This window comes from Actinocrispum sp. NPDC049592, assembly GCF_040675465.1.
Classification (GTDB): domain Bacteria; phylum Actinomycetota; class Actinomycetes; order Mycobacteriales; family Pseudonocardiaceae; genus Kibdelosporangium.
This window is the reverse complement of sequence record NZ_JBFAPA010000002.1, coordinates 288,356-331,327: the sequence shown is the minus strand read 5'-3', so window position 1 is coordinate 331,327 and position 42,972 is coordinate 288,356. Positions and strand designations below refer to the sequence as shown.

Genomic DNA, 42,972 nt, shown 5'->3' with positions numbered 1-42,972 from the left:
CGCCAGCCACCCGCGCCAGCCACCCGCGCCAGCCACCCGCGCCAGCCACCCGCGCCAGCCACCCGCGCCAGCCACCCGCGCCAGCCACCCGCGCCAGCCACCCGCGCCGTATCGCCCCGAGGGGCTTCGTGTTACGGGGTCGGGGAGTCGAATGGCCAGCAGCACCCGTCGGATTTCCGCTGGATTGTCAGCAACCGCTATCGCCAGCCGGACCGCACTGCTTGCCCAAGGGCGGCGACCGTTCGGCGAGCGTCTATCGGTGCTGTGCCGGGCTCGGAGTTGGTGTCAGGCCTGGGGCTGGAGGGTGGCGAGGACGTCTTTGAGGATGTCCTGCGGGTCGCGGTCGCTGGTGGGGATGGTGGTGTTGGCGACGGCGGTGTAGACCGGGCGGCGGTCGGTCAGCAGTTGGCGGAGCTGCGCCCGGGGGTTGGGCATCAGCCACGGGTGGAGTGGGAGCAGGCCCTCGCGCTTCAGCAGATGGTCCAGGTCGACGTCGAGGAACACGACGTGGAACGGCTTGAGCAGCTCGGGGACGCCCGGCGCGGTGGGTGTGCCGCCGCCGAGGGCGAGCACGCCGTGGTGCTCCGGGAGCACGCGGGTCAGCAGCTCGAACTCCAGCTCCTGGAACCGTTCGCGGCCGAAGTCGACCACCAGTTCGCCGGCTTCCTTGCCGTGCTCCGCCTGCATGTCGTCGTCGAAGTCGTGGAACTCGACGCCGAGGTGCTCCGCGGCCATCCGGCCGATCGTGCTCTTGCCCGACCCGGGCGGGCCGACCAGCACAAGCACCGGTCCGGGTGTGCTCACCAGCGTTCCTCCAGCGCCTTGAGGTACGACTCGACGTTGCGGTGGGTCTCGGGCATCGAGTCACCGCCGAACTTCTCCAGCGCCGCCTCGGCGAGCACCAGCGCGAACACCGACTCCAGCACGACACCCGCACGGGGCACCGCGCACACGTCGGAGCGCTGGTGGATGGCCACCGCGGGCTCACCGGTCGTGGTGTCCACAGTGGACAACGCCTTGGGCACGGTCGAGATCGGCTTCATCGCGACCCTGGCACGCACCGGCTCACCGTTGGTCACGCCACCCTCGAGCCCGCCGGCCCGGTTGGACCGGCGGCTCACGCCGGTCACCGCGCCCACGGCACGGTCGATCTCGTCGTGCGCCTTGCTGCCCCAGCGCTTGGCCGTGGTGAAGCCGTCGCCGATCTCCACGCCCTTCATCGCCTGCACGCCCATCAGGGCGCCGGCGAGCCGCGCATCCAGCCTGCGGTCCCAGTGCACGTACGAGCCGAGACCGGGCGGCAGCCCGTACGCGATCACCTCGATCACGCCGCCGACCGTGTCACCCGCGTTCTTGACCGCGTCCACCTCGGCGATCATGGCGTCGGTCGCCGCCTGGCCGAACGCGCGCACCGGGCTCTCGTCGATGGCCGCGAGGTCGGCCGCGGTGGGCTCGGGCCCCTCGGGCGCCTCGGCCGCCCCGATGGACACCACGTGGCTGATGACCTCGACACCCAGCAGCTGGCGCAGGAAGTTCTTGGCGATGGTGCCCAGGGCCGTGCGTGCCGCGGTCTCACGGGCGCTGGCGCGCTCCAGCACCGGCCGCGCCTCGTCGAACCCGTACTTCTGCATGCCGGCCAGGTCGGCGTGCCCGGGCCGCGGGCGGGTCAGCGGCTCGTTGCGCTTGGAGCCCTCCAGCTCGGCGGGGTCGATGGGATCGGCCGACATGACCTTCTCCCACTTCGGCCACTCGGCGTTCTCGATCTTGACCGCGATCGGGCCGCCCTGCGTCCGGCCGTGCCGGACACCGCCGAGGAACTCGGTGTGATCGGTCTCGAAGCCCATCCGCGGGCTCCGGCCGAACCCGAGCCGGCGACGGGCCATCTGCACCGACAGGTCCTCAGTGGTCACCTCGACCCCGGCGACCATGCCTTCGAGGACCGCGACCAGTGCGGGTCCGTGCGATTCCCCCGCAGTCATCCAGCGCAACACGGGACGATCCTGTCATGAGTTGCCAGCTCACAGCCAACCCGGGTGCCCGCGCTCGGACAGCCAGCCGGCGAACTCGGCCGGGGTGCGCACGCCGCCCTCACAGACAGCCGTGTACACATCCAGCCCACCGACCTCCGCCGGGTACTCCGGCCGCCGATGCCACACGTCCTTGATCCACAGCACGGCTTCCCGCTGCTCAGGCGTGATCGTGTCGCGCAGGCGGTCGTGCCACTCGGTGACGTTGGTGTGCAGGTCGTGCAGCCACAGCGAGAGATCGACGCTCCAGGTGGTGGCGCCGTGCTCGATCTTCACGCCGACGTGGAAGCGCTCATCCCGGCGGTGCTCTGTTGGACACCTCAGCCCACGCTCGTCGGCGTAGTCCAGGCCAACCACCCCGGGCAGCCCGACCAGCCGCGCCATCAGGCCCAGCACGTCCTCCGGCGTGAAGTCCGGGCCGACCAGCACCATCATGTCGAGCTCCGGCCAGGTCATCAGCCGGGACACGTAGCTTCCGGTCATCAGCCCGGGCCCGATGTCCTCGATCAGGGTCAGCCTGCCGAGGACCTCGCCGGCCTCGGTTCGCAGCGCGTCCTGCCGCTTGTTCAGTTGTCCTGGGTCATGCATGTGGTCAGGTCATCACAGGGCTCCCTTCCTGGCGAACGGGTTGTCAGGGCTCCTCGTAGGGCTCGGGGGTGCTGTGGTAGACGCGGCCTTCGGGACTGGTGAACGTGAAGGTGCCCGGCGTGGGCTGGGTGACGATCCAGGAGCTGCGTTCCTTCCAGAGGTTGTGGAACCGGCAGTAGGCGCCGGTGTTGGCGGGGCCGGTCACGCCTTGGTCGGCGTGCCGGATCGTGTGGTCGATCTCGCTGCGCTCGGCCACCGCGCTGCAGCCGGGCACGCGGCAGGTGCGGTCGCGGACGTGGATGTAGCGGGTGAGCGCCGGGGACGCCCGTCTGCGGTGGTCGTCCACGAGAACGTTCCCGGTGGCATGGCTGATGATCCGCCGCCACTTCGGGTCTTCCATCAGTTTCCGAGCGTGCTCCGGGCCGCCGCCCGCGGTGAGGAGTTCGAGAGTGGGCGACGAGATCGTGGCGTTCACCATGACCTGGAAGCGTTCGGGGCCGAGGACGAGGTCAACCACCACGTCGGCCTGCCGTTGTCCGTGCGAACGTTTGTTGCCCTTCGTTTTCGCCTGTCTCGCCAGTTTGTCGATCCTCCGCTTGGCGGTGGTCGTCTCCTGCTCGGTGAGGCTGGCGCTGAGTTCGGCCATCCCATCGAAACACGGGAACTGGTAGACATCCCTTTGGTCCTTGGCGGCCTTCTCGCGTTTCTCGCGCGATCTCGAGTCCACTCTGGACGATGTCACCCGGACCGCCTCGCGGAACGCCCCGAGGCTTGACCGCGGTCCCCGTTCCAGGACGCGCTTTTCGACCAGGTGAGCGTCTTCTTCGGACAGGACCTTGGTGAGTTCCGCCATCGACTGGGCACGACGGTGGTCGATCTCCCCTTTCTCCAAGGCTTTCAGGGTCTCGGGGAGGCGCGCGACCAGATCCCGGGCCTTGCGGATCTCCGTCGCCGCGGTGAGCGGTGCGATCCCCAGCTCCATCGAGACCTCCTCCCGCGCCCCATCCGCGAGGTCCATACCTGGCCTCGTCGGCGGCCGCAGCTCCGCGAACCGCGCCAACGCCTGCGCCGTCCGCGCATCACACCAGGCGATCGCCTTCTCCGCGTCGGCCAGCACATCCAGACACTGCGCCGCCGTCATCGTCTCGATGGGGATATCCGCAGGCGGCCGGACATCCCGGAACTGCAACAAGAACTCTTCAGACATCGTGAACCTCCGTGGGGTTTCTGGCTGCGCCGCCATGAAATGGGCAGCACGAGGGACTGCGCGGGGCCGCGCAGGTTCGGGGTGAAGCCGGGCTCAGCCCGGGATGGTTAAGCGGCGGCCCGTTGCGGCGCAGGACGGCGCGGGGAGGTGCCTCCGTGGCGCGTGATTGCGATGGCGACAGAGGGTGCCGGTTCTTTGCGAGATGTGTTGCACGGGAAAGCCTTTGGCGCAGGGTGGACGACGGGGGTTTCTGGGGAGCGAGCCGAAGCCCTTGGTGTCATGGACTGAGAGCGTGCATGGCCAGAAGCCAGGTGGCGACGAGAAGGCCCGGGGCATGCGGGATGCGGGCTTGGAAGGTCGCGGGAATGCGCGCACCCAAAGACATCCGAGACCGGACCAGCACGGACGTGCGGGCAGCTGCGGAGGTACTACTGGCCGCAGGAACGCGGCCGGCAGTGTGAGTACGGGGAGCTGAGGCATGTTGGCGGGATGGTTGAGAGCGCAGGACTGCGGGAAGGCCAGCGGTGGCCCGTTTGTGAAGGCAGGCGGTGGTGCTGGCCTGAGTGCTGGCGGTTGGTGAGTTCGGGGCTCGGTGAGTGATGGGGGTGGTGTGGGTGCAGGCGGTGGCTGTGTCCTCGACGCGCAGGGCGGCAGGAGTGCAACTGCGGACCGCGGTGGAGGGGTCGGCGTGGACGGTGGTCGAGAGATGGGAGTGAACAGAGGTGCGGGGAACGGTGCTGGAACTACGCAAGCGTCTGGGTGTGCGGAGGAGCGCGGGAAGGCGAAGAAGGTTGCGGTTGCGTGATGGGTGAGGCTGGATGACTGCGGGAAGGCTGGTGACAGCGGGAGTGCCAGAGCCTGCGGCAGTTGGGATGAGTACGCGGACAGGTTTGGCGTGGCGGACGGATCTGTGGCGGAACAGCGCGGAGTGGCAGGACGGATGAATGCAGACGGGGGTGGGTTGACGGACGGTTGTGGGACGGCGGAAGGACTTGGGGCGGTGGGCAGGTTCGGTGAATTGGGCGAGCTTGGGGTGTCGGGAAAGGACGAGACGACGGAGAAGCTTCGGGTAGTGGACACGGTTCGTGAAGCGGACGGGCTTGCGACGACAGAAAGGGACGGGGAGGCGGAGAGGTTTCGCGCGCCGGACAGGGATGCCGAACCGGGCGGACTTGCGGTGATTGGCAGGGACGGCAAGGCGGAGAAGCTTCGGGCAATGGGCAGGTTTGGGGTGGGGAGAAGGGGTGTGAGGGCACAGGAGGCTGCGGTGGCGGGAAGGGCGAGGGTGGAGGGAGTTGGGATGGCGGAAAGGGATGGGGAGGCGGAGGGGTGGGAAGTGGGTTGCGAGGTGGAGGGTGAGGGTTGTGAGGGCGGCTAGGAGGAGGGCGAGGGAGAGGATCAGGAGAAGCGCGGGGAGCGCGGGGACGAGGGTCGAGAAGAGGGCAGGGAAGGAGGTGGGGATGGCGGGATCGGCGGCAGAGAGAGCGGCCGAGTTGATGGGGAGCGCGGGGGTAGTGGCAGCGAGGGGGGCGGGGGTGGTGGGGAGAGTGGGGGTGGTGGCGGCGAGGAGGGCCCCGAGGGTGCCGGACAGTTTGACGTCGCCGGCGCCCATGATGGTGGATGTGAGGGTGTGGATGGTCGCGTGGAGACACCAGAACAGGAGGGCGCCGGTGGCTGCTCTGGTGGGCAGGGTGGGGTCTGGGGCGAGAAGGGTTGGGGGGATCAGGAGGGCGATCAGGGCTGGGTAGGCCGGGATGGTGAGGGTGTTGGGAAGGCGGTGGTGGGTGAGGTCGGTGATCACCAGTAGCACCGCGAACCACGACAGGCCGAGCATCACCGGCATCCACCACGCGGGCATGCCGCTCACGGCGACCGCCGCCCACAGCAGGCCGGTCGCCGCCTCGCACCAGCCCGGGCGGACGGTCGCTCCCCGCCGCAGCTGCGCCAGCAGGACGCGGCCCAGCGCGCCCGCGAGGGCTCCCGCCCCGAGGAATGTCAGTGCTGCTGCCATGCCTCCAGGCTGGCTTGCGCACTGCCCGGACCGCCAGAAGATGTCCGTGCGAATGGTCCTTTCGCACGGATTCGTTCGTCAATGGCGGTAATTCACCGGAAACCCGGCTCGGCCGTCAGTCATTCCAGACGAACAACCGGTCCCCGGGATTCACCGGGCCGTCCGGCGCGAACTCCGCCAGCGCGCCGTTCTGCGCGTCCAGCGCGACCACCGGGCAGATCGTGGAATAGCCGGCCGCCTCGATCGCCACCGGATCCCAGCCGACCACCGGCTGTCCCGCCCGCACGGTCTCGCCTTTCACCACATGTAAGACAAAACCCTCGCCTTTCAGCTTCACGGTGTCGATTCCCAAGTGGACGAGCACCGCCTGGCCGCTGTCGCCCGCGACAACGAACGCATGGGGGTGCAGGGTGGCGACCATGCCGTCGATCGGCGCCAGGACGTCTCCGGCCACGGCAGCGGGCCGTACGGCCAGCCCGGGGCCGACCATCGCCTGGGAGAACACCGGATCCGGCACGGCCGACAGCCCGGCCACTTCGCCCCCGACGGGGCTGGAAACTCGCAAGCTCACAAAAGGTCCTCTATGTCCTGGGCAATGGTGTCCGCTTCGGGGCCGACCACGATCTGCACCGCGCCGCCCATCCGCACGACCCCGTGGACCCCGAGCGCGCGCAACGCCCGCTCGTCGACCAAGGAGTCGTCGTTGAGCTCACACCGTAGCCGGGTGATGCACGGTTCGAGTTCGACAACGTTGTCCGCTCCGCCGATCGCGGCGAGTATCTTCGCGGCCCGTTCGTCAGCCATCTATTCTTCCCTCCCGGTCGGACCCGCTTTGGCCGGGTCCTGAGCGTAGCGACACGAAGGTGTAACAGTCGTTGACACTTAACACCTGTCAGGCGCATAGTGCCGCACTGCCCTGGTCTAGACCAGGGCGGAAAACAATCGCCGTCAGGACCCCGCCCCGATACGGGAGAAACTTCCAGTGAGCGCACCACAGATCCAGCAATCCGGCCGAGGCTTCGCCGGATTACAACGATTCGCCCGCAGCCTGATGTTGCCGATCGCGGTCCTGCCCGCCGCGGCCCTGCTGTCCAGGCTCGGTTATATCGACGGTTCCGGCAAGGGCCAGGGCGAGCTGATCGCGGCCATCCCGGGGACCGCCTTCGACGACATCGCCAAGGTGGTCGGGTCCGGCGGTGACGCACTGTTCGGGTTCCTCCCCCTGCTGTTCGCGATCGGTATCGCGGTCGGCTACGCGCGGCGCGCGGACGGCTCGGCCGCGATCGCCGCCGCGGTGGGCTACCTGGTGTTCCACAACGTGCTGTTCACGACGGTCGGGTTCTACGACGCCGCGCTGGTCGACGGCAAGTCCTTCATGACCGGACCGTACGGCGTGCTCGGCGGCATCATCACCGGCCTGATCTCGGCCTCGCTGTGGACCCGCTACCACCGCATCAAGCTGCCGCCGTACCTGGCGTTCTTCGGCGGGCGGCGGTTCGTGCCGATCCTGGCCGCGCTGGCCATGCTGGTGGTCGGCGTCATCCTGGGCCTGCTGTACCGGTACGTCAACATCGTGCTGACGGATGTCGGCGAGGGCGTGGCCGGGTCGACCGTGGTCGGGGCCGGGGTCTACGGCGCGCTCAACCGCTTCCTCATCCCGTTCGGCCTGCACCACATCATCAACTCGTTCGTGTGGTTCGTGTTCGGCAGCTCCAACGGCGCCACCGGTGACCTCAACCGGTTCTTCGCCGGCGACCCGACCGCGGGCACGTTCATGTCCGGCTTCTTCCCGATCTTCATGTTCGCGCTGCCCGCCGCCGCGCTGGCGATCTACCACACGTCCAAGCCGGAGAACCGCAAGATCGTCGGCGGTCTGATGCTGTCCGCCGCGCTAGCGTCGTTCCTGACCGGCGTGACCGAGCCTCTGGAGTTCGCGTTCATCTTCGTCGCGTGGCCGCTGCTGATCGTGCACGCCGTGCTCACCGGCCTGTCGCTCGCGGTGACCAACGCGCTTGGCGTGCACGACGGGTTCGGGTTCTCCGCCGGGTCGATCGACTACGTGCTGAACTGGAACCTGGCGACCAAACCATGGCTGATCATCCCGATCGGCCTGGTCTTCGCGGCCATCTACTACGTGGTGTTCCGGTTCGTCATCACCCGGTGGAACCTGCGCACCCCGGGCCGCGAGGACGAGCCGCTGGATGTGGAGACGACGGGGGTGGACGCCCCGACCGACCGGGTCCGGATGCAGCAGCAACAGCAGCAGCCTCCGCCCAACCCGCACCGTCGTGGCTGAGCTGAGAGTCCGGGTGGCCAGCACGGTGGGCCTGCACGCCAGGCCCGCCGCGCTGGTCGCGCGCCTGGCCGCGGAACAGCCGGTGACCATCACCATCCGCAAGGAGGGTGGCGAACCGGTGCCCGCGGCCAGCCTGCTCAACCTGATGACGCTCGGCGCGATGCACGGCGACGAGGTGATCCTGGCCGCCGACGGCGAGGGCGCCCAGTCCAGTCTGGACAAGGTGGCCGAGCTGATCGCCACCGACCTCGACGCCTGACCCGCGTGTCCCACGTTCACGGACGCCGTGTCCCACATTCAAGCCCCCTGGGATCTCCCGCCAATGGGGAATTCGGGGGCGGCGAACGTGGGACACGGGGGCGGTGAGTGTGGGACACGGGGGTTAGTGCTTGGGGCAGGGGGTGGGGGTGGGGGCGGCGCGGGTTTTGATGGTCTCGATGACCGGGGTTTTCGCGTCGGCGTAGTTCTGGACGTACTTCCAGTCCTTTTTGGACAGTTCCAGTTTGGCGTCCCGGTACAGGGCAAGGTCTTCCGGGTGGGTGCGTAGCCAGTCGCGGAAGACCACGCAGGCGTCGTACTCGGCGCAGCCCTCTGTGTAGACGTGCAGGTTGACGTCGCGGCGGTGGCCGCGTTCGACGCGGTTGTAGAACACGCGGTGCTGGTGCCACTCCAGTTCGCGGATGTGCAGGTCGTATCCGGCCGCCACCAGCGCGGGCACGTAGGCGTCCTCAATGGACGAGTCCGGGACCGCCAGGATCACGTCGATGATGGGTTTGGCGGGCAGCCCAGGGACCGAGGTCGAGCCCACGTGCTCAAGCCGCACGGCGATCGGCCCCAAAGCCGAGCGTATCCGCGAGGCTTCCTCTTCGTACCAGCGCGGCCAGTCCGGGTTGTAGTCGTCGACGACCACTTTCACCGAGTACGGCGCGGGTTTGTCGCCGACGATGACGTTCAGGATCTCGTCGTCGGTAGTCATGGCGTCCTCTCGATAGGCAGCCGGCCAGACTATCGGCCGACGCCCGAGGACGCCAGGAGGCTACTGGCCGAGCTTGCGGCGGGTGGTGGTCCGCGAGGCGGCCGCGGCCACGGTGCCCACCACCGCGATGCCCGCGAACAACGCGAGGAAACCCATGAAGAACACGGCCATGCCCACCAGGACGACAGCCAGCAGCGCGACGGTCATCGTTGTACCCACGCACACCCTCCGAGATCACCTGACACACACCGCATCGTGAGCGTCACCTACTGTCTATCACGGGTGCTCGGGGTCAGGCCAGGGGCATGCCGGTGGCTGTGGACAACGCGTCCCGCATGGCCGCGCGCGGCGCGGCCGACCCGGTGAACTGCTCGAACTGCCCAAAAGCCTGATGCAGCAACATATCCAGGCCGGTGCACAGCTTCCCGCCGCGATCCTGAACAGCGGTGGCCAGTTTCGTGGGCCACGGATGGTAAATCACGTCGAGCACACAAGGAGCCTCAGACAGTTCCGACGCGTAAGGATCGGCGACGCTGCCGGGAACGGTGCTCACCAGGACGTCCGCCGAAGCAGAAAGCGAACCGAAGTCCGTGTCCGCCCAGCGATGCACGTCAACCTTGACACCAAGCCGTTCCGCGCACCGCAAAGCGTCCCCTGCGCGAGCCGGATCCCGCACCACCAAAGAGAACCTGGACACCGACAGGCTCGCCAGAGCGACCAGAGCCGCCAACGCGGTCCCGCCCGCACCCAGCAGCACGGCGTGACTGTCCGAAGTGGACGAAAAGCCACCTGCGTGCGTCAACGCGCCGACAACCCCGTCCACGTCGGTGCAGTCGGCCCGCCAGCCGCCGGACTCCAAGTGCACCAACGTATTCGCGGCACCGACGAGCTGCGCACGCTCGGTTGCCTCACTGGCCAGGGAAAGCGCGGCGAACTTGCCGGGCATGGTGACCGACAGCCCGGCCCACTCCGGGCCGAGACCCGCTACCAGCCCAGGCAGTTCCGCCTCGTCCGCCTCGATCCGCTCGTACGTCCAGCCGGTCAGGCCCAGCGCCGCGAACGCGGCACCGTGCAGCACCGGCGACAAGGAGTGCGCGATCGGCTTGCCGACCACACCCGCCCTAGAAGACGCCATCGGCGCGGGCCTTGTTCACATTCGCTTGGTGCTGCTGGGCGTTCTCCGCGAAGCAGGACGTGCCGTCCTTCTGGCACTTCACGAAGAACCGCCAGTTGCCCGGCTCGGGCTTGGCCGCCGCGTTGACCGCGTCGCTGCTCGGCGCGGCGATCGGGGTCGGCGGCAGCCCGGTGTTGAGGTAGGTGTTGTACGGCCCGGGCGCGTTGCGAGCGGCGCCGTTCGTGGTGATGACCGGCGCGTCCAGCACGTAGTTGATGGTCGAGTCGTAGCCGAGCTTGGTGCCCTCGGCCAGCCGCCGGTAGGTCACCTCGGAGATCTTGCCGAAGTCCTTCGCGATGCCCTCGCGCTCGATCAGCGAGCCCATCACCAGCACCTGGTACGGCGTGTACCCGGTGTTGTCGGCCAGCTTGGGCATGCCCCAGCCGTCCATCGTGCTCGCCGAGTTCGTCAGCACCGTCTTCAGCGTGTCCTCAGCGCTCTGACCAGGCATGATGTCGGTGACACCGGGCGTGATCAGGCCCTCCAGCCTGCGCTTGGGCTCGGCCTTGCTCGCGTCCGGGATCGCCCAGGAAGCGACGCCCAGCGTCTTGAGGTCCGCGGTCTCGGCGGCCTTGCGCAGCTGCTCCACGGTCGGGCCGGCCTGCTTGCCGTCGATCGTCACCGCGGCGGCGTCCGCGATCAGCGTGAAGATGCCCGGGGTGACCTTCTTGTCCGGCTGGGTGATGTCGTCGAGCTGGGTGCCCGCCTTGATCTGCAGCTGGCCGACCCGGTACTTCTTCTCCAGGATCCGGGCCACCGCAGCCTTGCCGGACATCTTGGTCTTCATCGCGTAGTAGCCGGGCTGGATGCCCTTGACCTTGGCGTCGTCCTCGCCCGCCACGGTGAACGCCCGCGCGCTGGCCACCACGCCCTTGTCCTTGAGCGTCGCGCCGATGTCGGCGGTGCCCTGGCCGGAGGTCACCTCGATGACCACGTCGGCCTCACCCGAACCGGTGTAGTCGTCGTACGAGCCGAAGCCGAGGATCTCGGTCAGGCCGTAGTACGCGCCACCGCCGATGATGAGCACGACCACGGCCGCGAACACCCAGAACGTGGCCTTGCGCTTGCGCCGCTTGGGACGCTGCCGCCGGGGCCGCTCGTCCTCGTAGTCCTCGTCGTCGTGGTCGAGGTCGCCCCTCGAGTTGTCGAACAGTCCGAGTCCGTCGGTCACTCCGCCACCTCCGGTGAGCTTTCCCCGACCCGATCGGCATTCCTGGCCAGCGCGGCCGTGCGGGCGTCCAGCCAGGCCTGGAGGATCTCCACGGCCGCGGCCTGGTCGACCACCGCACGCTGCTTCTTGCCGCGCACGCCCCGCTGCGACAGCATCCGCGACGCGGTCACCGTCGTCAGCCGTTCGTCGCCGAGCCGGACCGGCACCTGCCCGACTCGCTGAGCCAATGCGGTGGCGTAGGCGACAGCGCCCTGTGCGGCCGGGCCGTGCCGGCCGGCCAGCGTCTTCGGCAAACCGACGACCACCTCGACCACCTCATGCTCCGTGACGAGCTCGGAGAGCCGGTCGAGATCACTCCCCGACCGCTCGTCACGGGACAGCGTAACCAGCGGGCTGGCGAGGATGGGCGCCGGATCGCTCAGCGCCACCCCGACGCGTACCGAACCCACGTCGACGCCGAGCCGCCGACCTGGCCCGGGGTCGTTGCTCCCGGGCAGGTCGGCGGCCGGAACCTCATGCGTCACGCGCTGCCCAGCTCCTTGCGCAGCAGCACGATGGCGTCGTCGATGCCGGCCGGCTTGGCGCCGCCGCCCTGGGCCATGTCCGGTTTGCCGCCGCCCCGGCCGTCGATGGCCGGCGAGAACGACCCGACCAGCTTGCCGGCGGCCAGGCCCTTGTCCCGGGCGGCGGCCGTGGTGGCCACCACGAAGCTCACCTTGTCCCCGGCGGGCACGAACAGGGCGACCACCCCGGCCTGGTTGCCCAGGCGGTTGCGCACGTCGGTGGCCAGGGCACGCAGGGCACCGGCGTCGACGCCCTCGGGCACCCGCTCGGCCACCACCCGCACGCCGCCCACGTCCTGGGCCTTGCCGGCCAGGTCACCGGCGGACTGCAGCACCTGGGCGATGCGCAGCTGCTCGATCTCCTTCTCGGCGGTCTTGATCCGGCCGAGCAGGCCCTCGATCCGGCCGGGCAGCTCGGCGGGCGGCACCTTCAGCTGGTCGGCGAGCTGGCCGACGAGCAGCTGCTCCTTGCGGACGTAGCGCAGGGCGTCGGCGCCGACCAGGGCCTCGACGCGGTGCACGCCGGAGCCGATCGAGGCGTCGGCGACCAGCTTGACCAGGCCGAGCTGGCCGATCCGGCCGACGTGCGTGCCACCGCACAGTTCGCGGGAGTACTCGCCCATGTCGACCACGCGCACGTTGTCGCCGTACTTCTCGCCGAACAGGGCGACGGCGCCCAGCTCGAGGGCCTTGGCCTTGGTGGTGGTGAACGTCTGCACCTCGACGTCGGTCTGCAGGTAGTCGTTCACCTCCTCCTCGACCTCGGTGAGGATGTCGGTGGACACCGAACCCGGCGTGGTGAAGTCGAACCGCATCCGGCCCGGGGCGTTGAGCGACCCGGCCTGGGCGGCACGCTGGCCATAGGCACCGCGCACGGCGGCGTGCACCAGGTGAGTGGCCGAGTGGGCGCGGGCGATGGACGTGCGGCGGTCGCGGTCGACCGACCCGGTGACCTCGGCGTCCAGGCCGATCTCACCGGACAGCACGGTCACCCGGTGCACGAACAGGCCCGGCACCGACTTCTGCACGTCGTCGACCTGGATCTCGGCCCCGGCGCCCACCAGCAGGCCCGTGTCGGCGATCTGCCCACCGCTCTCGGCGTAGAACGGGGTGCGGTCCAGGATCAGCTCGGCGTGCTGACCGGCGGAGACCTTCGGCACCGGGACGCCGTCGACCAGCAGGCCGATCACCCGGGCGGTGGCCTGCAGGTCGGTGTAGCCGAGGAACTCGGTCTCGCCGTGCTGCTCGAGGACCTTGCGGTACTCCGACAGGTCGCCGTGGCCGGTCTTGCGCAGGGCGGCGTCGGCCTTGGCGCGCTGCCGCTGCTCCTCCATCAGCTCGCGGAACCGCGGCTCGTCGACCTGCAGCCCCTGCTCGGCGGCCATCTCCAGGGTCAGGTCGATCGGGAACCCGTAGGTGTCGTGCAGCTGGAAGGCCTTGTCCCCGGCCAGTACCCGGCTGCCGGAGTCCTTGGTCTGCCCGGCGGCCAGGTCGAAGATCCGCGACCCGGTGGTGAGGGTGGCGCGGAAGGCGTCCTCCTCGGTCTTCATCACGGCCGAGATCCGGTCGAAGTCGCGCACCAGCTCCGGGTACGACGGGCCCATGGCGTCGCGCACGACCCCGGCGAACTCGGTCAGCACCGGCTCGTCGACGCCCAGCAGGCGCACCGAGCGCACGATCCGGCGCAGCAGGCGGCGCAGCACGTAGCCACGGCCCTCGTTGCCCGGGGTGACGCCGTCGCCGATCAGCATCACGCCGGAGCGGGCGTGGTCGGCGATTACCCGGAACCGCACGTCGTCGGTGTGGTCGCTGCCGTAGCGGCGGCCGGACATCTCCTCGGCCTTGGTGATCACCGGCCGGACCAGGTCGGTCTCGTAGACGTTGTCCACGCCCTGCAGCAGATAGGCCACCCGCTCGACGCCCATGCCGGTGTCGATGTTCTTCTTCGGCAGGGTGCCGATCGGCTTGTGGCCCTTCTTCGGGCTCAGCTCACCGCGGATGTCCTGCATGAAGACCAGGTTCCAGATCTCCAGGTACCGGTCCTCGTCGACGACCGGACCGCCCTCCCTGCCGAACTCGGGGCCGCGGTCGTAGTAGATCTCCGAGCAGGGACCGCCGGGACCGGGCACGCCCATGTCCCAGTAGTTGTCGTTGCCGTCCCGGCGCTGGATCCGCTCCGGCGGCAGGCCCGCGATCTTCTGCCACAGGCCGAGGGCCTCGTCGTCGTCCAGGTAGACCGTGGTCCAGATGCGGTCCGGGTCCAGGCCGAAGCCGCCCTCGTCCTGCGGGGTGGTGACCAGGTTCCAGGCGTGCTCGATGGCGCCGGCCTTGAAGTAGTCGCCGAACGAGAAGTTGCCGGCCATCTGGAAGAACGTGTTGTGCCGGGTGGTCTTGCCGACCTCGTCGATGTCGCCGGTGCGCACGCACTTCTGCACGCTGGTGGCGGTCGGGTACGGCGGCGGGGCCTCACCGAGGAAGTACGGCTTGAACTGCACCATGCCGGCGTTGACGAACAGCAGGTTCGGATCGTCGAGGATCAGCGAGGCGCTGGGCACCTCGGTGTGACCGGCGTTCTTGAAGTGGTTCAGGAAGCGGTTTCGGATCTCATGCGTTTCCACTGCGGTGTCCTAGCGAAGAGCGCGGGCCTGCACGGCCCGGGACGATGGTTTCGGGTCGCGGGGTGTCTCGGCGGAACGGCAGGCTTTCTCCGGGCAGCCCTCAGCCGTCCGCCCGGCGCGCTCGCGCGTCATGGCGGCTACCGGCGCGCCCGAGGCGCACACCCGACCGCTCGTCCACCACGTCCTGCAACTCCTTCTCCCGCTCGGCCATCCCCGCGCGCACGTCCGCCCCGAACGCGCCCACGGCACCGGCCAGTTCCCGCATCGCGTCGCTGACGTTCTCCGCGATGCCCGCGGGCGTGGCCTGCCGGACCTTCGCCTGAAGTTTACGTGACAGCGCGACGCCCGCGGCCACGCCGACGCCCACCCAGAACAACCGGCTCATTTGCGGCCTCCACGGCGGCGCGGACGGCGGGTGTGCTTGCCCTCGCGCTCGTCCTTGCGCTTGCGGCGGGCCCGGATCGCCTTGGACAGGCCGTAGGACACGGCGGCGACCTTGACCAGCGGGCCGCCGAGGGTGGCGGTGAACACCGAGGTCAGCGCGGAGACGTTGCCGGTGACGGCCTGGGCGTTCGCGGTGATGCCGTCGACCCGCTCGAGCTGCGTGTTGACGTGGTTCAGCGTCGTGTTGGCCCCGTTGAACAGCGGGTCGCTGTTCTCGTGCGCCTTGCGGATCGCGATCGTGGCCTCGTCCAGCGTGCGTCCGAGCTTGATCAACGGGACCACCAGCAGCAGCACCAGCAGCACGAACGCGGCTGCGGCGACGACCGCGGCGATTTCCCCTACGGACACGAAGCCCTCCTACACAGGCCGTTGCGGGTTGAGTGCAGCAAGGCTACCGGGGCACCGGGATCCAGTCAGGGTGAGCCCCGGTTGAGGGGGCGTGCGCGACGGAAAAGGACACGGTGAGCGAACGCGCCCGGCCACCGACCTTGTCGTTGAGCTCGACGGGGCCGCCTGCGGGCACAATGTCGTGCCAGCCCCCGGTCATACTCATGATCGCCTCGTAGGTCTTTGCCGGTGTCGTCCGTGGCCACGAAGTTCTTGACAGCTGAGGGCAGCTTGCCCTGCTGGATACGTCAGTTCCCAGTCTTGCTTTCGCCCCGGTGAAATCCGTGGTGCTGCCGCCAACCTTGACAGTGGACGGCAGGGTGAACCCGCTCAATGGACAACGGGCCAAAACCAGTCTTGTGCATCGTCAGTGCCTTGGCGCGGCTAATGCGATCGCGGTCCACGGGACGCGGTCTGGCTCCTGACCACCTTCTTCGCGGCGAGAACGTCCCGGACCAGCAGCGTCGACCCGTCGGCGAAGTCGATCCGCAGCACGGGGCACGGCGGCACGCTCCGGCCGCTGAGCAGTGCCACGAAGCCGCGGACCGCGGTCGCCGGGGCCTGCTCGAACGTCGTGAACGGCCCGTCGGGCGACGGTTCGGCGAGGATCTTCGACGGGTACAGCACGGCGACGCGTTGGTCGGTGAGCACCAGGCGGGCGTCGCCGTGGCTGGCGGCGAGGTGGTCGGCGACGCGGATGGCGAGCTGGTCTGGTGACTGCCCGGCGGCCCAGTAGGCGAGCGTCGGGTCGTCGGTCCAGTCGTCCAGCGCGCCTTGGACCGGCAGCGGCCACTTCGGCGGTTCGGTGGTCACCGCGGGTGTCGGCCGGATGGCCACGTGCGGCACCCGGACCTGGCCGCCGACCACCGTGGCGGCGTACCCGCGCATCGGGTCCACGGCCAGCACGAGCCGTTCGCCGGGCCGCAGCCAGAACTGGGTCACCTCGGCCTCGACGACCTCGTTGACCGTCCGCGCCTCCAGGTCCGTCACCGCGCCCCCTGCGCCAGCATCCACTCGAACAACGCGGGATCCTTGCTGTCCAGCAGGAAGTCCACGCCGGTACCGTCCACAAGCGACATTCGCAGGCACGGGCGGCCGCGCAGCAGCGACCCGTGCCTGGCCACCGCGAACCCAGCGATCCCCTGGCGGGGGACCTCGCCGCACACCTGGGTCGGCCGGATCGCGACCGGCTCGCCCGCCGTGTTGGACCCGTAGGACCTGGTCGCCTCGGCGAAGCTCTGGGCGAGGTCCTTGCCGACCGCCACGACCGCCTTGCCGAACCCGATGGCCTTGGCCAGCAGCGAGCGATCCGGTTCCGGCGCGGGCTCCGGCGCCTGCACGGGCGCTACTCCGTCGATCACCATGAACCGCTCGCTGGTCAGCGCCCACACCCGTAGCCCGGTACCCGGCCGGATCGGCAGGCCGCGCAGAAACTCCGGCCGGTGACCGCCGAACACCACCAGCTGCGGCGGATCGGGCCGGTCGTAGTCCTCCGTCGGGCTGATCACCTCGAGCACGGCACCGCCGACCCCGGACCCGATTTTGGCCAGCACGCTGCGGTCCGGCTCGCCGTGATCATCCAGGCCGCGCACGTCGTAGCGCAGACGAGTGCCGTACGTGGCCCACAACAGCCGCTCGTTCGGGCGTAGCTGCCGCATCGCATAGGTCGCCGGACCCACCGGCTTGCTGAAATCGATCACCGGACCCCCAGTTCGGTCCGGGACACCCTAAAGGACAGTAAGTTGCTCCGGTGTCCTCTTCCCAGGTTCCGTTATGGGTCACCCTGCTCATCGCGTTCATCGGTCTGCTCGGCGTGCTCAGCGCGCAGTTCATCGCCGCGTGGCGGGAGGACCGGCGGTGGCGCCGTGAGCAGGAACGCGAGGAGCTGCGCTGGCGGCGGGAGCGGCAGCGGGAGCTGGACAACCGCGACTTCGAAGGCCGGCAGACCGCGTACGCCCAGGTCGTCGGCGCGATCGAGGGCTTCGACTGGCTGATCTACCCGGCGATGTCGGCCATCCGCAACGGCCGCGAGATCACCCCGGAGATCGAGGCCGACCTGCGGCGCGCCCGCGAGGAGATCCGGCTGTCGCTCGGCCCGATCAACCTGCATGCCCCGAAACGCTTCAACGAGCTGCTGCGCGCCGCCGTGCTGCCCCGGTCCCGCATCGCCATGGACGTCGCCGGAGGCATCAACCGCGACCGCGACCACATCGAGTCGCTCTGGAACCGCGGCCAGGACGCCTACCGCCAGATGCGCGCCCACATGCGCCGCGACCTCGGCCTGGACGCCGAGGACCTGCCCGGCACGGAGTGACGACCACTGTTCCGGCGGGAACCACCTCGCTGAGGCCCGATTCCGGCCGCCGGCCGAGGCGGACTCTGCGGACACGTGCTACTCGGTGCCGCGGATGGCCTTGCGGAGCTTGGGGACGCGGTCGGCGAGGGCTCGTTCGGCGCCGCGCTGGGTGGGTTCGTAGTAGTCGCGGCCGACGAGGCCGTCGGGTGGGTACTGCTGGGCCAGCACGCCTTCGGGAACGTTGTGCGGGTAGCGGTAGCCCTGGGCGTTGCCGAGGCGGGCGGCGCCCGCGTAGTGCCCGTCACGGAGGTGTGGCGGGACGGTGCCCGCTCCCCCGGCGCGGACGTCGGCGAGGGCGCTGTCGATGGCGGTGATGACCGCGTTCGATTTGGGCGCGGTGGCCAGGTGGATCGTGGCCTGGGCCAGGGCGAGCCGGCCTTCGGGCATGCCGATGAACTGCACGGCCTGCTGGGCGGCCACAGCGGCGAGCAACGCGGTCGGGTCGGCCATGCCGATGTCCTCGCTGGCGTGCACGACCAGACGGCGGGCGATGAACCGCGGGTCCTCCCCCGCTTCGATCATGCGGGCCAGGTAGTGCAGGGCGGCGTCCACGTCCGAGCCGCGGATGGACTTGATGAACGCGCTGGTCACGTCGTAGTGCTGGTCGCCGGACCGGTCGTAGCGCACCGCCGCCTTGTCGACCGTGGCCTCCACCGTGGCCAGGTCGATCTCCTCGGCGCCGGTCGCCATCGCCGAGTCCGCGGCCGCCTCGAGCGCGGTCAGCGCGCGGCGGGCGTCCCCGCCGGCCAGCCGGACCAGGTGATCCTCGGCGTCGGTGGCCAGCCCGAGCCTGCCGCCCAGTCCGCGTTCGTCCTCGACGGTCCGGCGGATCAGCACCCGTACGTCCTCGTCGGTCAACGGGTGCAGCTGCAGCACCAGCGACCGCGACAACAGCGGCGACACGATCGAGAAGAACGGGTTCTCCGTCGTGGCCGCGACCAGCAGCACGATCCGGTCCTCGACCGCGCCCAGCAACGCGTCCTGCTGGGTCCGGGAGAACCGGTGCACCTCGTCGATGAACAGCACGGTCGACTCGCCGGACCGGGTCAGCCGCCGCTTGGCCTCGTCGATCACCGCGCGGACCTCTTTCACGCCCGCGGTCAGCGCCGACAACGCCACGAACCGCCGCCCGATCGCCTGCGAGACCAACGTCGCCAGCGTCGTCTTGCCCGTACCGGGCGGCCCGTACAGCAGCACGGAGGCGGGCGCGGCGCCTTCCACCAGGCGGCGCAGCGGCGAACCGGGCCCGAGCAGGTGGTCCTGCCCGACCACCTCCTCCAGCGACCGCGGCCGCATCCGCACCGCTAGCGGCGCGTTGGCCGCCACCCGCTCGGCCGCCGCGGGATGCGGCAGCGAGTAGGTCGGCTCCGACACGTCGAAAAGGCCCTCGTCCACGGCAAACACACTAGCCGGGAGCACCGACAACTTTGAAAACGCCGGTCAGCGCAGCGCGGACTTCACCATGATCGACACCGCGTACGGCACGAGGTCACGGCCGCGGCGCCACAGCCACGGGATGCCCTTGAGGATCAGCCAGGCCACGTGCCCCGCGGTGCCGACCTGGCGGCCGCCCGAGCACACCAGGCTGGTCGGGTTCGGGATGGCGCAGCCGCGTTCGGCGAGCATCTGACCGAACGCGCGGGACAGCATCCGGTGGCCCAGTTCCGAGGGGTGCAGGCGGTCGACGCTCCACGCGCTCAGGTCGTAGGCGCCCGGCAACAGGTCCAGGTCCAGACAGCCGGCGCCGTGCGCCTCGGACACCTCGGAGATCACCGTGTTCAGCTCGGCGATCCGGCCGCTCAACGCCCGCTTCAGCGCCTGCGGCAGGCGGAAGACCTTGCCGTGGTCGTGGAACCGCACGGTGAGCACCACCGAACCGGCGGCGGTCAACGTGGCCACGACGTGGTCCAGGTCGGCGCGCATCGTCGAGGGGTTGAAGTCGGAGCGCAGCGTGTCGTTCATCCCGACGAGGATCACCGTCACGTCCGGCCGCGCGTGCAACGCCTGCGGCAGCTGGTCGTTGCGCACGCAGGCCATGCGCGCGCCGGTGAAGGAGAGGTTCGCGAACGCCACCGGCTCGGGACCGGAAAGCGCGTGCGCCAGCAGCGGCCCGACGCCGCGCCAGCCACCGCCGGGCAACGGGTCGCCGAGTCCGGCCGCCGTGGAGTCACCGAGCACGACGAGGCTGCGTGCCCGCCATTGCGGCGGCCGCGGCGCGTCCTGGGTCACGCATTCCAGCAGGGTCACGCCACGAACGATCGCTGGCCCCGGCTCACCACCGGTGACTTCGGGTTAACCGTGCGAAGACAGCCGATTGAACCCTTGGTGCCCGTGAACAAGCCATGAACGAGGGCACAACTAGCGAAAAGCCGGATACATCGGCAAGGTGAGCTCGGGCCCGAACTTCTTGGTCAACGCCGCCACCACGGAGTGCGCGTGGTCGACGATCGAGTCCGCGCCGGCCCGCTTGGCCTCGTCGGCCAGGTGCCGCCAGCGCGCGGCCAGCGACACGCTGCGCCGCGGCGAGGGCAGGTGGCTGTCGATCGGGCCGTCCGGCTCGCCCGGGCGCGGCAGGAACCAGAAGGTCGAGGCCCACACCCAGAACAGCTGCGCGTCGAGCATCCGCGGCAGCACGATCGCGTCGTCCTCCAGGTCCGGCCACATCACCCGGACCTCGGCGCGCCAGGCGGCGAACATCGCGTCGGTCATCCCGGCGGGCAACGCGAAGGCGCACCAGCAGGACGGGAACGGCACGCGCAGATAGGCCGCGTCCAGCATGATGTTGCGGACGCAGCCGCCCTCGAAGTCCAGGAACCGCACGCCCCGGCTGGTGATGAGGTTGTTGTCCGGGCACAGGTCCGAGGGGCTGAACCCGCGGTGCCTGCTGGTCGCCACCAGCCACCTGGTCCGCTCCGCGCGCTCGAACACGTGCGCCGGGGTGTGCACGCCGAGCGCGTCCTCCAGCAGCTGCGGCAGCCGTTCGATCGCGGCGGGACCGTTGACCGCCAACGGATCGCCCTTCACCTTCGCCGCGGACAGGCGGCGCATCAACGCATCGAAGTCGGCCTCGCGGCCGGCTGTGGTGGCGTGTAACCGGCCCAGCGACCGCGCCCACGAAAGCAATGCCCGCTCGGCGCCGCGTGCGTCGTCGCCGAGCAGCTTGTCCGCCAGGGTCGGCGCGCGGCCCAGGTCCTCGATCACGATGACCCCGGCGGCGCCGTCGTGCGCGTACAGCTCGGGGCACATCCGCTCTTCGGCGCTCAACGCGGTGAACAGCTGGTAGCTGACGGCCTCGCGGACGAACGACTCGCTGGGCGCGGGTTCGGTGTGCTTCTTGACGACCAGCGTGCGCGGCAACGAGAACGGCGTCGCGGCCACCCGCACCCGCACCACGGTGGAAAGCTTGCTACCGCCCAGATCCTCCGGCTCGGCGAGCTGGATCTTGGCCCCGTACCGGCGCCGCAGCACAGCTTCCGCGGCGGCCACCGTCTCCAGGATCTGCGGGCCGGGCCGGTCCAGGTCAGCCGGGTCCGGGGCGATGTCCACGCTCATCTCCTCCGACCCTACTCCCGCGTCCTCGCGGCCCCGACGGTAGCCGCCGTCAACGATAAAGAGGGACCCCAGCGCCAACAGATTGCGATCTCAACCTGTGGGCAGCCGTCAACCAGCAGCCCTAGCGATGGAAACGCCTCCTGCGGACATTGTCCCAGGAATGCGGTCGCTGCTGCATGACCCGTGCCGGGAACGTTGCCTCCCGGGCGCCGAATGGCACCCGGGAGCGGCGACCGGAACCTACTGAGCGGCCGGCTTCGGCTTGAAGTCCACGCCTGCTTCCCTGCGCTGCTCGGGCGTGATCGGCGCGGGCGCCGCGGTGAGCGGGTCGAAACCGCCGCCGGACTTGGGGAACGCGATCACCTCGCGGATGGAGTCCGCGCCGGACAGCAACATGCAGATCCGGTCCCAGCCGAAGGCGACCCCGCCGTGCGGCGGCGGGCCGTAGGAGAACGCGTCCAGCAGGAAGCCGAACTTCTCCTGGGCCTCCTCCGCGCCGATGCCCATCACACCGAACGCGCGCTGCTGCACTTCCCGGTTGTGGATACGGATCGAGCCACCGCCGAGCTCGTTCCCGTTGCACACCAAGTCATACGCGTACGCCAGCGCGTTGCCCGGGTCCTGCTCGAACTTGTCGATCCACTCCGGGGTCGGCGAGGTGAACGCGTGGTGCAGCGCCGTCCACTTGCCCGAGCCGACGGCCACGTCGTCGGAGCCCTCGACGGCCTGGAACATCGGGAAGTCCACGACCCACAGGAACGACCACGCGTTCGGGTCGATCAGGTCGCAGCGCTTGCCGATCTCCAGGCGTGCGGCGCCCAGCAGCGCTCGGGACGGGCCAGGCTCGCCCGCCGCGAAGAACACGCAGTCACCGGGGTTGGCGCCGACCGCCTTGGCCAGGCCCTCGCGCTCGGCCTCGGACAGGTTCTTGGCGACCGGGCCGGACAGCGTGCCGTCGTCGCCGACGAGGACGTACGCGAGGCCTTTGGCGCCGCGGGTCTTCGCCCACTCCTGCCAGGCGTCGAGCTGGCGGCGGGCCTGGCTCGCGCCACCCGGCATCACGACCGCGCCCACGTAGGCCGCCTGGAACACGCGGAACGGCGTGTCCTTGAAGTACTCGGTCAGCTCGGTCAGCTCGACCCCGAACCGCAGGTCCGGTTTGTCCGAACCGTACCGGGACATCGCGTCGGCGTAGCTCATCCGCGGGATCGGCAGCGGGATCTCGTAGCCGCCGACCTCACGCCAGATCGCCGACATGACCTTCTCCGACAACGCGATCACGTCGTCCTGCTCGACGAAGCTCATCTCGATGTCGAGCTGGGTGAACTCGGGCTGCCGGTCGGCGCGGAAGTCCTCGTCCCGGTAGCAGCGCGCGATCTGGTAGTACCGCTCCATCCCGGCGACCATCAGCAGCTGCTTGAACAGCTGCGGCGACTGCGGCAGGGCGTACCAGGAACCGGGCTGCAGGCGGGCCGGCACCAGGAAGTCGCGCGCGCCCTCGGGAGTGGACCGGGTCAGTGTCGGCGTCTCGATCTCGACGAACCTCTCGCCGTGCAGCACCTCGCGGGCGATCCGGCTGACCTCGCTGCGCAGCCGGATGGCCCGGGCCGGGCCGGAGCGGCGCAGGTCCAGGTAGCGGTGCCGCAGCCGGGCCTCCTCGCCGACGGTGAGGTGGTCGTCGATCGGGAACGGCAGCGGCGCGGCCTCGCTGAGCACGTCCAGGTCGGTGACCAGGACCTCGATCTGGCCGGTCGGGATCTCCGGGTTCTCGTTGCCCGCGGGCCGCTGGGCCACCTCGCCGGTCACCTTGACGCAGAACTCGCTGCGCAGCCGGTGCGCCCGCTCGGCCATCTCGCCCTCGCGGAACACGACCTGGGCCACGCCGGAGGCGTCGCGCAGGTCGATGAAGATGACACCGCCGTGATCGCGCCGACGGGCCACCCAGCCGCTCAGCGTGACGGTCTGCCCGGCGTGCTCGGGCCGGAGCGTCCCGGCCTCATGGGTGCGGATCACGGGTAGTGCTCTCCCTGCTGATAGATCGGTACTCGTAACACTCCTCTTGGCGCAAAAGGCTAGCCAACGTCGCCGGGACATTTACGCTCGGCTACCGGTTCACATGCACATTCCGCTCCCAAACACCGACGGTTGTCGGTACCTCACGCGGTTACTGCGAAGTAGTGTCAGGTAACGCATGACCACACACGGGGAGCCGGAATGGGTGGCTGGCCGGTTGGTGAAACCACCGCGATCGACGAGGCCGAGGGCCTGGCCGGGGACGCGTTCCCGGTCGCACTGCGCGCCGCCATCCGCGCGAGCGGACTGAGCCTGGACCGGATCCAGTACCGCCTGAGAGCCCGGGGCCTGACCATCAGCGTGACCGCGCTGAGCTACTGGCAGTCCGGCCGCCGCCGGCCCGAGCGGCCGGAGTCGCTCAGTGCGCTCAAGCACCTCGAGGAGGTGCTCGGCGTCGAGTCCGGCTCGCTGACCGCCCTGCTCGGCCCGCCCCGCCCGCGCGGCCGCGCCCAGCGGACCCCGTCTGCCATGCCGATCGAGGCGCTCTGGAACAACCGCCAGGAGCTGGCCAGCCTGCTGTCCCGGATGGACCTCAACTCGGACGCCTCGCTGACCCGGATCAGCCAGCACGACCGGGTCGAGATCGCGCCCGACCGCGGTGAGCGCAGTGTGCGGGTGCGCCAGGTGTTACGGGCCGAGCACGACGGCGCCGACCGGTGGATCTCGGTCTACGACGTGGCCAAGCCGGGCAACCCGTTCCCGCGGATCGTGCCGCTGCAGTCCTGTCAGCTCGGCCGGGTCGCCAAGGACCCCGAGGCCGGGCTGATCGTCAACGAGCTGCTGTTCGACCGCCCCTTGTCGCGCGGCGAGACGATCATCATGGAGTACGAGATCGCCACCGCCGGCCCGCCGTACGCGCGCGGCGACGACACGTTCTGCCGCAAGTTCCGGCTGCCGGTCCGCGACTACGTGGTCGAGCTGCGGTTCGACCCGTCCGACCTGCCCGGGTTCTGCCACCAGATCGCCACGCCCGCCGACGACGCCGAGGCGAGCACCCGCCGTGAGCTGGTGGTCGACAGCGCGGGCCGGACACACGCGGTCATCCTGGGTTTCGGCCCGGGCACGTTCACAGTGGAGTGGGGCTGGCCCGGCACCGGTTGACTCCCTCACCGGTGTTTCAAAGCCACGGCGAGCCGGTCGACGGTCTCGGCCGTGGTGCACACATGCGGTGACAGCCGGACGTGCTCGGGCCGGACGGTCGCCGTGATCCCCTCTTGCTTGAGCACCGCGCCGACCCGTTTAGCGGGTACGTCCGTTGTGAACGCCAGGATCCCGGCCCTTCTTGGCCGGTCGGCACTGGACACGATCTCCCCGCCCTCGCCGCGGATCACCTCGGCCAGCTCGTCTACTTTGGTGGCGATGGCGTTTTCGATGGCCTTGATCCCGGCTCGTTCCACCTCTTCCAGCGCGACCTTCAGCGCGCCCGCGGCGATCGGGCTCAGGTTCGTGATCGACCACGCCGCCGCGTCTTCCGCCGGTGCGTGGACCTCGTTGTCGAACACCCCAGCGTCCACGGCTCCGGTCCAGCCGGACAGGACGGGCTGGAGGCGTTCCAGGGCACGGTCGGACAGCACGAGGAACCCGGTGGACCAGCCCGCGCGCAGCCATTTCTGGCCGCCCACCACGAGCACGTCCGCTGCCTCCCAGGGTTCGTCGATCACGCCGAAGCCCTGGATGCCGTCCACGATCAGCAACCGCTCCCCCGCCGCCTCTCTCAAGGCCGCCAGGTCCGCGCGGTAGCCCGTGCGGAAGTCCACCGCGCTCACCGTCACCGCCGCGGTGTTTCCGTGGATCTTGTCCGGCGTGACGGGGCCGGGCTCCATCCACTGGGCTTTGCCTGCGCGGACCCAGGGATAGGTGTTCGCGGGGAACTCCGTCGGACTGACCAGCACCTCCCCAGGCAGGCCGAAGGCGATCTGGAACAGGCCCGTGCTGGTGTTCGGCAGCAACACGACGTGGCCGGTGTCCGTCTTGCACAGCCTCGCCACCGCCGCGCGGGCCTTCAGGTCCTCGCGCATCAAGTCGTCCACTGTGGACGGACCGGCGTTCGCGGCCTGTTCGGTAAGGCGGGTCGTTTCGGCGAGTACGGCGGCCGTCGGCGGGCCGAAGCGGGCGAAGTCCAAGTAGTGCTGCTGGTGTTGCACCAGATCAACATTAGCTGTTGAAGGTGTCCTGGTTCTGCTGGACCAGCAGGTCGAGCTGCTCACCGCTGAGCGGCTTGGACTCCTCCGGCTGCGCCGCTTCCGCGGTGGGCAGGCTGCCGCGCGGCCAGCTGTTGCCGCCGACGTTGTGCCGCCGCAGCAGCGGGCCGAGGCGTTCGCCCAGGCGCATCTTGTAGGCCTTGCTGGCGTAGCTGCCGTTGCCGTAGATCTCGCGGTACTTCTGGCGCAGATCCGGGCGTTCCCGCGCCAGCCATTGCGCGAACCACTCGCGCGTGCCCGGCCGCAGGTGCAACGGGATCGCGCTCACCCCGGAGGCGCCAGCGGCCGCGATCTGGGTCAGCAGAGCGTCGAGGTGTTCGCGGGAATCGGTGAGGTAGGGCAACACCGGCGCGACCATCACGCCGCACGGCAGGCCCGCGTCGGACAGGCGTTTGATCATGTCCAGCCGGGCCTGTGGACTGGGCGTGCCGGGCTCAAGGCGCTGCTGCAGCTCACGATCGAGCACGGCCAGCGACACGCCGACGCCGACCGACACCTCCTTGCTCACCTGGGTCAGCAGCGGGATGTCGCGCTGCATCACGGTTCCCTTGGTGAGGATGGAGAACGGGGTGCCGCTGGCGGCCAGTGCCTCGATGATCCGCGGCATCAGCTTGTAGCGGCCCTCGGCGCGCTGGTACGGGTCGGTGTTCGTGCCCATGGCGACGTGTTCCCGTTGCCAGGAACGGGATCTGAGCTGTTTCGCGACCACCTCGGGGGCGTTGACCTTCACCACGACCTGGGTGTCGAAGTCGTGGCCCGCGTCGAACTCCAGGTACGTGTGGGTGTTGCGGGCGAAGCAGTTGTGGCTCACCACGCCGTTGGCGATGAAGTCGCCGGTGCCGGTGGTGATGTCGTAGAGCACCTCGTCGCCACCCATCGAGATGTCCTCGACGGCGAGCTTGTCCAGCGGCGCCAACGTGTCCCCACCGACCAAAGTGGACCCGCGGCGCAGGAACGGCTGACCGGTGATGCCCTCGGCGACGTGCTGCCAGCCGCGGTCGGTCAGGAACCGGTGATCACCGCTGGCCACGAGCGCGGTGCCGTCCCGCAGGGTGACGGTGTACGCGGGCTTGATGGTGGTCCAGTGCGCGAGGACCGTCGTGGGTACGTACTGCCGCTGGTTGCCCAGCCGGCGGGTGCCCATGATCTCGTCGCCGACCTTCAGATCGCCGAGCTGCCGGGTCCGCCCGTCCGCCAGCAGCACCTCGGTGTCGCCGGACATGCAGTAGGTACAGGCATGTGAGCAGCCGCGATAAGGGTTGATCGTCCAGCCGAACGGCATCCGCGAGGCGCCGGGCACCCGGTTGAGCACCGACTTGGCGTGCACCTCGTGGAACACGATGTCGGCGAACTCAGGCGTACGGACCGTGCGCACCAAGCCCGGCAGGGCCAGTTGCCCACGATCCGCACGCTGAGAGTCCCACCGCATGACCCAGGATCCGAACATACGTTCGAGTCCGATGTCAAACCGGATCACCCACCCAGGACGTGGAAGAGGTCGGTGTGGTCATTGGTGCCAAGGAGGTCCAATGAGCCCGGATGTTGCCGTCGCCACCGAAACCGGAGGTGCCGGTAGTCCAGGGCGACACCGATCGCCCGGATGTGCGAGGACGGCACGGCCGGGGTCGCGTCGGTGATCTCGGCGGTCGACACGTCACCGACCTTCATGCCCCGCTGCTGGGTCCGCTCCAGCACCGTCGGGAAGTTGTTGCCGGGCACGTTGAGCGCGGTGCTCGGGCCCGGCGAGATGCGCTCGTCGCCGGCCTTCTGACATCCGCGCATGTCAGCACGGGTGGAATGTCCCGGTTGTATGGATTTTGTACGTCGGTGCGGGACAGTTCGCGGCAGGCCGCCGGCATGGACCCCCTACATGCCGGTGGTCACTCCCCTGCCCCGCACCGGAGGACACCATGCGCAAACTCGCCATGGCGGTCATCGCCGCGCTCGCCTTCACCGTCCCGGCTGTCTCGGCATCCGCCGACGTCGACATCGCCGCACTGAACCTGCGGACCCCGTTCGACTGCGGCCAGGTCTGGAACGCCAACACCCGCAGCAACCACAACCCGCAGCTGTCCGTGGACTTCCAACGCAGCGACGCCAACGGCAAGAACGTCCTGTCCAGCGCGCCCGGCAAGGTCACCACCGTGCGCGACCTGGGCAACACCAGTTACGGCAAGTACATCATCGTGGACCACGGCGGTGGAGTGACGACGCTGTACGCGCACCTGTCGCAGTTCCGTGTGTCCGTCGGCCAGCAGGTGAGCACGGGCACCCGCATCGGCAACGTAGGCAGCACCGGCGGTTCCACGGGCCCGCACCTGCACTACGAGCAGCGCCACAGCGGCACGCCGGTCAAGGTCGTGCTCAACGGCGTGCACATCGCGTACTTCGGCAACACCTCGATCACCAGCAGCACGAACTGTTGATGCCAGACTCTGGCTCATGACCTTGAGCTGGGGTGAGATCGCCGGGTTCGTCACCGGGGCGCTGTGCGTGTGGCTGGTGGCCCGGCAGAACGTGTGGAACTGGCCGATCGGGATCCTCAACAACGTCTTCTTCCTGGTGCTGTTCGTGTCCACCGGCCTGTACGCCGACGGGGTGCTGCAGGTCGTCTACATCGCGCTGGCGGCGTACGGCTGGTGGGCATGGCTGCGTGGCGGTTCCGCGCACAGCCAGCTCTCCGTCTCGCGGACCTCGGTTTTCCAGTGGTGGGTGTTGCTGGGGCTTGGGGTCGCCGGAACCGCTTCGCTGACATGGGTTCTGGTGCGGTTCACCGACTCGACCGTGCCCGTGGCCGACGCGGTGACGACGGTGTTGTCGTTGCTGGCGACGTGGGGGCAGACGCGCAAGAAGCTCGAGTCGTGGTGGCTGTGGATCGCCGCCGACGTCATCTACATCCCGCTGTACGCGTACAAAGGGTTGTGGCTCACCGGGGTGCTGTACTTCGGGTTCCTGTGTCTGTGCGTCGTGGGGCTTTTCGGGTGGCGGACCTCGCTGCGGGTGGCGGTCGCCTGATGTTCTCGCATGCGTTGGTACTGGGGAAGTTCTATCCGCCGCATCTCGGGCACCACCACCTGGTGCGGGCCGCCGCTGCGGCCAGTGAGCGCACGACTGTGGCGGTGCTGGCGTCCAGCGTTGAGTCGATTCCCCTGGAGTCACGGGTGGCGTGGATGGCGGCCGAGCACTCGGGTGATCCGGGTGTGGTCGTTCTCGGGGATATGGATGAACATCCCACGGACTACTCGTCGGACGCGGTGTGGTCGGCGCATGTGGACATCTTCCGGTCGGTGCTTTCCCGGCGCGCGATCCTCTCCGGCGATCCTGCTGGGGCTGCTGTCGACGCCGTGTTCACCAGTGAGCCTTATGGTGATGAACTCGCCAAACGCCTTGGCGCGCAGCATGTTCTGGTGGATCTGTCGCGTTCGGCTTTCGCGGTGTCCGGGACCGCCGTGCGCGCGGACGCTCCCGCCCACTGGCCACTCCTCGCTCCTTCGACGCGGGCGGGGCTCGCGGCCCGGATCGTCGTCGTGGGCGCCGAATCGACTGGTACCACAACGCTTTCCCGCGCCCTCGCCGCGCATTACTCGGCTCCCTGGGTTCCCGAGTACGGCCGGACCCACACCGAACTCAAGCTCGCCGCCCTCACCGCGTTGGCTGGGCCCAGCACCATCGACGATCTCGTGTGGACCGCCGGGGACTTCGTCGACGTGGCCCGCCAGCAGGCCCTCGACGAGGACGCCGCCGCCGCGGAGTCCCCGATCCTGGTGTGCGACAACGACCCCTGGGCCGCGACCGTGTGGTGCGAACGGTACCTAGGCCGCGCCTACCCCCAGGTCGCCGCCGCCGTCGGCGACCGCCGCCCGCTGCTGTACCTGCTCACCGACCACCGCGACGTCCCCTTCGAACAGGACGGCTGGCGCGACGGCGAACACCTCCGCGCATGGATGACCGGGCTGTTCGAACAACGCCTCACCGAACGCGCCGTCCCCTACCACCTCCTCACCGGCCCCCACCACACCCGCCTCACCCAAGCAATCGCCCACACCAACCAAGCCCTAACCCCCCACTTCACCTACACCGACCCCCTCGGCTAACCCGCGTGTCCCACGTTCACCGCCCCCGTGTCCCACACTCGCGGACCCCGAATTCCCCTCAGCGGCGGCGCAATGTCGAACACGGGGCCCGCGAATGTGGGACACGGCCACCACGAACGTGGGACACGGGGGCGGCGAATGTGGGACACGGCCACCGCGAATGGGGGACACGCGCGGAAAACGGGGCCGGGCCTGGTGGCACGGCCCCGTTTTTTGGGGTTGGGTCTGGTTAGGACTCGGTGGCGGTTTGGATGGTCACCGCGTTCTTGGGGGCGCCGTCCTGGGCGGGCTGGCCGTCCTGGCCCGGGGCGACGCCGGCCTGGGCGATCTTGTCCAGGACGGTGAGGCCGGCCGGGTCGATGGTGCCGAAGATGGTGTAGTTGGGCGGCAGGGTGCTGTCCGCGTAGACCATGAAGAACTGGCTGCCGTTGGTGTTCGGGCCGCTGTTGGCCATCGCCAGGGTGCCCTTGGGGTAGATCTGGGCCTGGCCGTCGGCGGACGGCTTGAGGTCCTTGGGCAGCTCGTCCTTGATCTCGAAGCCGGGGCCGCCGTTGCCCTTGCCGCTCGGGTCACCGCACTGCAGCACCTTCAGGCCCTCGCCGGTGGTCAGGCGGTGACACGGGGTGTTGTCGTAGTACTTGGACTTCACCAGGTGCTCGATGGCTTGCGTGGTGCACGGGGCCTTGGCACGGTCGAGCACCAGCGGGATGTCGCCCTGGGTGGTCTTCAGCAGGACCTTGGCCGTGCCCGTGTTCGGGGTGGGGTCGGCGTCCGGCGGCTGCGGCACCTGCTTGGCCGCGGGCGGGTCGGCGGGCAGCGAGTACTTGCACGGGCCCTGCGTCGTCGGCGCGGGCGGCGCGCTGCTCGTCGGCGTGTCGGGGGTGCTGGTCTCGCTGGCCGCGGGGGTGTCGTTGCCGGTGAAGTGCACCAGGGCGTAGATCGCGCCGACCACGATGATCACCGCACCGACGGTGAACGATGTCGCCATGATCCGGCGCCGCTTGGCGCGTTCGGCCCGACGGGCGAGCTGGCGTTCCAGCTTCCGTTTGGCCGCCTCCCGGCGTTGCTGGTTGCTCGGCACCTGCACCCTCCCTGGGCCTCACTGTTGTCGCAGGCGCGCAGTCTATTGGGACCCCTGGTAAGAACCGTGTAGAGGGAGGCCCGACTAAGGTAGGTACTACCAGCCGGTGCGGCCCTGGAGGTCTCTTTCGTGCTCGTCGTCGGATTCCCCTCGGGGGCGCTGCAAGCGAACTGTTACCTGCTCGCGGCCGGGAAAGGGGAGCCCTGCGTCATCGTCGACCCTGGTCAGGACGCCGAGGAGCCGGTCGCGCAGGCCATCAGGGAGCACAGCCTCTCCCCCGTCGCGGTCGTGCTCACCCACGGGCACTTCGACCACTGCTTCGCGGTCACGCCGATCTGCGACGGCAACGACATCCCCGGCTGGATCCACCCCGATGACCGGGACATGCTCAGCGACCCGCTCAAGGGCGTCAGCTCGGAGACCGCCGCGTTCTTCGGCGGCCGCCTGGAGATGCGCGAACCCAGCGACGTGCGCGAGCTGACCGACCAGGCCGTGCTCGACCTCGCCGGGCTCAAGCTCACCGTCGACCACACCCCCGGGCACACCCGCGGCTCGGTGGTGTTCCGCTGCGGCACCGAGGAGGGTGGCCGGCTGCTGTTCGCCGGGGACACCCTGTTCGCCGGGTCGATCGGCCGCACCGACCTGCCCGGCGGCGACATGCGCCAGATGGCCGCCTCGCTGCGCACCAGGATCCTTCCGCTCGAGGACGACACCGTGGTCCTGCCCGGGCACGGGCCGACCACGACCATCGGCCGGGAACGCGCCACCAACCCGTTCCTGACCGGGCTCGACGAGTCCGTGCCCGGCCCGGCGCGGGGCTTGTAGATGGCCGAAGAGCGCCTGCCGCTGGACATGTTCGACCGGTCCGGGGCACGGAAACGCTTCCGCACCGCCGTCATCGCCGTCGTCATCCTGGCGGCCGCGCTCGGCGGCATCGTCGGGCTGATCGGGGGCAGGCTGGCCGGGCTGATCACCGCCGCCGCCGTGGCCGCCCCGCTGCTGGTGTTCAGCTGGTCGCAGGCGAGGCGCCGGATCTGGCTGGAGGGCACCAGGATCGTGCTCCGGACGTTCGGCCGCCGGTCGGTCGACCTGGCCAAGGCCGAACGGCTCGAGGTCGTGGTGCTGGACGTGCGCAGCGTGAAGACGGTCAGCCTGCTGGTCGCCGAGTCGTCCAAGAGCCGCGCGATCAACCTCGCGGTCGCGTCCTACTCCGGCACCGGCGGCGCCGAGCTGGGCATCCTCGCGCTGCGCAAGCTCGCGGACGCGCTGGCCGCGGCCGAGCACACCGGTTCGCTGGTGTTCTCCGAGCTGCTCGTCGCCCAGCTGCGTGCCGAGGCCCGCGGCGAGGGCCTGCCCGGCCGCCCGCTCTACCAGCTCGCGCAGGCGGCCCCGCCCGGCAAGCTCGCCGTGCGGCTCAAGGCCGAGGCCGTGACGAAGTTCGTGGCCTCGCTGGAATAGCCGGCTCGTTGCTGGCGATCAACGCGGCCACGAGTGTGGTCACCGGCACGCACGCGACCAGGCCGATGCTGCCGACCAGCGTGCGCACGATCTCCTGAGCGATCGACTGCGACCCGAGCACCGTGCCCAGCCCGGCGCCGGAGAAGTACGAGAACAGCAGCACCGGCAGCGCGGCGCCCGCGTACGCCATCACAAGGGTGTTCACCGCCGAACCGACGTGGTCACGCCCGATCCGCAGGCCCGCCGAGTACAGCTCACGCCAGCTCAGCAGCGGGTTGGCCTTGCGCAGCTCCCACACCGCGCTCGCCTGCGTGACGGTCACGTCGTCGAGCACACCCAGCGCGCCGATCACCAGTCCAGCCAGCAACAACCCGCGCGTGTCGAGCCCTTTGCCCAGTGAGCTCAGCAAAAGCGCGGTGTCCTCGTCGAGCCCGGTCAGCCTGGTGAAGAACGAGAACAGCGCGCCCAGCACGCCGATGATCACCAGGCTGATCATCGTGCCCAGCACCGCGGTCGACGTCCGCGCGGAAAACCCGTGTGTCACATACAAAGCGATGAACATGATCAGCCCGGCCCCGGCGACCGCCACCAACAACGGGTTCTCCCCCGCCAGAATCGCGGGCAACACGAACAACAACAGCACCACGAAGCTCAACCCCAAGGCCACCAACGCGGCCAGCCCGCGGTAGCGCCCGAGAATCAGCACTGCCAACGCGAACAGCCCCGCCAAAGCCGCCAACGGCAGCCCGCGCTGGTAGTCGGCGAGCCGGTAACCGTTGCTGTCGGCCGGATCCCCGCCGGAGAACGCCAGAACGACCTTGTCCCCCACCGCATACCGCGTCGAGGTGGGCTCGACCGGTTCCCGCTTGACGATGTCCTTGCCCGACGCGGCCCCGTCGCTCATCCGGACCGTGATCACCAAGCATGGCCCGTCGACCGTGCCGACCTCCACATCCCCGTCCTTGCACGGCCCCTTCGCGGCCGAGGTGACCTCGCCGGACACGGCGGACACCGGCGCGGACGGCATCGGCGTGCCACCAAAGGGATAAAGCAAGACAACGCCCACAATGGACGCGAAAGCGAACGGCAGCAGGAAAACGGTCAGCAGCCGCCGGACCTTGCGCGAGACCGGGTCCGCCGGGCCGTGCTGATGCCCATGTCCATGCCCGTGTCCGGCCGGTTTCTCCGGTTCCGGCTGGATTCGCGGGATCGGGATGGTGTCGTCGTGCACCGGGTCATCCTGAACCACCCCGCGAGTTGTCGAAATGGCAGGTACCCGTTCGTGTAGACGGCATGAACGAACTGCGCACCCTGCTCACCGGCCGCGGCCTGGTCGAGTCGCCCCGCTGGCCCGGTGTCAATCCCAGCAACAGGCTGTACTTCTCGGACTGGTCCGCGGGCGAAGTCATCGCCATCGACCTGGACGGCAACCACGAAGTCGTCGCCACCGTGGCCTCGCTGCCGCTGTGCACGGCCTTCCTGCCCGACGGCACGCTGCTGATCGTCGACTCCCCGAACGGCAAGCTCCTGCGCCAGGACCTGACCACCTACGCCGACCTGGGCCGGCCAGGCTGGAACGACACCGCCGTCGACCGCTGGGGCAACGTCTACGTCAACCGCGCGGGTTTCAACCCGATGGCCGGCGAGTCCCCGAAACCCGGCGGCGTACACGTGGTCACTCCCGACGGCACAGATGGCACAGTCCGCGAGGTCGCCGACGACATCGCCTTCCCCAACGGCATGGTCGTCACCGGCGACACCCTCATCGTCGCCGACTCCTACCGCCACACCCTCCTCGCGTTCGACACCCACCAGGACGGCACCCTCACCAACCGCCGGACCTGGGCCGACCTAGGCACCGGCACCCCCGACGGCATCTGCGCCGACGCGGACGGCGCCATCTGGTACGCCGACGTGCCCAACCAGTGGTGCCAGCGGGTCGCCGAGGGCGGCGAGGTCCTGGACACCATCCAGCTGGACCGCGGCGGGTTCGCTTGCGAGCTGGGCGGTCCACAGGGGACGACGTTGTTCATCGTCACCGCGCGGTGGCAGGGCATGACCGGCCCCGAGCCGGTCGTGCCGGGCTCCGGTCAGGTGCTTTCGGTCGACGTCGCCGTCCCGGCGAAGGTGCGATCATGAGCCGTGCCTGTCGGAACAGTTATTGGAAGCGCCGTCCTGCTGCTCATCGGCGCCGCAGTCGGCTTCGTGCACGCCGGTCGAGCGGGTGCAGAACGCCACCAAGGCGTTCCTCGCCGCTGTCCGGAAACAGCTGGGTGCGGCCGATCCTGACGATGTCGCTGGCGACAGTGTGCGGCCGGACGAGCCATGGCACGCTCCGCGGCCTGACGTGACACCATGAGGGCATGTACCGGGAGTTCCGGCCCGAGGGTGACGTTGTGGACTGCGTGTGGGTGAGCACGCGCGTGGGTGTGCAGCGGGTGGTGCCGGATGGGTGTATGGACATCATGTGGGTCAAGGGGTCGCTGGAGGTGGCGGGGCCGGATACGCGTGCGCACCTGGCCGAGGTGGACGGATACACGGTGGGGGTGCGGTTCCGGCCCGGGATGGCGCCCGGATTCCTTGGTATCCCTGGGAATGAGCTGCGGGATACCCGCGTGCCGCTCGACCGGCTGTGGTCCCGCGAACGGGTCGAGTGGCTGACCGAGAACATCCACAAAGGACTCCCTGGGCAGGCGCTTCTCCAAGCGGTCGGGGAAGCGCGCGAAGACACGTTCGCGGCCGCGGTGAAACGCTTGCTGCACAACGACATCAGGGACATCGCGGAGACGCTGAACGTCAGCGAGCGCCAGCTGCACCGCCGCTGCCTGACCAGGTTCGGCTACGGACCCAAGACCCTGCAACGCGTGATCCGGTTCAGCCACGCCATGGACCTCGCCTACAACGGCCAGGCGTTCGCGGACATCGCCCACCAGACCGGGTACGCCGATCAGGCGCACCTGGCCCGCGAGGTGAAGGACCTGGCCGGGGCGACGCTGTCCGAGCTGGTCAGGACGCCGACGTGACCCGGTACACGTCGTAGACGCCCTCGACCGCACGCACGGCCTTGAGCACGTGCCCCAGGTGCTTGGGGTCGCCCATCTCGAACGAGAACCGCGACACCGCGACCCGGTCGCGCGAGGTGGTCACCGACGCGGACAGGATGTTCACCCGCTCGTCGGCCAGCACCTTGGTGACGTCGGACAGCAACCGGTGCCGGTCCAGCGCCTCGACCTGGATGGCCACCAGGAACACCGACGAGGCCGACGGCGCCCACTCGACGTCCACCAGGCGCTCCGGCTCCGCCAGCAGCTCGTCGGCGTTCGTGCAGTCCGTGCGGTGCACCGAGACGCCGCCGCCGCGAGTGACGAACCCGAGGATGTCGTCGCCGGGCACCGGCGTGCAGCAGCGGGCCAGCTTGACCCACACGTCCGAGGCCCCCTTGACCACCACACCCGCGTCCCCGGAGGCCCGGCGGCGGGTCACCGTGGACGGCGTGGCGCGCTCGGCGAGCTCCTCCTCGGCGTGCTCGACCCCGCCCAGCAGGGCCACCAGGCGCTGCACGACGTGCCGCCCGGAGGTGTGCCCCTCGCCCACGGCCGCGTACAGCGACGTGATGTCCGGGTAGCGCAGCTCGCGGGACAGCGCGTTCATCGAGTCGACCGAGACCAGGCGCTGCATCGGCAGCCCGACCCGGCGGACCTCCTTGGCGATCGCGTCCTTGCCTGCCTCGATCGCCTCCTCGCGCCGCTCCTTGGCGAACCACTGCTTGATCTTGGCGCGCGCCCGCGGCGAGGCGGCGAACTGCAGCCAGTCGCGGCTCGGGCCCGCGCCCTCGGCCTTGGAGGTGAACACCTCCACGACCTCGCCGTTCTCCAGCTTGCGCTCCAGCGCCACCAGGCGGCCGTTCACCCGGGCGCCGATGCACCGGTGCCCGACCTCGGTGTGCACGGCGTAGGCGAAGTCGACCGGGGTCGCGCCCGCGGGCAGCGTGATCACGTCGCCCTTGGGGGTGAAGACGAAGATCTCCCGCGTGGTCAGCTCGTAGCGCAGCGACTCGAGGAACTCGCCGGGGTCGGCCGCCTCACGCTGCCAGTCCAGCAGCTGCCGCATCCAGGCCATCTCGTCGACCTCGACGCCCTTGCTGTCGTGCGTGCCGCGGGTCTCCTTGTACCGCCAGTGCGCCGCGATGCCGTACTCGGCGGTGTGGTGCATCTCGTGCGTGCGGATCTGCACTTCCAGCGGCTTGCCGTCCGGGCCGATCACCGTGGTGTGCAACGACTTGTACACGCCGAACCGGGGCTGGGCGATGTAGTCCTTGAACCGGCCGGGCATCGGCTGCCACATCGCGTGCACCACGCCCATGGCCGCGTAGCAGTCGCGCACGTCGTCGACCAGCAGGCGCACCCCGACCAGGTCGTGGATGTCGTCGAAGTCGCGGCCGCGCACGATCATCTTCTGGTGGATCGAGTAGTACCGCTTCTGCCTGCCCTCGACGGTGGCCTTCACCTTCGCGTCGGCCAGGTGGCGGTCCAGCTCCTCGATCACGTTGTTGAGGTAGTTCTCCCGGGAGGGCGCGCGGTTGGCCACCAGCCGGACGATCTCGTTGAACTTCTTGGGCTGCAGGATGGCGAACGCCAGGTCCTCCAGCTCCCACTTGACCGTGGCCATGCCCAGCCGGTGCGCCAGCGGGGCCAGCACCTCGAGGGTCTCCTTGGCCTTGCGGGCCTGCTTCTCCGGCGGCAGGAACCGCATGGTGCGCATGTTGTGCAGCCGGTCGGCCAGCTTGATCACCAGCACCCGCGGGTCGCGGGCCATGGCGATGATCATCTTGCGGATGGTCTCCGCCTCGGCCGCGGTGCCCAGCTTGACCTTGTCCAGCTTGGTGACGCCGTCGACCAGGTGCGCCACCTCGTCGCCGAAGTCCGCGCGCAGCAGCTCCAGCGAGTAGTCGGTGTCCTCGACCGTGTCGTGCAGCAGCGCCGCGACCAGGGTCGTGGTGTCCATGCCCAGCTCGGCCAGGATGGTGGCCACGGCGAGCGGGTGGGTGATGTACGGGTCGCCGGACTTGCGCCGCTGGTGCCGGTGCTTCTCCTCGGCGACGTCATAGGCCTGCTGCAGCAGCCCCAGGTCGGCCTTGGGGTGCAGCTCCCGGTGCACCGCCGCGAGGGGCTCCAGCACCTGCTTGACCGGTGCCGCGCGCTGGGCCGTGATCCGGCGGGCGAGGCGCGTGCGCACCCGACGTGTCGCCGAGGGCGCCCTGGGGACCTCGACCTCCGGCTTGAGGCCCGCGGCGGACTCCACGTCGTGACTCACTCACACGCTCCCGCATCACCTCGAGCCGTCCGGGCCACGAGTGTGGTCCGTACCCTTGAGAGTAACGCGTAACCGCAGGTGAACATTCGCACTTCGCGGCGGGCGGGCGTCCTCACACGGTGAGCAGCGTGTCAATCTTCCGCCCGGCGAGTCGGTCCCGACCGCCCAGGGCCCCGATCTCCATCAGCACTGTGATCCCCGCCACTTCACCCTGGACGGATTCCACCAGCTCACAGGCCGCGGCGGCGGTGCCGCCGGTGGCGAGCACGTCGTCGACCACCGCGACCCGCTGACCGGGCCGGATCACCCCGGCGGGCAGCTCCAGCTCGGCCGTGCCGTACTCCAGCGTGTAGGCCACCTTGCCGCCCACGACCGGCAGTTTCCCGGGTTTGCGGACCGGAACCAGGCCCAGGCCCCGCGAATGCGCGATGGCCGCGCCGAAGAGGAACCCGCGGGCGTCCACGGCCACGACGGCGTCGACATCACCGACCGCGTCCGCCATCGCGTCCACCACCACGCGGAACGCGGCCGCATCACCCAAGACGGGCGTGATGTCCTGGAACACCACGCCCGCCTGGGGAAAGTCGGGCACCCGCCGGATGAGGGCGAGTGCCTCGGTCAGATCCATCTACTTGCGTCGCTTCCCGGTTGGACGCTTGCCCTGCGGCTGGCCGGCGGCGGCGTTGCGCCGGCGCTCGGCCGCCCGGGCGTGCCGGGCCGGGACGCCACCGGCGGCGGCCAGGGCCTGCTCGCGGCGCAGCTCCTTGTCCAGCGTGTCGCCGTCGAACGACTCCGGCCCGTCGCCACCGTCCGCCTCGGCGGCGGCCGCGGCGGCCTTGTTGGCCAGGTTGGCCCGGCGGGCGAAGACCCGCTCGGCCTGCTTCTGGAAGCGCACGTCACGCATGGTGAACTGGACCAGCAGCGGGGTGGCCAGCGCGATCGACGAGGTCACGCCGACGAGCATGCCGGTCATCTGGACCAGGGCCAGGTCCTGCAGGGTGCCGACACCCAGCAGGATGGCGCCGACCACGAACAGGCCGATCACCGGCAGCAACGCGATCAGGGCGGTGTTGATCGACCGCATCAGGGTCTGGTTGACCGCGAGGTTGGCCGCCTCCCCGTAGGTCCGGCGGGTCAGCCCGAGCAGGCCGCGGGTGTTCTCCTTGACCTTGTCGAACACCACCACCGTGTCGTACAGGGAGAAGCCGAGGATCGTCAGCAGGCCGATCGCGGTCGCCGGGGTCACCTCGAAGCCGATCAGCGAGTAGACACCCGCGGTCACGATGACGTCGTGGAACAGCGTCATCACCGCCGCGATCGCCATCCGCAGCTCGAAGTACAGCGCCAGGAAGACGGTCACCAGGACGAGGAACACGCCCAGCGCCCACAGCGCCTGGGTGGTGATCTCGCCACCCCAGGTGCCGCTGACCGCGCTGTCGCTGATCGTCCCGTTCGGGTGCAGCTTGTCGGTCAGCGCGGTCTTCAGCCGGGCCACCTGGCCCGCGTCCAGCGTCACCGTGCGGATCTGCACGGAGGACGCGTTGCCGACGCCGACCTCCTGGACCGACTCGGGCTGCGAGCCCAGCGTGTCGCTGTAGATCGTGGTGACCTGCTCGGTCGTGATCTTGCCCGCCGACCCGGCGGCCTCGAGCTGGATCTTGGTACCGCCCTTGAAGTCGATACCGAAGTTGAAGCCCTTGAACACGATCGACGCGATGGACACCAGCACCAGCACGGCGAAGAAGACGTAGAGCTTCTTGGTGTGCTTGATGACGTTGACCGCGCCATTGCCGACGTAGAGCCGGTGGAGGAAGCCCTGCTTGTTGGTCGTGCCAGCCACCTCAGGCCTCCTTCACTGCGGCACCGGAACGGCCGGCGGCCGCGCGGTGACTCTCACGGTGTGCCGCGCCCAGACCCACCAGGCCCGGCTTGGACAGTGCCTTGGACGTCGACACCAGCGACACCAGCGGGTGCGTCACCAGGAACACGATCACCAGGTCGAGCACGGTGGACATGCCCAGGGTGAACGCGAAGCCCTTCACCTGGCCGACGGCCAGGACGTACAGCACCGCGGCGGACAGGAACAGCACGGCGTCCGCGGACAGGATGGTGCGACGACCGCGGACCCACGCGCGGGGCACGGCCGAACGGAATGTTCGTCCCTCGCGCATCTCGTCCTTTAGTCGTTCGAAGAACACGACGAACGAGTCCGCGGTGAAACCGATCGCCACGATCAAACCGGCCACACCGGCCAGGTCGAGGCTGTAGCCCAGGACCCGGCCGAACAGCACGATGATCGAGTAGACCAGGCCGAAGGACAGGAACAGCGACAGGATCGTCAGCAGGCCGAGCAGGCGGTAGTAGAACAGGCAGTAGATGAACACCAGCGCCAGGCCGATCGCGCCGGCGATCAGGCCGGCCCGCAGCGAGGTCAGGCCGAGCGTCGCGGACACCGTCTCGGCGTCGGAGGACTCGAACGACAGCGGCAGCGAGCCGTACTTGAGCACGTTGGCCAGGTCGGTGGCTTCCTTCTGGCTGAACTTGCCGGAGATCTCGGTGTTGCCGCCGGGGATCGGGCCGTTGATGGTCGGCGCCGAGACGACCTCGGTGTCCAGCACGAACGCGGAGCGGGTGCCCACGTTGGCGGCGGTGAACTTGGCCCAGATGTCCGAGCCCTCGCCGTTGAAGGTCAGGTTGACCACGTAGCCGGCGCCGTTGGGGTCGGGACCCGCGTTGGCGCCGGTGATGTCCTCACCCTTGAGGAAGCGCTTGCCCAGGACGAACTTCTCCTGGCCCTTCTGGTCGCAGGTGACCAGCGGCAGGTTCGGGTCGTCGTTGCCGACCAGCGGGTCCTTGCCCTCACAGGTCAGCGAGGCCAGCGCGGCCTGCTGCGCGGCGGCGTCCGGGGTGGCGGCGTTGCCGCCGTCGGCCGGGGTGGCCAGCGCCGGGTTCTGCCGGATCGCGCGGGCCTCCTGGATCTGCTTGGCGACCTCGGGGCTGACCGCGCCGGTGCCCGAGTTGGCGGGCGGGGCCGGGTTGTTGCCGGCCGGCGGGTTGGCGCCGCTGGCGGGCGGGTTGCTGGCCGGCGGGTTGGACCCGGACGGCTGCTGCGCGAGGTGCGGGGCGAGACCACCCTGCGGGGCGCCACTGGTGGGCGCGCCGGTGCCCGCGGACGGAGGCGTGGACGGCGTACCGGAACCGGACGGCGGTGGCTGGGTACCGCTGGCCGGAGGGGTCTGCGAGCCCGAGGTCTGCGGCTGCTGCGGCTGGGCCGGCACGTTCGGCACCGCCTGGATCACCTTGCGGAACCCGAGGGTGGCGGTCTGGCCGAGCTCCTTGGCCTTGTCGCCGCCCTCACCGGGCACCGTGATCACGATGTTGTTGCCGTCGAGCACGACCTCGGCGCCGGAGATACCCTGGCCGTTGACGCGGGTCTCGATGATCTGCCTTGCCTGGTTCAGCGACTCGGGACTGGGAGCGTTGCCATCCAGCGTCCGCGCGGTCAGCGTGACGCGGGTGCCGCCTTTCAGGTCGATGCCCAGCTTGGGGACCGGTTTGTGGTCACCCGTGCCGAACACCAGCCCGTAGAGGACCGCGATGATCGCTATGAAGAAGGCGAGATAACGAACGGGGCGGAAGTGCCCAGCCGATGGTGCCACGTCTGTCCGTCTCTCTGTCTGTAGTCACTAGGGGTGCGGATTCGGTTGTGGTCATGACGCTGCGCCCGCACCCGAACACGAATGGGTGAGGGCGCAGCGTACCGCGCACCGGGTGAGGTGGGTGTCTTACTACCCGTATACCGGTTGCCCGATAACGCTCAGCGCTTCTTGGGGGTTTCCGCCGCCGCGTTGGCCTCGACCTTCTCCTCGGCCTTCTCTTCCTTCACGGCCTCGGCGTCGGCGTCCTGCGCGACGATCTCGTCGACGACGGCGTCGTCCTCGTCGGCGACGTACTCCTCCTCGTGCACGTCCTCGCTGACCTTCTCGCGGACGGCGGCACGCAGCCAGGTGGTGATGACGCCCTCGGCGATCTCCAGGTCGACCGTGGCCTCGTCATCGGTGCCCGCGACCCTGGCGTACAGGCCGGACGTGGTCATCACCTTGTCGCCGACGCTGATCGAGTTCTGCAGCTCCTGCTGCTGCTGCATGGCCCTTTTCTGCTTGCGGCTCATCAGCACCATCGGGATGATGAGCACCGCGATCAGCAGAAACGGAAGCAGTTGACCGAGGTTCATTTCTCTCCGTTCGGCGGACATCCCGTTGGAGTGGAAATGCCCGAATTGTTCTGGTTGCCTTCGCCGAGTGTGCCAGCTCCGCGCCCCGCCGAGCCAACTGCCTCTGTGCGCGCGATCACTCGGCGAACAGGGTAGGCGGCCCTTGACCAGGCGCGTCGCCCGGGGCTTGCAACCCGAGGTGAGCCCACGCGGCCGCAGTCGCCACGCGGCCTCGCGGTGTCCTTGCCAGCATGCCAGCCCGTACCAGGTACGGCTCGCACACCTCCTCCACGGTAGTCGACTCCTCCCCCACGGCCACAGCCAAAGTCGAGATACCGACCGGTCCGCCGCCGAATGAACGCACCAGCGCATTCAGAACGGCGCGGTCGAGGCGGTCCAGACCCAGTTCGTCGACGTCGTAAACCTCGAGCGCGGCGTGGGCGATCTCCCTGGTCACGGACCCATTCGCGCGCACTTCGGCATAGTCGCGGACACGCCGCAGAAGGCGGTTCGCGATTCGCGGGGTTCCACGGGACCGGCCGGCGATCTCGACTGCGCCATCCGGCTGAAGATCAATGCCGAGAATGCGGGCCGACCGCGTCACGACCTGTTCCAGCTCGTGCGGTTCGTAGAACTCCATGTGCGCGGTGAAACCGAAACGATCTCGCAACGGTCCGGTCAAGACACCGGACCGGGTGGTGGCGCCGACCAACGTGAACGGGGCGATGTCGAGCGGGATGCTGGTCGCGCCGGGGCCCTTGCCGACCACGACGTCCACCCGGAAGTCCTCCATCGCCAGGTAGAGCATCTCCTCGGCGGGCCGGGCCATCCGGTGGATCTCGTCGATGAACAGCACGTCGCCCTCGACCAGGTTGGACAGCATGGCCGCGAGGTCGCCGGCGCGTTCGAGGGCCGGGCCGGAGGTGATCCGGATGGCGCTGCCCAGCTCGGCGGCGATGATCATCGACAGCGAGGTCTTGCCCAGGCCGGGCGGGCCGGACAGCAGCACGTGGTCGGGCGGGGAGCCGCGGCGCATGGCGCCTTCGAGCACGAGCTGCAGCTGTTCGCGCACCCGCGCCTGGCCGACGAACTCGCTCAGCCGCTTCGGGCGCAGGGTCGACTCGACGTCCCTGTCCTCGAGCTCGGCGAGCGGGGACATGGTCGCGTCT

General features: G+C 69.5%; 43 protein-coding genes and 2 pseudogenes. 12 read left to right on the top strand and 33 right to left on the bottom strand.

Annotated features, from left to right (window positions below; translation table 11 throughout):
• Positions 1–285: 285 nt before the first annotated feature.
• Genes AB0J95_RS08145 through AB0J95_RS08130 form a run of 4 tightly spaced genes read right to left on the bottom strand, consistent with a single transcriptional unit; the run spans position 286 to position 3,822 of the window.
• The gene (locus AB0J95_RS08145) at positions 286–804 is read right to left on the bottom strand and encodes a shikimate kinase (protein ID WP_364754089.1); all 519 of its coding nucleotides are present in this window, start codon (positions 802–804) and stop codon (positions 286–288) included.
• Positions 801–1,991 (bottom strand): chorismate synthase, encoded by a 1,191-nt coding sequence (gene aroC / locus AB0J95_RS08140; RefSeq protein WP_364754086.1) that lies wholly within the window; start codon positions 1,989–1,991, stop codon positions 801–803. The genes AB0J95_RS08145 and aroC overlap by 4 nt, the downstream gene beginning before the upstream one ends.
• Before the next feature lie 27 nt (positions 1,992–2,018).
• Positions 2,019–2,615: a hypothetical protein gene (locus tag AB0J95_RS08135; RefSeq protein WP_364754083.1), complete on the bottom strand. Its 597-nt coding sequence runs from the start codon at positions 2,613–2,615 to the stop codon at positions 2,019–2,021.
• A gap of 43 nt (positions 2,616–2,658) precedes the next feature.
• Positions 2,659–3,822, bottom strand: a complete 1,164-nt coding sequence (locus tag AB0J95_RS08130; protein ID WP_364754081.1) for a DUF222 domain-containing protein — start codon at positions 3,820–3,822, stop codon at positions 2,659–2,661.
• A gap of 1,000 nt (positions 3,823–4,822) precedes the next feature.
• Between AB0J95_RS08130 and AB0J95_RS08125 the strand changes: the two genes are divergently transcribed.
• On the top strand, positions 4,823–5,200 hold the full coding sequence (locus AB0J95_RS08125) for a hypothetical protein (protein ID WP_364755063.1): 378 nt from the start codon (positions 4,823–4,825) through the stop codon (positions 5,198–5,200).
• A gap of 240 nt (positions 5,201–5,440) precedes the next feature.
• Here AB0J95_RS08125 and AB0J95_RS08120 read toward each other — a convergent pair.
• The 3 genes and pseudogenes from AB0J95_RS08120 to AB0J95_RS08110 form a co-directional block, all read right to left on the bottom strand.
• A pseudogene (locus AB0J95_RS08120) lies at positions 5,441–5,656 on the bottom strand (prepilin peptidase); the annotation flags it as partial.
• 292 nt (positions 5,657–5,948) lie between these two features.
• Entirely contained in the window at positions 5,949–6,404 is a 456-nt protein-coding gene (locus AB0J95_RS08115; RefSeq protein WP_364754078.1) for a PTS glucose transporter subunit IIA, read from the bottom strand.
• Positions 6,401–6,637, bottom strand: coding sequence for a PTS glucose/sucrose transporter subunit IIB (locus tag AB0J95_RS08110; RefSeq protein WP_364754075.1), 237 nt, complete (start codon positions 6,635–6,637; stop codon positions 6,401–6,403). The genes AB0J95_RS08115 and AB0J95_RS08110 overlap by 4 nt, the downstream gene beginning before the upstream one ends.
• 247 nt (positions 6,638–6,884) lie before the next feature.
• On the opposite strand from AB0J95_RS08110, the gene AB0J95_RS08105 reads away from it, so the two are divergent.
• Positions 6,885–8,129: a PTS transporter subunit EIIC gene (locus AB0J95_RS08105; RefSeq protein WP_364755007.1), complete on the top strand. Its 1,245-nt coding sequence runs from the start codon at positions 6,885–6,887 to the stop codon at positions 8,127–8,129.
• Complete coding sequence (locus AB0J95_RS08100; RefSeq protein WP_364754072.1) at positions 8,122–8,388, top strand: HPr family phosphocarrier protein; 267 nt, start codon at positions 8,122–8,124, stop codon at positions 8,386–8,388. The genes AB0J95_RS08105 and AB0J95_RS08100 overlap by 8 nt, the downstream gene beginning before the upstream one ends.
• A 123-nt stretch (positions 8,389–8,511) precedes the next feature.
• Here AB0J95_RS08100 and AB0J95_RS08095 read toward each other — a convergent pair whose 3' ends face one another.
• From AB0J95_RS08095 to AB0J95_RS08045, 11 genes are all read right to left on the bottom strand, one after another.
• Positions 8,512–9,105 carry a GrpB family protein gene (locus AB0J95_RS08095; RefSeq protein ID WP_364754070.1) on the bottom strand — a complete coding sequence of 198 codons (594 nt, stop codon included), beginning with the start codon at positions 9,103–9,105 and terminating at the stop codon, positions 8,512–8,514.
• Positions 9,106–9,165: 60 nt separating this feature from the next.
• Positions 9,166–9,312 carry a hypothetical protein gene (locus tag AB0J95_RS08090; protein WP_364754067.1) on the bottom strand — a complete coding sequence of 49 codons (147 nt, stop codon included), beginning with the start codon at positions 9,310–9,312 and terminating at the stop codon, positions 9,166–9,168.
• Positions 9,313–9,397: 85 nt separating this feature from the next.
• Positions 9,398–10,240, bottom strand: coding sequence for a shikimate dehydrogenase (locus AB0J95_RS08085; protein WP_364754065.1), 843 nt, complete (start codon positions 10,238–10,240; stop codon positions 9,398–9,400).
• Complete coding sequence (mltG, locus tag AB0J95_RS08080) at positions 10,227–11,450, bottom strand: endolytic transglycosylase MltG (protein WP_364754063.1); 1,224 nt, start codon at positions 11,448–11,450, stop codon at positions 10,227–10,229. The genes AB0J95_RS08085 and mltG overlap by 14 nt, the downstream gene beginning before the upstream one ends.
• Positions 11,447–11,974 (bottom strand): Holliday junction resolvase RuvX, encoded by a 528-nt coding sequence (gene ruvX, locus AB0J95_RS08075; protein ID WP_364754061.1) that lies wholly within the window; start codon positions 11,972–11,974, stop codon positions 11,447–11,449. The genes mltG and ruvX overlap by 4 nt, the downstream gene beginning before the upstream one ends.
• The gene (gene alaS, locus AB0J95_RS08070; protein WP_364754058.1) at positions 11,971–14,631 is read right to left on the bottom strand and encodes an alanine--tRNA ligase; all 2,661 of its coding nucleotides are present in this window, start codon (positions 14,629–14,631) and stop codon (positions 11,971–11,973) included. The genes ruvX and alaS overlap by 4 nt, the downstream gene beginning before the upstream one ends.
• A 100-nt stretch (positions 14,632–14,731) precedes the next feature.
• A complete protein-coding gene (locus AB0J95_RS08065) occupies positions 14,732–15,016 on the bottom strand; it encodes a hypothetical protein (RefSeq protein ID WP_364754056.1) in 285 nt (94 codons plus the stop codon).
• On the bottom strand, positions 15,013–15,423 hold the full coding sequence (locus tag AB0J95_RS08060; protein ID WP_364754054.1) for a DUF948 domain-containing protein: 411 nt from the start codon (positions 15,421–15,423) through the stop codon (positions 15,013–15,015). The genes AB0J95_RS08065 and AB0J95_RS08060 overlap by 4 nt, the downstream gene beginning before the upstream one ends.
• 43 nt (positions 15,424–15,466) lie before the next feature.
• Entirely contained in the window at positions 15,467–15,628 is a 162-nt protein-coding gene (locus AB0J95_RS08055; protein WP_364754052.1) for a hypothetical protein, read from the bottom strand.
• Positions 15,629–15,846: 218 nt separating this feature from the next.
• Positions 15,847–16,452, bottom strand: coding sequence for a hypothetical protein (locus AB0J95_RS08050; RefSeq protein ID WP_364754050.1), 606 nt, complete (start codon positions 16,450–16,452; stop codon positions 15,847–15,849).
• Positions 16,449–17,162, bottom strand: a complete 714-nt coding sequence (locus AB0J95_RS08045) for a hypothetical protein (protein ID WP_364754047.1) — start codon at positions 17,160–17,162, stop codon at positions 16,449–16,451. The genes AB0J95_RS08050 and AB0J95_RS08045 overlap by 4 nt, the downstream gene beginning before the upstream one ends.
• 50 nt (positions 17,163–17,212) lie before the next feature.
• Here AB0J95_RS08045 and AB0J95_RS08040 point away from each other — a divergent pair, with 50 nt between their 5' ends.
• Positions 17,213–17,776, top strand: coding sequence for a hypothetical protein (locus tag AB0J95_RS08040; RefSeq protein ID WP_364754045.1), 564 nt, complete (start codon positions 17,213–17,215; stop codon positions 17,774–17,776).
• A gap of 78 nt (positions 17,777–17,854) precedes the next feature.
• Here the strand turns inward: AB0J95_RS08040 and AB0J95_RS08035 are convergent, their stop codons facing one another.
• The 4 genes from AB0J95_RS08035 to aspS all read right to left on the bottom strand — a co-directional run bounded on the left by AB0J95_RS08035 (position 17,855) and on the right by aspS (position 23,383).
• Positions 17,855–19,192, bottom strand: coding sequence for a replication-associated recombination protein A (locus tag AB0J95_RS08035; RefSeq protein WP_364755004.1), 1,338 nt, complete (start codon positions 19,190–19,192; stop codon positions 17,855–17,857).
• 66 nt (positions 19,193–19,258) lie between these two features.
• Positions 19,259–20,059, bottom strand: a complete 801-nt coding sequence (locus tag AB0J95_RS08030) for an SGNH/GDSL hydrolase family protein (RefSeq protein ID WP_364755002.1) — start codon at positions 20,057–20,059, stop codon at positions 19,259–19,261.
• Between the two features lie 117 nt (positions 20,060–20,176).
• Complete coding sequence (locus AB0J95_RS08025; protein ID WP_364754042.1) at positions 20,177–21,370, bottom strand: hypothetical protein; 1,194 nt, start codon at positions 21,368–21,370, stop codon at positions 20,177–20,179.
• A gap of 240 nt (positions 21,371–21,610) precedes the next feature.
• A complete protein-coding gene (aspS, locus tag AB0J95_RS08020) occupies positions 21,611–23,383 on the bottom strand; it encodes an aspartate--tRNA ligase (protein WP_364754039.1) in 1,773 nt (590 codons plus the stop codon).
• 201 nt (positions 23,384–23,584) lie between these two features.
• Here aspS and AB0J95_RS08015 point away from each other — a divergent pair, with 201 nt between their 5' ends.
• A complete protein-coding gene (locus tag AB0J95_RS08015) occupies positions 23,585–24,544 on the top strand; it encodes a helix-turn-helix transcriptional regulator (protein WP_364754037.1) in 960 nt (319 codons plus the stop codon).
• A 29-nt stretch (positions 24,545–24,573) separates the two neighbouring features.
• On the opposite strand, the pseudogene AB0J95_RS08010 reads toward AB0J95_RS08015, so the two are convergent.
• The 3 genes and pseudogenes from AB0J95_RS08010 to AB0J95_RS08000 all read right to left on the bottom strand — a co-directional run.
• Positions 24,574–25,590: pseudogene (locus tag AB0J95_RS08010) on the bottom strand (aminotransferase class V-fold PLP-dependent enzyme); the annotation flags it as partial.
• Between the two features lie 7 nt (positions 25,591–25,597).
• Positions 25,598–27,073, bottom strand: coding sequence for an Rv2578c family radical SAM protein (locus AB0J95_RS08005; protein ID WP_364754034.1), 1,476 nt, complete (start codon positions 27,071–27,073; stop codon positions 25,598–25,600).
• A gap of 44 nt (positions 27,074–27,117) precedes the next feature.
• Positions 27,118–27,426 (bottom strand): alkaline phosphatase, encoded by a 309-nt coding sequence (locus AB0J95_RS08000; RefSeq protein WP_364754031.1) that lies wholly within the window; start codon positions 27,424–27,426, stop codon positions 27,118–27,120.
• A gap of 128 nt (positions 27,427–27,554) precedes the next feature.
• On the opposite strand from AB0J95_RS08000, the gene AB0J95_RS07995 reads away from it, so the two are divergent.
• From AB0J95_RS07995 to AB0J95_RS07985, 3 genes are read left to right on the top strand one after another with little or no spacing between them, the layout of a single operon-like run.
• The gene (locus AB0J95_RS07995) at positions 27,555–28,070 is read left to right on the top strand and encodes a M23 family metallopeptidase (RefSeq protein ID WP_364754029.1); all 516 of its coding nucleotides are present in this window, start codon (positions 27,555–27,557) and stop codon (positions 28,068–28,070) included.
• Positions 28,071–28,086: 16 nt separating this feature from the next.
• Entirely contained in the window at positions 28,087–28,659 is a 573-nt protein-coding gene (pnuC, locus tag AB0J95_RS07990; RefSeq protein WP_364754026.1) for a nicotinamide riboside transporter PnuC, read from the top strand.
• The gene (locus AB0J95_RS07985) at positions 28,626–29,738 is read left to right on the top strand and encodes an AAA family ATPase (protein ID WP_364754023.1); all 1,113 of its coding nucleotides are present in this window, start codon (positions 28,626–28,628) and stop codon (positions 29,736–29,738) included. Before pnuC ends, AB0J95_RS07985 begins: the two co-directional genes overlap by 34 nt.
• A gap of 229 nt (positions 29,739–29,967) precedes the next feature.
• On the opposite strand, the gene AB0J95_RS07980 is transcribed toward AB0J95_RS07985, so the two are convergent.
• Positions 29,968–30,819, bottom strand: a complete 852-nt coding sequence (locus AB0J95_RS07980) for a peptidylprolyl isomerase (protein WP_364754021.1) — start codon at positions 30,817–30,819, stop codon at positions 29,968–29,970.
• 129 nt (positions 30,820–30,948) lie between these two features.
• Here AB0J95_RS07980 and AB0J95_RS07975 point away from each other — a divergent pair, with 129 nt between their 5' ends.
• Both AB0J95_RS07975 and AB0J95_RS07970 read left to right on the top strand, forming a co-directional pair.
• On the top strand, positions 30,949–31,644 hold the full coding sequence (locus AB0J95_RS07975; protein WP_364754018.1) for an MBL fold metallo-hydrolase: 696 nt from the start codon (positions 30,949–30,951) through the stop codon (positions 31,642–31,644).
• Positions 31,645–32,277 carry a hypothetical protein gene (locus AB0J95_RS07970; RefSeq protein WP_364754016.1) on the top strand — a complete coding sequence of 211 codons (633 nt, stop codon included), beginning with the start codon at positions 31,645–31,647 and terminating at the stop codon, positions 32,275–32,277.
• On the opposite strand, the gene AB0J95_RS07965 is transcribed toward AB0J95_RS07970, so the two are convergent.
• Positions 32,234–33,508, bottom strand: coding sequence for a YibE/F family protein (locus tag AB0J95_RS07965; RefSeq protein ID WP_364754013.1), 1,275 nt, complete (start codon positions 33,506–33,508; stop codon positions 32,234–32,236). The genes AB0J95_RS07970 and AB0J95_RS07965 overlap by 44 nt on opposite strands.
• Positions 33,509–33,570: 62 nt before the next feature.
• Here AB0J95_RS07965 and AB0J95_RS07960 point away from each other — a divergent pair, with 62 nt between their 5' ends.
• Together AB0J95_RS07960 and AB0J95_RS07955 are read left to right on the top strand one after the other, a co-directional pair.
• Entirely contained in the window at positions 33,571–34,416 is an 846-nt protein-coding gene (locus AB0J95_RS07960) for an SMP-30/gluconolactonase/LRE family protein (protein WP_364754010.1), read from the top strand.
• 224 nt (positions 34,417–34,640) lie between these two features.
• Positions 34,641–35,300 (top strand): helix-turn-helix transcriptional regulator, encoded by a 660-nt coding sequence (locus tag AB0J95_RS07955; protein WP_364754007.1) that lies wholly within the window; start codon positions 34,641–34,643, stop codon positions 35,298–35,300.
• On the opposite strand, the gene AB0J95_RS07950 is transcribed toward AB0J95_RS07955, so the two are convergent.
• The 6 genes from AB0J95_RS07950 to ruvB all read right to left on the bottom strand — a co-directional run bounded on the left by AB0J95_RS07950 (position 35,284) and on the right by ruvB (position 42,962).
• Positions 35,284–37,590 carry a bifunctional (p)ppGpp synthetase/guanosine-3',5'-bis(diphosphate) 3'-pyrophosphohydrolase gene (locus tag AB0J95_RS07950; RefSeq protein ID WP_364754004.1) on the bottom strand — a complete coding sequence of 769 codons (2,307 nt, stop codon included), beginning with the start codon at positions 37,588–37,590 and terminating at the stop codon, positions 35,284–35,286. The two genes, AB0J95_RS07955 and AB0J95_RS07950, sit on opposite strands and share 17 nt — an antisense overlap.
• Positions 37,591–37,702: 112 nt before the next feature.
• Positions 37,703–38,218, bottom strand: coding sequence for an adenine phosphoribosyltransferase (locus AB0J95_RS07945; RefSeq protein WP_364754001.1), 516 nt, complete (start codon positions 38,216–38,218; stop codon positions 37,703–37,705).
• Positions 38,219–39,430 carry a protein translocase subunit SecF gene (gene secF, locus AB0J95_RS07940; protein WP_364753999.1) on the bottom strand — a complete coding sequence of 404 codons (1,212 nt, stop codon included), beginning with the start codon at positions 39,428–39,430 and terminating at the stop codon, positions 38,219–38,221.
• Position 39,431: 1 nt separating this feature from the next.
• A complete protein-coding gene (gene secD / locus AB0J95_RS07935; RefSeq protein ID WP_364753997.1) occupies positions 39,432–41,249 on the bottom strand; it encodes a protein translocase subunit SecD in 1,818 nt (605 codons plus the stop codon).
• A 158-nt stretch (positions 41,250–41,407) separates the two neighbouring features.
• Complete coding sequence (gene yajC, locus AB0J95_RS07930; RefSeq protein WP_364753996.1) at positions 41,408–41,824, bottom strand: preprotein translocase subunit YajC; 417 nt, start codon at positions 41,822–41,824, stop codon at positions 41,408–41,410.
• A 115-nt stretch (positions 41,825–41,939) separates the two neighbouring features.
• The gene (gene ruvB / locus AB0J95_RS07925; RefSeq protein ID WP_364755000.1) at positions 41,940–42,962 is read right to left on the bottom strand and encodes a Holliday junction branch migration DNA helicase RuvB; all 1,023 of its coding nucleotides are present in this window, start codon (positions 42,960–42,962) and stop codon (positions 41,940–41,942) included.
• Positions 42,963–42,972: the final 10 nt, after the last annotated feature.

Excerpts from the sequence above, each read along its gene's own strand:
- AB0J95_RS08135 (WP_364754083.1), bottom strand. The coding sequence starts at position 2,615 with ATGCATGACCCAGGACAACTGAACAAGCGGCAGGACGCGCTGCGAACC.
- AB0J95_RS08130 (WP_364754081.1), bottom strand. The coding sequence starts at position 3,822 with ATGTCTGAAGAGTTCTTGTTGCAGTTCCGGGATGTCCGGCCGCCTGCG.
- AB0J95_RS08110 (WP_364754075.1), bottom strand. The coding sequence starts at position 6,637 with ATGGCTGACGAACGGGCCGCGAAGATACTCGCCGCGATCGGCGGAGCG.
- AB0J95_RS08105 (WP_364755007.1), top strand. The coding sequence starts at position 6,885 with ATGTTGCCGATCGCGGTCCTGCCCGCCGCGGCCCTGCTGTCCAGGCTC.
- AB0J95_RS08095 (WP_364754070.1), bottom strand. The coding sequence starts at position 9,105 with ATGACTACCGACGACGAGATCCTGAACGTCATCGTCGGCGACAAACCC.
- AB0J95_RS08090 (WP_364754067.1), bottom strand. The coding sequence starts at position 9,312 with ATGACCGTCGCGCTGCTGGCTGTCGTCCTGGTGGGCATGGCCGTGTTC.
- AB0J95_RS08085 (WP_364754065.1), bottom strand. The coding sequence starts at position 10,240 with ATGGCGTCTTCTAGGGCGGGTGTGGTCGGCAAGCCGATCGCGCACTCC.
- AB0J95_RS08065 (WP_364754056.1), bottom strand. The coding sequence starts at position 15,016 with ATGAGCCGGTTGTTCTGGGTGGGCGTCGGCGTGGCCGCGGGCGTCGCG.
- AB0J95_RS08055 (WP_364754052.1), bottom strand. The coding sequence starts at position 15,628 with ATGAGTATGACCGGGGGCTGGCACGACATTGTGCCCGCAGGCGGCCCC.
- AB0J95_RS08025 (WP_364754042.1), bottom strand. The coding sequence starts at position 21,370 with ATGAGCGTGGACATCGCCCCGGACCCGGCTGACCTGGACCGGCCCGGC.
- AB0J95_RS08015 (WP_364754037.1), top strand. The coding sequence starts at position 23,585 with ATGGGTGGCTGGCCGGTTGGTGAAACCACCGCGATCGACGAGGCCGAG.
- AB0J95_RS08005 (WP_364754034.1), bottom strand. The coding sequence starts at position 27,073 with ATGCGGTGGGACTCTCAGCGTGCGGATCGTGGGCAACTGGCCCTGCCG.
- AB0J95_RS08000 (WP_364754031.1), bottom strand. The coding sequence starts at position 27,426 with ATGCGCGGATGTCAGAAGGCCGGCGACGAGCGCATCTCGCCGGGCCCG.
- AB0J95_RS07995 (WP_364754029.1), top strand. The coding sequence starts at position 27,555 with ATGCGCAAACTCGCCATGGCGGTCATCGCCGCGCTCGCCTTCACCGTC.
- pnuC (WP_364754026.1), top strand. The coding sequence starts at position 28,087 with ATGACCTTGAGCTGGGGTGAGATCGCCGGGTTCGTCACCGGGGCGCTG.
- AB0J95_RS07970 (WP_364754016.1), top strand. The coding sequence starts at position 31,645 with ATGGCCGAAGAGCGCCTGCCGCTGGACATGTTCGACCGGTCCGGGGCA.
- AB0J95_RS07960 (WP_364754010.1), top strand. The coding sequence starts at position 33,571 with ATGAACGAACTGCGCACCCTGCTCACCGGCCGCGGCCTGGTCGAGTCG.
- AB0J95_RS07955 (WP_364754007.1), top strand. The coding sequence starts at position 34,641 with ATGTACCGGGAGTTCCGGCCCGAGGGTGACGTTGTGGACTGCGTGTGG.
- AB0J95_RS07945 (WP_364754001.1), bottom strand. The coding sequence starts at position 38,218 with ATGGATCTGACCGAGGCACTCGCCCTCATCCGGCGGGTGCCCGACTTT.
- yajC (WP_364753996.1), bottom strand. The coding sequence starts at position 41,824 with ATGAACCTCGGTCAACTGCTTCCGTTTCTGCTGATCGCGGTGCTCATC.
- ruvB (WP_364755000.1), bottom strand. The coding sequence starts at position 42,962 with ATGTCCCCGCTCGCCGAGCTCGAGGACAGGGACGTCGAGTCGACCCTG.